46 protein-coding genes, 1 pseudogene and 1 riboswitch (1 of these 48 running past the window's edge) are annotated in these 57,671 nt (G+C 72.4%); of the genes and pseudogenes, 28 read left to right on the top strand and 19 right to left on the bottom strand.

All coding sequences use genetic code 11. The features are described from left to right. From E1193_RS03615 to E1193_RS03590, 6 genes are all read left to right on the top strand, one after another. Nucleotides 1–452: the 3' end of a nucleoside-diphosphate sugar epimerase/dehydratase gene (locus E1193_RS03615; protein WP_132180212.1), read on the top strand. It extends 1,420 nt beyond the left edge of the window; the window shows 452 of its 1,872 coding nt (coding positions 1,421–1,872); the start codon falls outside the window, past its left edge; the stop codon is at nucleotides 450–452. Nucleotides 453–751: 299 nt separating this feature from the next. Continuing rightward, nucleotides 752–1,951 (top strand): glycosyltransferase family 4 protein, encoded by a 1,200-nt coding sequence (locus E1193_RS03610; protein ID WP_165945621.1) that lies wholly within the window; start codon nucleotides 752–754, stop codon nucleotides 1,949–1,951. A gap of 230 nt (nucleotides 1,952–2,181) precedes the next feature. Further along, the gene (locus E1193_RS03605; RefSeq protein ID WP_132180208.1) at nucleotides 2,182–3,639 is read left to right on the top strand and encodes a hypothetical protein; all 1,458 of its coding nucleotides are present in this window, start codon (nucleotides 2,182–2,184) and stop codon (nucleotides 3,637–3,639) included. 328 nt (nucleotides 3,640–3,967) lie between these two features. Then, on the top strand, nucleotides 3,968–5,179 hold the full coding sequence (locus tag E1193_RS03600) for a glycosyltransferase (RefSeq protein ID WP_165945620.1): 1,212 nt from the start codon (nucleotides 3,968–3,970) through the stop codon (nucleotides 5,177–5,179). Nucleotides 5,180–5,223: 44 nt separating this feature from the next. After that, a complete protein-coding gene (locus tag E1193_RS03595; RefSeq protein WP_132180204.1) occupies nucleotides 5,224–5,997 on the top strand; it encodes a sugar transferase in 774 nt (257 codons plus the stop codon). Next, a complete protein-coding gene (locus tag E1193_RS03590; protein ID WP_132180202.1) occupies nucleotides 5,994–6,908 on the top strand; it encodes an NAD(P)-dependent oxidoreductase in 915 nt (304 codons plus the stop codon). The genes E1193_RS03595 and E1193_RS03590 overlap by 4 nt, the downstream gene beginning before the upstream one ends. 198 nt (nucleotides 6,909–7,106) lie before the next feature. Here the strand turns inward: E1193_RS03590 and E1193_RS03585 are convergent, their stop codons facing one another. From E1193_RS03585 to glgC, 4 genes are all read right to left on the bottom strand, one after another. Then, nucleotides 7,107–8,513: a lipopolysaccharide biosynthesis protein gene (locus tag E1193_RS03585; RefSeq protein WP_243707262.1), complete on the bottom strand. Its 1,407-nt coding sequence runs from the start codon at nucleotides 8,511–8,513 to the stop codon at nucleotides 7,107–7,109. A gap of 285 nt (nucleotides 8,514–8,798) precedes the next feature. Beyond that, on the bottom strand, nucleotides 8,799–9,755 hold the full coding sequence (locus tag E1193_RS03580; protein ID WP_132180198.1) for an NAD-dependent epimerase/dehydratase family protein: 957 nt from the start codon (nucleotides 9,753–9,755) through the stop codon (nucleotides 8,799–8,801). Between the two features lie 246 nt (nucleotides 9,756–10,001). Continuing rightward, complete coding sequence (gene pgm, locus E1193_RS03575; protein WP_132180196.1) at nucleotides 10,002–11,645, bottom strand: phosphoglucomutase (alpha-D-glucose-1,6-bisphosphate-dependent); 1,644 nt, start codon at nucleotides 11,643–11,645, stop codon at nucleotides 10,002–10,004. 73 nt (nucleotides 11,646–11,718) lie between these two features. Beyond that, complete coding sequence (glgC, locus tag E1193_RS03570; RefSeq protein ID WP_132180194.1) at nucleotides 11,719–12,951, bottom strand: glucose-1-phosphate adenylyltransferase; 1,233 nt, start codon at nucleotides 12,949–12,951, stop codon at nucleotides 11,719–11,721. A 93-nt stretch (nucleotides 12,952–13,044) separates the two neighbouring features. On the opposite strand from glgC, the gene glgA reads away from it, so the two are divergent. The 3 genes from glgA (at nucleotide 13,045) to glgB (ending at nucleotide 18,612) form a co-directional block, all read left to right on the top strand. After that, nucleotides 13,045–14,253 carry a glycogen synthase gene (gene glgA, locus E1193_RS03565; RefSeq protein ID WP_132180192.1) on the top strand — a complete coding sequence of 403 codons (1,209 nt, stop codon included), beginning with the start codon at nucleotides 13,045–13,047 and terminating at the stop codon, nucleotides 14,251–14,253. 166 nt (nucleotides 14,254–14,419) lie between these two features. After that, nucleotides 14,420–16,522, top strand: coding sequence for an alpha-1,4-glucan--maltose-1-phosphate maltosyltransferase (locus E1193_RS03560; protein WP_132180190.1), 2,103 nt, complete (start codon nucleotides 14,420–14,422; stop codon nucleotides 16,520–16,522). Further along, nucleotides 16,510–18,612, top strand: coding sequence for a 1,4-alpha-glucan branching protein GlgB (gene glgB / locus E1193_RS03555; RefSeq protein WP_132180188.1), 2,103 nt, complete (start codon nucleotides 16,510–16,512; stop codon nucleotides 18,610–18,612). Before E1193_RS03560 ends, glgB begins: the two co-directional genes overlap by 13 nt. Before the next feature lie 18 nt (nucleotides 18,613–18,630). Here the strand turns inward: glgB and E1193_RS03550 are convergent, their stop codons facing one another. Further along, on the bottom strand, nucleotides 18,631–19,671 hold the full coding sequence (locus E1193_RS03550; protein ID WP_132180186.1) for a phosphatase domain-containing protein: 1,041 nt from the start codon (nucleotides 19,669–19,671) through the stop codon (nucleotides 18,631–18,633). A 110-nt stretch (nucleotides 19,672–19,781) separates the two neighbouring features. Here E1193_RS03550 and E1193_RS03545 point away from each other — a divergent pair, with 110 nt between their 5' ends. The 4 genes from E1193_RS03545 to E1193_RS03530 all read left to right on the top strand — a co-directional run bounded on the left by E1193_RS03545 (nucleotide 19,782) and on the right by E1193_RS03530 (nucleotide 24,017). After that, the gene (locus E1193_RS03545; protein WP_207922541.1) at nucleotides 19,782–21,395 is read left to right on the top strand and encodes a hypothetical protein; all 1,614 of its coding nucleotides are present in this window, start codon (nucleotides 19,782–19,784) and stop codon (nucleotides 21,393–21,395) included. A 22-nt stretch (nucleotides 21,396–21,417) separates the two neighbouring features. Beyond that, nucleotides 21,418–22,212 (top strand): peroxide stress protein YaaA, encoded by a 795-nt coding sequence (yaaA, locus tag E1193_RS03540; protein WP_132180182.1) that lies wholly within the window; start codon nucleotides 21,418–21,420, stop codon nucleotides 22,210–22,212. Between the two features lie 99 nt (nucleotides 22,213–22,311). Continuing rightward, a complete protein-coding gene (locus E1193_RS03535) occupies nucleotides 22,312–22,974 on the top strand; it encodes a hypothetical protein (RefSeq protein ID WP_132180180.1) in 663 nt (220 codons plus the stop codon). A 140-nt stretch (nucleotides 22,975–23,114) separates the two neighbouring features. Further along, on the top strand, nucleotides 23,115–24,017 hold the full coding sequence (locus E1193_RS03530) for a TAXI family TRAP transporter solute-binding subunit (protein ID WP_132180257.1): 903 nt from the start codon (nucleotides 23,115–23,117) through the stop codon (nucleotides 24,015–24,017). A 187-nt stretch (nucleotides 24,018–24,204) separates the two neighbouring features. Here the strand turns inward: E1193_RS03530 and E1193_RS03525 are convergent. The 5 genes and pseudogenes from E1193_RS03525 to E1193_RS03505 all read right to left on the bottom strand — a co-directional run. Beyond that, nucleotides 24,205–25,563 (bottom strand): annotated as a pseudogene (locus E1193_RS03525) (HAMP domain-containing sensor histidine kinase); the annotation flags it as partial. A 10-nt stretch (nucleotides 25,564–25,573) separates the two neighbouring features. Beyond that, nucleotides 25,574–26,230, bottom strand: coding sequence for a response regulator transcription factor (locus E1193_RS03520; protein WP_132180177.1), 657 nt, complete (start codon nucleotides 26,228–26,230; stop codon nucleotides 25,574–25,576). Between the two features lie 137 nt (nucleotides 26,231–26,367). Beyond that, a complete protein-coding gene (locus tag E1193_RS03515) occupies nucleotides 26,368–28,131 on the bottom strand; it encodes a CDP-glycerol glycerophosphotransferase family protein (protein WP_207922540.1) in 1,764 nt (587 codons plus the stop codon). Between the two features lie 392 nt (nucleotides 28,132–28,523). After that, on the bottom strand, nucleotides 28,524–30,656 hold the full coding sequence (locus tag E1193_RS03510; RefSeq protein WP_132180175.1) for a DUF6077 domain-containing protein: 2,133 nt from the start codon (nucleotides 30,654–30,656) through the stop codon (nucleotides 28,524–28,526). A 144-nt stretch (nucleotides 30,657–30,800) separates the two neighbouring features. After that, entirely contained in the window at nucleotides 30,801–31,439 is a 639-nt protein-coding gene (locus E1193_RS03505; RefSeq protein ID WP_207922539.1) for a TetR/AcrR family transcriptional regulator, read from the bottom strand. A 177-nt stretch (nucleotides 31,440–31,616) separates the two neighbouring features. Between E1193_RS03505 and E1193_RS03500 the strand changes: the two genes are divergently transcribed. From E1193_RS03500 to E1193_RS03485, 4 genes are all read left to right on the top strand, one after another. Further along, nucleotides 31,617–32,510, top strand: coding sequence for an ABC transporter permease (locus tag E1193_RS03500; RefSeq protein ID WP_132180173.1), 894 nt, complete (start codon nucleotides 31,617–31,619; stop codon nucleotides 32,508–32,510). Then, entirely contained in the window at nucleotides 32,503–33,321 is an 819-nt protein-coding gene (locus E1193_RS03495; protein WP_132180171.1) for an ABC transporter ATP-binding protein, read from the top strand. Before E1193_RS03500 ends, E1193_RS03495 begins: the two co-directional genes overlap by 8 nt. Nucleotides 33,322–33,453: 132 nt before the next feature. Then, the gene (locus E1193_RS03490; RefSeq protein ID WP_132180169.1) at nucleotides 33,454–34,959 is read left to right on the top strand and encodes a bifunctional cytidylyltransferase/SDR family oxidoreductase; all 1,506 of its coding nucleotides are present in this window, start codon (nucleotides 33,454–33,456) and stop codon (nucleotides 34,957–34,959) included. 30 nt (nucleotides 34,960–34,989) lie between these two features. Then, nucleotides 34,990–36,705 (top strand): CDP-glycerol glycerophosphotransferase family protein, encoded by a 1,716-nt coding sequence (locus E1193_RS03485; protein WP_132180167.1) that lies wholly within the window; start codon nucleotides 34,990–34,992, stop codon nucleotides 36,703–36,705. Between the two features lie 90 nt (nucleotides 36,706–36,795). Here E1193_RS03485 and E1193_RS03480 read toward each other — a convergent pair whose 3' ends face one another. From E1193_RS03480 to E1193_RS03465, 4 genes are all read right to left on the bottom strand, one after another. Next, nucleotides 36,796–37,659, bottom strand: a complete 864-nt coding sequence (locus E1193_RS03480) for a C39 family peptidase (protein WP_207922538.1) — start codon at nucleotides 37,657–37,659, stop codon at nucleotides 36,796–36,798. A 212-nt stretch (nucleotides 37,660–37,871) separates the two neighbouring features. Further along, a riboswitch (cyclic di-AMP (ydaO/yuaA leader) is annotated at nucleotides 37,872–38,013 on the bottom strand. A gap of 319 nt (nucleotides 38,014–38,332) precedes the next feature. Further along, nucleotides 38,333–39,088 (bottom strand): hypothetical protein, encoded by a 756-nt coding sequence (locus E1193_RS03475; RefSeq protein ID WP_347877009.1) that lies wholly within the window; start codon nucleotides 39,086–39,088, stop codon nucleotides 38,333–38,335. A 140-nt stretch (nucleotides 39,089–39,228) separates the two neighbouring features. After that, nucleotides 39,229–39,675, bottom strand: a complete 447-nt coding sequence (locus E1193_RS03470; RefSeq protein WP_132180161.1) for a hypothetical protein — start codon at nucleotides 39,673–39,675, stop codon at nucleotides 39,229–39,231. Between the two features lie 213 nt (nucleotides 39,676–39,888). Next, entirely contained in the window at nucleotides 39,889–41,145 is a 1,257-nt protein-coding gene (locus E1193_RS03465; RefSeq protein WP_243707260.1) for an acyltransferase, read from the bottom strand. 62 nt (nucleotides 41,146–41,207) lie between these two features. On the opposite strand from E1193_RS03465, the gene E1193_RS33645 reads away from it, so the two are divergent. The 3 genes from E1193_RS33645 (at nucleotide 41,208) to pseI (ending at nucleotide 44,224) form a co-directional block, all read left to right on the top strand. Then, nucleotides 41,208–41,624, top strand: a complete 417-nt coding sequence (locus tag E1193_RS33645) for a winged helix-turn-helix domain-containing protein (protein ID WP_132180159.1) — start codon at nucleotides 41,208–41,210, stop codon at nucleotides 41,622–41,624. A gap of 145 nt (nucleotides 41,625–41,769) precedes the next feature. Next, on the top strand, nucleotides 41,770–43,023 hold the full coding sequence (locus tag E1193_RS03455) for a glycosyltransferase (protein WP_243707258.1): 1,254 nt from the start codon (nucleotides 41,770–41,772) through the stop codon (nucleotides 43,021–43,023). Nucleotides 43,024–43,171: 148 nt separating this feature from the next. Next, complete coding sequence (gene pseI / locus E1193_RS03450; protein WP_132180155.1) at nucleotides 43,172–44,224, top strand: pseudaminic acid synthase; 1,053 nt, start codon at nucleotides 43,172–43,174, stop codon at nucleotides 44,222–44,224. 164 nt (nucleotides 44,225–44,388) lie between these two features. Here pseI and E1193_RS03445 read toward each other — a convergent pair whose 3' ends face one another. The 4 genes from E1193_RS03445 to E1193_RS03430 are packed head-to-tail and all read right to left on the bottom strand — an operon-like array spanning nucleotide 44,389 to nucleotide 47,089. Further along, on the bottom strand, nucleotides 44,389–44,886 hold the full coding sequence (locus E1193_RS03445; RefSeq protein WP_207922537.1) for a hypothetical protein: 498 nt from the start codon (nucleotides 44,884–44,886) through the stop codon (nucleotides 44,389–44,391). Beyond that, the gene (locus tag E1193_RS03440; protein WP_132180153.1) at nucleotides 44,870–45,616 is read right to left on the bottom strand and encodes an SDR family NAD(P)-dependent oxidoreductase; all 747 of its coding nucleotides are present in this window, start codon (nucleotides 45,614–45,616) and stop codon (nucleotides 44,870–44,872) included. The genes E1193_RS03445 and E1193_RS03440 overlap by 17 nt, the downstream gene beginning before the upstream one ends. Further along, on the bottom strand, nucleotides 45,609–46,841 hold the full coding sequence (locus tag E1193_RS03435; RefSeq protein ID WP_132180151.1) for an AMP-binding protein: 1,233 nt from the start codon (nucleotides 46,839–46,841) through the stop codon (nucleotides 45,609–45,611). Before E1193_RS03435 ends, E1193_RS03440 begins: the two co-directional genes overlap by 8 nt. Continuing rightward, a complete protein-coding gene (locus E1193_RS03430; RefSeq protein WP_165945619.1) occupies nucleotides 46,838–47,089 on the bottom strand; it encodes an acyl carrier protein in 252 nt (83 codons plus the stop codon). The genes E1193_RS03435 and E1193_RS03430 overlap by 4 nt, the downstream gene beginning before the upstream one ends. A gap of 90 nt (nucleotides 47,090–47,179) precedes the next feature. On the opposite strand from E1193_RS03430, the gene E1193_RS03425 reads away from it, so the two are divergent. Next, nucleotides 47,180–47,689, top strand: coding sequence for a GNAT family N-acetyltransferase (locus tag E1193_RS03425; RefSeq protein ID WP_132180149.1), 510 nt, complete (start codon nucleotides 47,180–47,182; stop codon nucleotides 47,687–47,689). A 70-nt stretch (nucleotides 47,690–47,759) separates the two neighbouring features. Here E1193_RS03425 and E1193_RS03420 read toward each other — a convergent pair whose 3' ends face one another. After that, complete coding sequence (locus tag E1193_RS03420) at nucleotides 47,760–49,490, bottom strand: glycosyltransferase family 39 protein (protein ID WP_132180147.1); 1,731 nt, start codon at nucleotides 49,488–49,490, stop codon at nucleotides 47,760–47,762. 547 nt (nucleotides 49,491–50,037) lie between these two features. On the opposite strand from E1193_RS03420, the gene pseB reads away from it, so the two are divergent. The 7 genes from pseB (at nucleotide 50,038) to E1193_RS03385 (ending at nucleotide 57,491) form a co-directional block, all read left to right on the top strand. Next, entirely contained in the window at nucleotides 50,038–51,021 is a 984-nt protein-coding gene (pseB, locus tag E1193_RS03415; RefSeq protein ID WP_132180145.1) for a UDP-N-acetylglucosamine 4,6-dehydratase (inverting), read from the top strand. After that, the gene (locus tag E1193_RS03410; protein WP_132180143.1) at nucleotides 51,018–52,175 is read left to right on the top strand and encodes a DegT/DnrJ/EryC1/StrS family aminotransferase; all 1,158 of its coding nucleotides are present in this window, start codon (nucleotides 51,018–51,020) and stop codon (nucleotides 52,173–52,175) included. The genes pseB and E1193_RS03410 overlap by 4 nt, the downstream gene beginning before the upstream one ends. Nucleotides 52,176–52,185: 10 nt before the next feature. Beyond that, entirely contained in the window at nucleotides 52,186–53,028 is an 843-nt protein-coding gene (locus E1193_RS03405; RefSeq protein ID WP_132180141.1) for a hypothetical protein, read from the top strand. A gap of 34 nt (nucleotides 53,029–53,062) precedes the next feature. Continuing rightward, on the top strand, nucleotides 53,063–54,934 hold the full coding sequence (locus E1193_RS03400) for a class I SAM-dependent methyltransferase (protein ID WP_132180247.1): 1,872 nt from the start codon (nucleotides 53,063–53,065) through the stop codon (nucleotides 54,932–54,934). 119 nt (nucleotides 54,935–55,053) lie between these two features. Continuing rightward, complete coding sequence (locus E1193_RS03395) at nucleotides 55,054–55,776, top strand: glycosyltransferase family protein (RefSeq protein ID WP_279433289.1); 723 nt, start codon at nucleotides 55,054–55,056, stop codon at nucleotides 55,774–55,776. Beyond that, entirely contained in the window at nucleotides 55,773–56,849 is a 1,077-nt protein-coding gene (locus E1193_RS03390; protein ID WP_132180139.1) for a glycosyltransferase, read from the top strand. The genes E1193_RS03395 and E1193_RS03390 overlap by 4 nt, the downstream gene beginning before the upstream one ends. Nucleotides 56,850–56,861: 12 nt before the next feature. Beyond that, nucleotides 56,862–57,491, top strand: a complete 630-nt coding sequence (locus E1193_RS03385) for an alpha-ketoglutarate-dependent dioxygenase AlkB (RefSeq protein ID WP_132180137.1) — start codon at nucleotides 56,862–56,864, stop codon at nucleotides 57,489–57,491. Nucleotides 57,492–57,671: the final 180 nt, after the last annotated feature.

The following is a 57,671-nucleotide window of genomic DNA, read 5'->3' as shown; positions in this document are numbered from 1 at the left end:
AGATCGAAACCGGCCAGCCACTGACCGTCACCCATCCCGAGGTGACCCGCTATCTGATGACTGTGCAGGAGGCGGTGCACCTGGTGCTGCAGGCCGCCGAGATCGGCCGCGGCGGCGAGGCGCTGGTGCTCGACATGGGCGAACCGGTACGCATCGCCGATCTGGCTCGCCAACTGGCCGAGCAGGCCGCGAGCACCGTGCCCATCATCTACACGGGACTACGGCCGGGCGAAAAACTGCACGAGGACCTGTTCGGCCACGGCGAGATCGACATTCGACCGCTGCACCCGCTGATCTCGCACGTGTCGGTGCCACCACTGGACCCAACAGAGGTCAGCGGCCTCGACCCGTACGACGACCCAGAGAAGACCATCGAGCAGCTCACGATGCTCTGCGCCCAGCCACCCAGCATGCTCGTCAGCCCTGCCCGGGAAGCGTCGCTGCCGCACTGACGCCAAGACCGATGGCCCCGCGTCGAGGCGAACGCCGCGCCGTGCCGGCCGCCTGCGTCGTTATCGAGTCGGGGAAAGCCCTGATCAGGAAAGTGCCCGCACGTGAGACCGCTCGACGACAAAGGTGGCCCGAGCCGACCGAGGCCGGCCGCGTGCGGGCCGGCTGCGGAACACCGTCCCGATCAGGAGGACAGCCGTGAAACAGAAAGAGTGTCTCCAGTGAATCGAGAAGGAGTCCCGCAGATGTATCACGTGGGTATTGAGCGGCTATGCCAGGCAGCGCCCCGAAGGAGTGCTCCGTGAGGGTCGTGGTCACCGGCGAGGCCCGGTTCTGCCGGACGCCGGATGGCGCGGTGTGGTCGGTGGAGGGTCCGACCTACTCGTTCTGGACCCGCTACCTGTCGGCCTTCGACCAGGTCAGGGTGGTGGCCCGCGTACAGAACGTACCTGACGTCGGCGACGACGCGCGCCGCGTGGACGGTCCTGACGTGGAGGTGTGGGCCGTTCCCTACTACCTGGGCCCCCGGGAGTACCTGACCGTCAGGCGCGCCGTTCACCGTAGCGTGGCCGCAGCGGCGGAACCACGCGACACGGTAATACTTCGCGTGCCATCCCTGATCGGCACCATATTGGCCAACGTGCGAGAGAAGCACTCGCTGCCATACGCCCTCGAGGTGGTCGGCGATCCCGCCGACGTCCTGTCGTCGAAGGCTGTCAGTCATCCGTTGAACCCGCTCTTCCGCCGCTGGTTCACCACCCGCATGAAGCAACAGTGCCTGCGAGCCGACGCCGTCTCCTACGTCACCGAGCGCTCGTTGCAGGCCCGCTACCCAGCACGGCCTGGCAGTCCGGTCTCCGTCTACTCGAGCATCAACCTGCCGCCGAACGCGTTCCTGTCCACCGCACGCACGGTTCGGCCCGGCGCGGGGCAGGTGAGACTAATCTCCGTCGGCACACTCGCAAGGCCGCACAAGGGCATCGACACGCTACTGGAAGCGCTCTCGCTCTTGGCGCGTTCGGGACTGGACGTCGGTCTTGTGCACATCGGCGACGGGCTTTTTCGCCCTCGACTGGAGCAACTGGCCGCACAACTGCGGGTCGACGATCGGGTCCGCTTCCTCGGGACACTGCCCAGCGGCGAGCCGGTCCGTCGACAGCTCGACGCCGCCGATTTGTTCGTACATCCGTCCCGGGCCGAGGGACTCCCTCGGGCGCTCATCGAGGCAATGGCCCGCGGTCTGCCCGCGGTGGCCACCCGGGTCGGCGGAATCCCCGAACTCCTGCCCGACGAGGATCTCGTGCCGCCGGACGATCCACCCGCTCTCGCAGATGGGATCACCCGCATGCTCCGTGATCCGGAGCTGATGGCAGCCGCCTCGGCGCGCAACCTGACCCAGGCCCGGCAGTACGCGGCAGAGGTGCTTGCCCCCCGACGGGACAGCTTCTACTGGGCCCTGCGATCCATCGTCGCCGACGGCACGCAACCTACTGCCGTCTGAACGAAGCCACAGCATGAATTTGCTACAGAGCCCTGCCGCAGCGCCACATTGCTCAGCTGGCAGTGCATCCACCGGACGCCCTTCCGGCTCAACCCTGAGCTAGCGAAGCCATAATCACCACTGGAACTCGACACTCAATGAAAACGCTCTCTGCAGCTCAGCCGGATCGCCGCACGGATGACACACCGGTGTCAGGGCACTACCGCCCCGAGGCCAGATACACCACCTGGATGATCACGATTTTCGTCGTGACCCTGACAACGATCACGCTGGTCAGCATCGACGATCGGCTACGTCACTGGGCCATGCTTCCGGTGACAGTCTCCGGAGTGCTGATCGGCGTGGACGCGGTCAGCTGTTTGCGCCGCCACCTGGACATCTTCGATCCCCAAGCCCTACTCGGCCTCTTCGGCTTCCATTTCTTCTACCTCGCTCCGATCCTGCACATCGTGTGGGATTATTGGGCACGCTACCTCGAAGCTCCTCCGGACTGGCCAGCAGCGCTCGGCGCGATGTCCATCCTGAACGTGGTTGGTCTTACCATCTATCGGATCGTTCTGCACTTTCCGTCAAAGATTACCCCCTGGCGCTCGAAGCGGCATGCCATAGACCTGCCAGCACTCGGCGTCATCGGTTCGTCCGCAATTCTGATCAGCCTCGCCACCTTCGCCTTCATCATCATGAAGTTCGGCGGGGTGCAGGGCTACCTGTCCACGATGGCGGACCGAACCACCGTTGCCGACAGCACCAGAGGACTCGGCTGGCTGTTCGTCATGGGCGAGGCCTTTCCCATGATGATTTTCGGCCTTGTGGTGATCCGATGGCGACAATCATTGGCCGCCCACCCAAAGCTGGCGTACGCACTCCTGGCGGCCATGGTCGTGCTGCAGACGCTGGCCACCGCAGCGCGGGGATCGCGGAGCAACATCATTTGGCCAGCACTGTTGGGCCTCATTGTCCTGCACCTGGTCGCCTTTCGGATTCCCCGCAGAACACTGCTCGTCTGCCTGCTCATCTTCGGCGTGTTCATGTACGTCGGCGGGCTCTACAAGGGTGCGGGCTCTCAGATTCTCGATGTGACCAAGGGCCAGCGCGGCGCGCAGGAACTCGGAGCTGAGACTGGTCGCGACATCCCGACCCTGATGCTCACCGACCTCGGTCGCGCCGACATCCAGGCGCTGGTCCTTCATCGGAAACAGGAACAAGGCGTTTCGCCCGACAGTCATGGAGTGACATACTTTGGGAATCTGTCGTTCCTGGTTCCGCCACAAATTCTGCCGAGGGAGGCCCGACCAGCAGACAAGGTCGTCGTCGGAACCGATCTACTTTACGGGCCAGGCTCCTTCAAGGCTGGCCTACGAACGACCCGAATTTTCGGACTGGCAGGTGAGGCGGTAATCAACTTCGGCTACGTGGGGGGCATCGCATCGTTCCTCGTCCTTGGCCTGGCGATTAGGGGGGCAAGACGCTTCTACCTACGAGCCAAGCTCAACCAGGATCTGCTGCCGAAACTGGCGGCTGCAGCGATCTGCGTGGGAGTGATACTGTTTCATGGCAGCGACCTGGACAATGTAGCCTGGTACGCACTCAAGCAAGTCCTGCCGATGGCTCTGGTCATTGTGCTGGCTCTGCGGCACACGTCGTCATATCCGTCGATTGCGCCGCTTACCCGGATCTCCCCGAACTAGTACTCCAGCCGGGGATGGTCCGGCGCCATAGGACGGGAAGCAGCATGTCGCGCACCATCGATCAGCCCTGTCCGCACTCCCAATGAGCCGGGGCAGCTAAGGATCTTGAACCCCCATTCACTTGAGTGGAGGCGGTGAATGAGGCGCGAAGAACCGAGCGGCAGTCGCGCATGACGGTGTGGGTGAAACGCCCGTGTCCTCGGCGTGGGGCGTGTCGTTCACCAGGTGATCGCCACTGTGTCCGGCGGCGATGGCTGCGCCGAGATGCGCGGCACCTACGGCCGGTACAGGCAGGTTCCAGCCGAAGAGCAGAAAGGAGAAACCGCGCATGCCGCTGTTCCGGGCGAAGGGTCTCCCCGCTGCCGGTAGTCTCTCGTCGCGAGTGGCGGCAGCCGGTGGAACGCTGGTCGCCACCTCGGCCGGTCCGTTGGCGAACGACGCCACGATCGCCTTCGTGGCGGGGATCGGTATGACCCTTCAGAACATCGTCGCCCCGGTGGCCCGGGCGCTTTCCGCCTATCCGGTCCGCCGGGTCGCCGTGGTGGGTCGAGGCAGTGTAGTGCCCGACCTTTACCAGGACTTCGACGAGGTTTACGAGGTGGCCCCGTTCCGGCGAGCCGGCCCAGCGTCCACGGCGGCGGCGCTCGTCGGACTTCGGCGGATCGTCCGTCGCGAGCGTGTCGACCTGTTGCACCTGCACTCGCCGTTCGGTATCGCGCTCGGCCGTGCCGTCGGCGTCATGACAGGAACACCTCATGTGGCTGTGGTCAGCGGGACGCTGTTCGACAGCCCGACGCGGGCCGGTCGACTGTTCAGCGCGATCGAGGCGACCACGGCCCGGCTGACCCCGACATACATCACGGTAAACCCCGAGGATCGGGAGAGCTACCGTCGCCTCGCGCCGCGTAGCCGGGTAAGCGTGGCACCGTGCGGGGCCGCCGGAATCGATCCGGAGCGCTTCACGGTCACTCGCACCCCGTCTGGCGCCCCGAATCGGCCCCGGCGGCTGCTGTTGATGGGACGCCTCACCAAGGACAAGAACCTCGACCTGGCGGTGGCGGCATGGCGGCTGGCACGACGAGCGCTGCCGGAGATCGAGCTGCGGATCGTCGGATCCACGGCTCCCGGCGAGCCGGCGTGGACGCCCCCCGTGGAATGCGGGCTGACGGTGGAGGCTTGGACGCGGCACCCGGCGGCAGAGCTCGCGGCCGCAGACGTCGTGCTCTCTGCCAGCCCGCGGGAGGGCTTCCCGATGGTCCTGGTCGAGGCCCTGACCGTCGGGACGCCTGTCGTGGCGGTGTCCAACCGCGGTACCCGGGCCTTGGCGCAGCAGGTGGAGGAGGGCCTGACGCTCGTGCCCCCCGACGCCGCGTTGATGGCAGAGGCGCTGCTCCGCCGCCTGGACGGGCCGCCCGTCCGAGTCGCACGCGCGGTGTTGGACTCATGGAGCCTGGCTTCGGTCTCCGCCTTCCATGCCGAACAGATCCTTCGGCACCTTCGGGAAGCCCAGGAACGAACATTAGTGATGCAACATACTTAGAAGCGGCATTACCCGCAATTCTCCGAGGAGGTCGAGTTTCGATCATGGTCTTTCGCGATGCTCCTGAGCGGGCCGCAGCGGCGGTGCCGGATGCCCCAAGCTCCGGCGCTCGCCGACGTCATGACTTCATCAAGCGGCTGTTCGACGTGGTCGTCGCCAGTCTTGCGCTTGTCCTGCTGTCACCGCTCCTGGCTGCGGTGGCGCTTCTGGTGCTGGTGGCGTTCGGCCGCCCGGTGCTGTTCCGTCACACCCGGCCGGGTCTGCACGGAGAACTCTTCGAACTGGTCAAGTTCCGGACGATGCACCACGTGGACCCGTCCCGAGGGCGGGTCACCGACGCCGACCGGCTCACCCCGGTCGGACGTTGGCTACGCGCGACCAGCCTTGACGAGCTGCCGGAGTTGTGGAACGTCCTACGGGGTGAGATGAGTCTGGTGGGCCCACGACCGCACCTCGTGCGGTACCTGGACCTCTACACGAACGAGCAGGCGCGTCGCCACGGCGTCCGTCCGGGCATCACCGGTCTCGCTCAGGTGCGTGGTCGTAATACCCTCTCCTGGGAAGACAAGTTCGCCTATGACGTCGAGTACGTCGATTCGCGATCGTTCGCCCTCGACCTGAGGATCCTGGCCGAGACGGTTCGGGTGGTGCTACGCCGGGAGGGCATCACGGCTCCCGGTTCGGCCACCTGGCACGAGTGGCAGGGCCCGACGCACCCGATCCAGGCGACCGCCGAGGGCGCCCATTCGAGCCCAGCAGCAGCCGCAGCAGATCCCGCACCCACCAACGGTCGTGGGCACTCATGTCACGACAGATGAACGTCCTTCTGTTCGGCGCGTCCGGCTTCCTCGGTCGGCACATCCGCCAGCGCCTCGCCGAGGAGATGACCGTCCACTCACCCACACGCCAGGAGTGTGATCTGGTAACCGTCGACGTCCGCGCCCTCGCGGCACTGCTGACGAGGAAGCGGCCGGACGCGGTGGTCGTCGCGGCCGGGCGCATAGTGGGTTGCGGGCACGAGTTCGTGCTGGCGCACACCGCCGCCGTCGCCAAGCTCGTCGACGCGATGAACCTGGCCGCGTCCGGGGCACGACTGGTGCGGATCGGCTCGGCCGCCGAGTACGGTGCGGTCCCACACGGGCACGCCGTTCGCGAGGACGATCCGGCCGATCCGGTCGGCGAGTACGGCCTCAGCCACCTCGCCGCCACCCGACTGGTCGAACGTGCCGTCACGGCGGGCCGGCTCGACGCCGTGGTGCTGCGGGTGTTCAACCCGATCGGGCCGGGACTGCCCGCCGGCAACCTGCTCGGCCGTACCGCGGCGAGGCTGTGCGAGGCGATTGCCCAGGGTGACGTACGCCTGCCCCTGGGCCTGCACGACACGTGGCGCGACTTCGTCGATGTCCGGGACATCGCCGCGGCGGTACACGCCGCGCTGCGGCCCGAGTTCCCCGGAGCCGTCGTGTTCAACATCGGCAGCGGTCGGGCGGTGGGCACCCCGGAGGTGGTACGGCTGCTCGCCGACGTCGCGGGCTTCACCGGCGAAATCACCTCGGGTGATTTCGCGCCGGACGCCGCCCGCTCGGCTGCGGTGTCGTGGATGTGCGCCGACCTCACCCGCTCCGCCGAATTGCTTGGCTGGTCACCCCGGCACGGCCTGGCGGATTCCCTCACGACGGTCTGGGCCGACGTCGCGGGTTGTCTGGCGTCCAAGCCCGTGACCGTCTGAACACGCCCGGGTGATCCGCCGACCCACGGCGGTCTCCTGGAACGGGTTGCGAGTACACGATCTTGAAGCGCCATGCCGCCGGCCAGCCCTCCTGCTCGCCGACCGCCGACCTGCTCTGGCGGCTGTGTCCCGACCGGGTTCCGGCACTGCCCGCACCCCCGCGACAGCCCGGCATGACCTGCCGGCCGCCCCGGGCTGTCAACCAGATGCCTGCACTGGTCGAGTCGATAGTCTCTTCGCAAGTGCTCGCTTCAGCATCAGGGCTTTCAGCAGACTGTCGCCGCTGGCAGTGATGATCACGGACCAGGCAGCCCCGACCAGTCCGAAACGTGGAATCAGGAGATATCCACCACTCCCGGCGACGGCCACCATGATCATGCTGGCGACCAGTTGGTTGCCGAATTTTCGGAGCGCGTAGAGCGCCGTGTTGAGGAAGAAGACGGCGCCGCGAAGCACTGCGGCAATGGTCAGCAGGATCAGCACCACGGCGTGGCCGTCGTACGGCGCTCCGTAGACGAGGCGGACGGTGGCGGGCCCGGCGCCGATCACCACGGCGACGACCACCGCACCGCAGCACAGAGTTCCCAGGATCAGTTTCAGGGTGAGCGCGGTGAAGGCCGTCACGTCGCCTGCCGCGAACAGCCGGGTGAGCCGGGGCAACAACAACTGACTGATCGCAGCGAAGAGGACGTTGGCGGCGAGCACGATGTAGGCCAGGGCAGCGAAGATACCGAGAGCCGCAGTACCCAACAAATGTCCGGCCAGGTACCGAGGCAGATTCTCCGATAGCGACACCAGGCCGGAGGCTAGGCCGAGCGGCGCTGCGACCACAGCAAGTCGAGCCATCCGGCGCAGCGCCGCTGGGCGGTCCGGCGGCGGGCCGTGGCGAGTCCCACCGGCCGCCACGTCCGTTGTCGGTTCGATGGTGGTCAGCGGCTTCGCGGCCCGGGCGCAGTAGCCGACCGAGCCCGCCAGGGAACCGATGACGGAGCCGATCATCGCCCACCCGATACTCCCGGTCAGTACCAGCAGTGAGACCACTGCCAGGACACTGATCAACCCGTTGGAAATCATGGAGATGGCGATCGGGCGCATCCGCTCATGCCGCTGGAACAGTCCCCAGTAGATGTCGCCGACGGCATCGAGGGCCTTGGCGACGCCGACCAGCAGCACGACGACCCCAGCAGCCGGGCCGACGAACGCCGCAATGACACCGATCAGCAGCAGCGCGACGACCATGCCGGACGTCCGAAGCCGAAGGTAGTCGTTGAAGCTGAAGAGCGGGCCAGTGTCCGTCACCTGTACCGTTCGCAGCCCGAAGCCGGCCAGCAGGATGACCGGCGCGCCAACCGCAAGCCCCAGGGCGTACTGGCCAACCATCTCCGGTGTGCCGAGACGCGACAGCAGCACCATGACCGCCCACTGCGCCACCTGGGCCACGATGAGGCCGAGTAGGCTCCAGGTCATCCCGCTGGCGGCCTTGCCCAGCCCCGCCCGCGCTTCACCGCCCGGAACCGACTCCGTCTGACGGGGGTCGCGGGACCGATCGACGGGAAAGGTGACCGACCGGCCCCGGGAGGCGCCTCCCACCACCCGCTCCTCCATCTTCTCCAACTGCCTCCGTCCGAACAAGATGCCATCGGCGTCGGCCCGGTAGGGCACGTGGGACGGCACCGGAAGCGCTACCAGCACCAGTACGCCGGATCGTCGGCCGTGCGACCGTGGCCTGGCCCACTAGGGAGAACTGGCGCAGCGCCGTGTCAACGGGGCCACGACCCACACCCCGCGCGTACGCTGAGACCGCCTGTGCCCCAGCTCGGCAACCTCTACCCGTCGCGGGCCGGACGGGCGCGCCGGGAGGCGAGCTGTTTCACCCGGCTCGCTGCCGAATCACCGTGGCGCGCTGGGTTCGACGCCCAGCCGCCTGGCCATCCACTCGACGGTCGCCCGGAGACCGTCGACCCGGGCGACCGGCGCGACGTCCGGAAACAGCTCCCGCAATGTGCTGTTGTCGGCCAGCGAGTGCGGGACGTCGCCGATGCGGGGCGGGGCGTACTCCCGGACGACCGGCCGTCCCAGCAGCTCGCTGAGTTCGTCGAGGACCTCCAGCAGGCTGGCCCGCGCCCCGAACGCGAGGTTGACCGGATGCGGGTGGTGCACCCGACGACGGAGCGCGTCGAGGATGACCTGGCACACCGAGCCGACAAAGGTGAAGTCGCGGGACTGTGTGCCGTCGCCGTGCAGCACGACGGGCGCTCCACACAGGGCCGCGTGGACGAACCGAGGGATGACGGCGGCGTAGGCGTGGTCATGCCGCTGGCCCGGACCGAACACGTTGAAGAACCGGAAGGCCAGTGTCGGCAGGCCGAACGATGCCTGGTGGGCGAGGGCGTACGCCTCGGTGGCGAGCTTGCTGGCGGCGTACGGACTCATCGGCCGGGTCCAGGTCAGCTCCGCCTTCGGCAGCACCGGGTTCATGCCGTAGACCGACGAGGAGGAGGCGACCAGGACGTGGCCGACGTCGTGCCGTCGTGCCGCCTCGAGGACCATGAGGGTGCCCGTGGCGTTTGCGTGGTGGGAGGCCACCGGATCGCGCAGCGAGCGGGGCACACTGGGCAGCGCGGCTAGGTGGACGACCGCCTCCCGTCCGGCCATCGCCGTATCCAGGGCGGCGCGGTCCAGGATCGAGCCCTCGACAAGGTTGACGTCCAGCCCGTCAAGGTTGCCGCGCAGCCCGACAGACAGGTCGTCGAGAACGGTCACCTCTTTGACGGCGGGCTCGACCAGCGCGGCGCGGGCCAAGTTGGACCCGATGAAGCCGGCCCCGCCTGTGATCAGAATGCGCATCGACAATCCCCCGGTGTGTGAATCGATCACTTGTACATCGAGCGAGACCGGGTTCCGTAACGGGAGAATCGCGCAATCTCGGCTAGCCCGTCCGCGCCGAGGGCCGGCACCTCCCGCTCAGGTGCTCTCCCTGACGAGACCAACCAGCTGGATCTGCCTGTCGCACCACGACAGGTCGACCGGCATCTCGTTCATCCCGTGCGGGACGAACGGTCCAACCCCATGGCAGCGGCCACGACGGGCGGCTCAGGCTCGCCGCAGCACCTCACCAACCAGGTCCTCGGCCTCCTGCTGGATCCGGGCCAGGTGCTCCGGGCCCCGGAACGACTCGGCGTAGATCTTGTAGACGTCCTCCGTACCCGAGGGGCGGGCGGCGAACCAGCCGGACTCCGTGGCCACCTTGAGCCCGCCGATCGGCGCGCCGTTGCCGGGGGCGGTGGTGAGCGTCGCGGTGATCAGCTCCCCGGCCAGCTCGGTCGCGGTCACCTGCTCGGGCGAGAGCTTGGCGAGCACGGCCTTCTGCTCCCGGGTGGCCGGCGCGTCGATCCGCGCGTACGTGGGCGCGCCGTGGCGCCCGGCCAGCTCGGACCAGTGCTCGCTCGGGGTCCGCCCGGTGGTCGCCATGATCTCGGCGGCGAGCAGGCAGAGCAGGATGCCGTCCTTGTCGGTGGTCCAGGTACTCCCGTCGCGGCGCAGGAACGACGCGCCCGCGCTCTCCTCGCCGCCGAAGCCGACCGCGCCGTCGAGCAGACCGGCCACAAACCACTTGAAGCCGACCGGGACCTCCAAGAGGGGGCGTCCCAGGTCGGCGGCGACCCGGTCGATCATGGAGGAGGAGACCAGGGTCTTGCCGACCGCGGCGGCCGGCCCCCACTGCGTGCGGGTGCGGAACAGGTGGCCGATGGCGACCGCCAGGTAGTGGTTGGGGTTCATCAGGCCGCCGTCGGGGGTGACGATGCCGTGCCGGTCGGCGTCGGCGTCGTTGCCGGTGGAGACCTGGAAGTCGGCGCGGGCCGCGATCAGCGACGCCATCGCGTTCGGCGAGGAGCAGTCCATCCGGATCTTGCCGTCACCGTCGAGAGTCATGAACCGCCAGGTCGGATCGACCGTCGGATTGACCACGGTGAGGTCGAGGCGGTGCCGCTCGGCGATCTCCCCCCAGTACGCGACGCTAGCCCCGCCCATCGGGTCGGCGCCGATGCGGACCCCGGCGTGCCGGATGGCGTCGAGGTCGATCGCGGCGGGCAGGTCGTCGACGTAGTGGGCGAGGAAGTCGTACCCGCCGGTGGTGTCGGCGGCGCGGGCGCGCGCGTACGGGATCCGCCGCACCTCCTTGAGCCCGGCGGCGAGGATCGCGTTGGCCCGGTCCTGGATCCACGACGTGACGTCGGTGTCGGCCGGGCCACCGTGGGTGGGGTTGTACTTGAAGCCGCCGTCGTCGGGCGGGTTGTGCGACGGAGTGATCACGATGCCGTCGGCGAGCCCGCTGGTGCGCCCCCGGTTGTGGGCCAGCACGGCGTGCGACAGGGCTGGGGTGGGGGTGTAGCCGTCCCGGCTGTCCGCCAGCACGGTCACGTCGTTGGCGGCCAGCACCTCCAGCGCGCTCACCGCGGCGGGGGAGGACAGGGCGTGGGTGTCCCGAGCCAGGAAGAGCGGGCCGTCGACGCCGCGCTCGCGCCGGTAGTCGCAGAGCGCCTGGGTGACCGCGAGGATGTGATCCTCGTTGAACGCGGACCGCAGGCTCGACCCGCGGTGCCCCGAGGTACCGAAGGAGACCTGCTGCGCCGGGTTCTCCGGATCGGGATGCTCGGCGTAGTAAGCGGTCACCAGCTTCGGCACGTCGACCAGGTCGGCGGGGTCGGCGGGCTGGCCGGCGCGGGGGTGGGTCACTGCGGCAACCTCCTGGAGCGGGTCGGACGTCGACTCTTTCCCGGCGAAGGGGCGGGTCACACGTGGCGGATGCTCACGGCTCGACCCGCTGCCCCTTGCCGATCACCACGATGCCGTTGTCGGAGACGGTGTAGCGCTGCCGGTCCTTCTCCAGGTCGACGCCGATCTCCGCGCCCTCGGGGACGAAGACGTTCTTGTCGAGGATGGCCCGGCGCACCACCGCGTGCCGGCCGATCTCGACGCCCTCCATCAGCACGGCGCCGTCGACGTGCGCCCAGGAGTGCACCTTCACCTTCGGCGAGACGATCGAGTTCTCCACCAACGAACCGGAGATGACCGCGCCGGGCGAGATCATCGAGGCGACCGCCCGACCGACCCGCTCCCCCCACTGGTGGACGAACTTGGCGGGCGGGAACGGCGGCTGCTCAGTGTAGATGGGCCACTCGAAGTTGTAGAGGTTGAACACCGGGTGCACGTTGATCAGATCCATGTGGGCGTCGTAGAAGGAGTCCAGCGTCCCCACGTCGCGCCAGTAGCCGCGGTCGCGGTCGGTGCTGCCCGGCACCTCGTTGTCGCGGAAGTCGTAGACGTTGGCCTCGCCCCGCTCGACCAGCATCGGGATGATGCTGCCGCCCATGTCGTGCTTGCTGGTCTTGTCCTCCGCGTCGCGCTCGACGGCCTCGCAGAGCGCGCGGGTGCTGAAGACGTAGTTGCCCATCGAGGCGTAGATCTGGTCCGGCGCGTCGGGCAGGCCGACCGCGTCGGTGGGCTTCTCGCGGAACGCCCGGATCCGCCGGCCGTCCTCGCCGACCTCGATCACCCCGAACTGGTCGGCCATCGACAGCGGCTGCCGGATGCCGGCCACGGTCACCGCCGCGCCGGAGGCGATGTGGTCCTCCACCATCTGCCGCGGATCCATCCGGTAGATGTGGTCGGCACCGAAGACGATCACGTGGTCCGGCTGCTCGTCGTTGATCAGGTTGAAGCTCTGGTAGATCGCGTCGGCGGACCCGGCGAACCACCACGGGCCGCGGCGCTGCTGCGCCGGCACCGGGGTGACGTAGTTGCCGAGCAGGGTCGACATCCGCCACGTCTTGGTGATGTGCCGGTCCAGTGAGTGGGACTTGTACTGGGTCAGCACGACGATCTTGAGGAAGCCGGCGTTCGCCAGGTTGGACAGGACGAAGTCGACCATGCGGTACATCCCGCCGAACGGGACGGCGGGCTTGGCCCGGTCCGTGGTGAGCGGCATCAGGCGCTTGCCCTCTCCGCCAGCCAGGACGATCGCGAGCACCTTGGCAGCCATGCCCCGACGCTATCCATCCGGCCGCGAGTTCACCACTCCTACCGGCCGCTTCTCCTTCCGTACGGGGCATGTTTCTGCACTAAGGTGCCGGGCATGAGCGATCTCGTACCGCTGCGCGTCGACCTGCTCACCCGGGAGTATCCGCCGGAGGTGTACGGCGGGGCCGGCGTGCACGTCGAGTACCTGTCCCGGGAGCTGCGCCGGCTCGCGAACGTGCGGGTGCACTGCTTCGGCGCGCCGCGCACGGAGCCGGGCGTCGTCGCGTACGCCGAACCGGCCGGCCTGTCCGGCGCGAACGCCGCGCTGCGCACCATGGGCGTGGATCTGGAGATGGCGGCGGGCTGCGCTGGCACGGACGTGGTACACAGCCACACCTGGTACGCCAACCTGGCCGGGCACGCCGCGAAACTGCTGCACGGGGTGCCACACGTGGTCACCGCGCACAGCCTGGAGCCGCTGCGACCGTGGAAGGCCGAACAGCTCGGCGGCGGGTACGCGCTCTCCTCGTGGTGCGAGCGGACGGCCTACGAGGCCGCCGACGCGATCATCGCGGTCAGCGCCGGGATGCGCCGGGACGTGCTGGCCGCGTACCCACAGGTGGATCCGGACCGGGTCCGGGTGGTCCACAACGGCATCGACACCGCGCAGTACGCCCCGGACCCGGGCACCGACGTGGTGGACCGCCTCGGCATCGACCCGGCCCGGCCGAGCGTGGTGTACGTGGGCCGGATCACCCGGCAGAAGGGCCTGCCGTACCTGCTGCGTGCCGCCCGGGAGCTGCCCGCCGACACCCAGCTGGTGCTGCTGGCCGGGGCGCCCGACACGCCCGAGATCGCCGCCGAGGTGGAGAAGCTGGTCGCCGAGTTGCGGGCGAACCGCTCGGGCGTGGTGTGGGTGGCCGAGATGCTGCCCAAGCACGAGGTCATCCAGGTGCTCACCCACGCGACGATCTTCGTCTGCCCCTCGGTGTACGAGCCGATGGGCATCGTGAACCTGGAGGCGATGGCCTGCGAGACGGCGGTGGTGGCGACCGCGACCGGCGGCATCCCGGAGGTGGTGGCCGACGGCGAGACCGGCCTGCTGGTGCCGATCGAGCAGGCGGCCGACGGCTCCGGAACACCACTGACGCCGGAGAAGTTCGTCGCCGACCTGGCGGCGGCCATGAACGCGCTGCTCGCCGACCCGGCGCGCACCGCCGAGTTCGGCCGGGCCGGCCGGCGGCGGGCGGTGGAACACTTCTCCTGGGACGCCGTCGCCGCGCGCACCCTCGACATCTACCGATCCGTCGGCGCCGCCGGCTGACGGGTGCCCGATCCGGGACGCGGCAGGCGAGTCGTGGCATGTCGGGCGATCCTCGCGCCGGCACACCGCCACCTGCCGCGACTCGCCCGACAGCCGGGGCGGCCCGACAGGTGGGCAGGGGGACTCGACTCGAGCGCGAAGCGATCTCGCGCAGTAGGTTGAGCGGGTGAGCGGACGGTTCCCCATCGAAGACGTCTCCCCCGCCGTCGCCTGCGGCCACTACCCCGCCAGGGCGGTCGTCGGCGAGGTGGTGCCGGTGTCGGCCCGCGCCTACCGCGAGGGCCACGACGCGCTCGGCTGCAACGTGGTCTGGCGAGGGCCGGACGGCGCGGCCCGACCGTTCACCCGGATGCGTCCGGGTGAGGCCGGGCAGGACCGGTGGCACGCCACCATCCGCCCGGACGCCGTCGGCGAATGGACCTTCACCGTCGAGGCGTTCCAGGACCCGTACCTGACCTGGCAGAACGCGGTGACGAAGAAGCTGGCCGCCGGGCAGGGCGTCGAGGACCTCGCCAACGACCTGGCCGAGGGCGAACGCGTGCTGGAGGCCGCGCTCAAGCTGGTTCCGGCGGCCGACGGCACGCGGGTGCGGACCGCGATCGCCGCGCTGGGCGACACCGGGCGGGAGCTGCCCCGGCGGGTGGCCCCGGCGCTGGAGCTGGCCGACCTGCTCTGGGTGTACCCGGTGCGGGAGCTGGTCACCACCGGCGAGGAGCGTCGGCTCTGGGTGGACCGGCCCCGGGCGCTCTTCTCCGCCTGGTACGAGTTCTTCCCCCGCTCCGAGGGGGCGATCCCGGCGACCGTCGACGCCCCGGCGCGGTCCGGCACCTTCGTCACCGCGATGGACCGGCTGCCCGGGGTCGCGGCGATGGGCTTCGACGTGCTCTACCTGCCGCCGATCCACCCGATCGGGCGGGTCAACCGCAAGGGCCGGAACAACTCCCTCACCGCCGGCCCGGACGACGTGGGTTCGCCGTGGGCCATCGGCGCGGCCGAGGGCGGGCACGACGCCATCCACCCCGACCTCGGCGAGCCGGATGACTTCCGCGATTTCGTCGCCGCCGCCGCCGACGCCGGCCTGGAGGTGGCGATGGACCTGGCGTTGCAGTGCGCGCCGGACCACCCCTGGGTGGCCGCACACCCGGAGTGGTTCACCACCCGGGCCGACGGCAGCATCGCGTACGCGGAGAACCCGCCGAAGAAGTACCAGGACATCTACCCGCTGAACTTCGACAACGACCCCGAGGGCATCCGGGCGGAGATCCTGCGGGTGGTGCTGCACTGGGTGGGCGAGGGTATCCGGATCTTCCGGGTGGACAACCCGCACACCAAGCCGTTCGACTTCTGGCACTGGCTGATCTGGGAGGTCAAGAAGGTCGACCCGGACGTGCTGTTCCTGGCCGAGGCGTTCACCCGGCCGGCGATCATGCACGGGCTCGGCAAGATCGGCTTCACCCAGTCGTACACCTACTTCACCTGGCGCACGACGGCGGCCGAGATGCGGGCGTACTGCGAGGAACTGGTCGCCGCCGCCGACTACATGCGGCCCAACTTCTGGCCCAACACGCCGGACATCCTGCACGAGTCGCTGCAGCACGGCGGGCCGCCGATGTTCAAGATCCGGGCGGTGCTGGCCGCGCTTCTCTCCCCCTCCTGGGGCATGTACGCCGGCTACGAGCTGTTCGAACACGTGGCCCGCCCCGGCGCCGAGGAGTACCTCGACAACGAGAAGTACGAGCTGCGGCCCCGGGACTGGGCCGGTGCGCAGGCGAAGGGCCGTTCCCTGGCCCCGTTCGTCGCCACCCTCAACCGGGTACGCCGGGACAACCCGGCCCTGCACCGGCTGCGCAACCTGGTCTTCCACGACATCGACAACCCGGCGCTGCTGTGCTGGTCCAAGCACGACCCGGACACCGGCAACACCGTCCTGGTCATCTGCTCGTTCGACTCCCACACGGTGCAGTGGGGCAACACCACGCTGGACATGCCGGCGCTCGGCCTCGACTGGCACGACCGGTTCACCATCCACGACGAGCTGACCGGGGCCAGCTACGAGTGGGGCCAGCGCAACGCGGTCCGGCTCGACCCGTACCTGCAACCCGCGCACGTGTTCGTCGTACGCCGTCCGGCGACGGCGTACGAACCGGCGCCGGCCGGCCACGTGCCGGCCGACCTCACCGTCACCGACGTGCCGGCCGGCCTGTCCGGCGGCACCGCCCCGACCGCACCCGCACCCGCACCGGAGGACGACACCCGATGGACCAGCTGATCGCCGGTGCGGCGCACGACCCGCACGCCCTGCTCGGCGCGCACCCCGCCGGTGGGCGCACGACGATCCGCGCGATGCGCCGGGGCGCCGGCGACGTCGCCGTGATCGTCGACGGGGAACGGCACCCGATGAAACGGGTGCACGACGTCGGCGTCTTCGAGACGGTGCTGCCGGGCGAGGTGCTCGACTACCGGGTGGAGGCCGACGGGCGGGTCGGCGACGACCCCTACCGCTACCCGCCCACCCTCGGCGACCTGGACCTGCACCTGATCGGCGAGGGGCGGCACGAGCGGCTCTGGGAGGCGCTCGGCGCCCGGGTCCTCGACGGGGGTGTGGCCTTCACGGTGTGGGCGCCCAACGCGCGCGGGGTGCGGGTGGTCGGCGACTTCACCGGATGGGGCCCGGACGACGGCTGGCCGATGCGCTCGCTCGGCGCCAGCGGGGTCTGGGAGATCTTCGTGCCCGACGTGGCGCCCGGCGCGCGGTACAAGTATCGGATCCTCGGCGCGGACGGGCGCTGGCGGGACAAGGCCGACCCGCTCGCGGCGTACGCGGAGGTGCCGCCGGCGACCGCGTCGGTGGTGCACCACTCGACGTACGAGTGGGGCGACGCGGTGTGGCTGGCGCGGCGGGCGACCCGGCAGCCGCACCAGGAGCCGATGAGCGTCTACGAGGTGCACCTCGGCTCGTGGCGACCCGGCCTCGGCTACCGGGAGCTGGCCGAGCAGCTCACCGCGTACGTCACCGAGATGGGCTTCACCCATGTGGAGTTCCTGCCGGTCATGGAGCACCCGTTCGGCGGGTCGTGGGGCTACCAGGTCACCGGCTACTTCGCCCCCACCTCCCGGTTCGGCGACCCGGACGACTTCCGGCACCTCGTCGACACCCTGCACCGCGCCGGCGTCGGAGTGATCCTCGACTGGGTGCCGGCGCACTTCCCCAAGGACGACTGGGCGCTGGGCCGCTTCGACGGTACCGCGCTCTACGAGCACCCCGACCCGCGCCGTGGCGAGCACCCCGACTGGGGCACGTACGTGTTCGACTTCGGCCGCCGCGAGGTGCGCAACTTCCTGGTCGCCAACGCGCTCTACTGGTGCGAGCAGTTCCACGTCGACGGGCTGCGGGTGGACGCCGTCGCCTCGATGCTCTACCTGGACTACTCCCGCCCCGAGGGCCAGTGGCTGCCCAACGTGCACGGCGGCCGGGAGAACCTGGAGGCGATCGCCTTCATGCAGGAGGTCAACGCCACCGTCTACAAGCACCACGCCGGGGTGGTGATGATCGCCGAGGAGTCCACGGCCTGGCCCGGGGTGACCCGCTCCACCGCCGAGGGCGGGCTCGGCTTCGGGTTCAAGTGGAACATGGGCTGGATGCACGACACCCTGCTCTACACCTCGAAGGACCCGATCTACCGCCAGCACCACCACCACCAGCTGACCTTCTCCCTGGCCTACGCCTTCAGCGAGAACTACGTGCTGCCGATCAGCCACGACGAGGTGGTGCACGGCAAGGGATCGCTGAGCGCGAAGATGCCCGGGGACACCTGGCAGCGGTTGGCGAACGTACGGGCGCTGCTGGCGTACATGTGGGCGCACCCGGGCAAGCAGTTGCTCTTCATGGGCTGCGAGCTGGCCGACGACCGGGAGTGGAGCGAGGAACGTGGCCTCGACTGGCACCTGCTGCACGACCCGGCCCGGGCCGGCGTGCGGCGGCTTGTCAGCGACCTCAACGCCGCGTACCGGGCCACCCCCGCGCTCTGGGCGCAGGACATCGAGCCGGCCGGGTTCCGCTGGATCGCCGGCGACGACGTCGCCAACAACACCGTCTCGTTCGTCCGGATCGCCCCCGACGGCGCCACCCTGGTGTGCGTGACGAACTTCTCCGCCCGGCCTCTGGAGGACTACCGGGTCGGGCTGCCCGCGGCCGGCACCTGGACCGAGGTGATCAACACCGACGCGCAGCACTACGGCGGGTCGGGGGTGGGCAACCTCGGCGCGGTGCACGCACAGGGCGTCCCCTGGCACGGGATGCCCGCCTCGGCCCCGCTGCGCGTCCCCCCGCTCGGCGTCCTCTGGCTGCGCCGTGACTGACCCGGGCCCGGGGACCGCTCAGACCAGGCCCGCGTCGCGGAGGAGTTTCCACAGGCCGGCGCCGTCCGGAGCGGCGAGCCACTTCTGCCCCACCGGACCGGTCGAGGATTGACCCGCCGGGGCGGGCAGGCTGCCGGCGAGCACCGACTGGGTGGGTGAGAGCCGCCGGATCGCCACCCCGGCGACGTTGTCCGGGTGGGCGGCGGCGAACTCCCGGTAGATCTCCTGGTCGTGCTGCCCGTCGTCGCCGAGGAGCAGCCAGCGCACCTCCGGGAACTCCCGGGCCAGGCGGGCCAGGGTGGCCCGCTTGTGCTCCCGGCCACTGCGGAACCACCGGTCGGCGGTCGGGCCCCAGTCGGTGAGCAGCAGCGGGCCGGCCGGGTAGAGGTGCCGGGACAGGAACCGGGTCAGCGTCGGGGCGACGTTCCACGCCCCGGTGGACAGGTAGAGCACGGGCGCCCCGGGATGGGCGGTGACCAGCCGCTCGTACAGCACGGCCATGCCGGGCACCGCGGCCCGGGCGTGCTCGTCGAGGACGAAGGTGTTCCAGGCCGCCAGCAGGGGCCGGGGTAGCGCGGTCACCATGACCGTGTCGTCGATGTCGGAGAGGATGCCGAACCGCACGTCCGGGTGGAGGACCCGGATCAGAGCCTCCGCCGGCTCGGCGTCGGGCACGCTGAGGCGTACCGACGACCAGCCGGGAGTGAAGTCACCCTCGATGACGGTGTCGACGAAGCCGCTACGGTCGGCCTGCGCCTCGTGGACGGTCCCACCGGCCTCGATCCGCACCGTGACGTGCTTTGCGGGCAGGGTGGTGAAGCTGCGCCAGCCACGCACCTTCTCCAGCCGGCCGCGCTGGCGGGTGTCCGGGCGGCCGAGCAGCACCCGGCACAGCACCCGCGCCCAGCCGGGGGCGCCGTAGCCGGCGTACGCCACGATGTTGATCCGCCACCCGGTGCGGCGGAGCCGGCGCTCCACCAACTGGTGCACGGCGTCCTCGATCCGCGCTGCCCGGTGCAGGTTCGGTACGGCCAACTGGCCTGCGGGAGTGGGTGGCACAGAGCAACCCTGCCACACCCCGCCCCAACCGGCCACGCGAGGAGTCGGCGGATCCGCCCCGGCCAACCGGCACCGCGTGAAACACTCCGGTCGGGACGACGACGGGGGCGTTGGTCGTGTCGACACCAGGACTGTGGGACCGCGCCCGGCTGGACCGGCCGGCGCGGGTCGCGCTGCTGCTCGGTGTGGTCGCGGTGGGCTACCGCCTGGTGTTGACCCTGCTCACCGTCCCCGCCGCGAACAGCGACGAAGCCACGTTCGGATTGGCGGCGCTGCACATCGCGGCCGGCCGGGAACGGCCGGTCTTCCTGTACGGGCAGCACTACATGGGGACAGCCGAGGCGTACCTGGCCGCGCCGCTGGTGGCGCTGGTCGGGCCGAGTTGGCCGGCGCTGCGGCTGCCGCTGGTGGCGCTGTACGCCCTGTTCCTCTGGCTGGCCCACCGGCTGACCCGGCGCCTCTACTCACCCTGGTTCGCCGCGTTCGTGGTGGGGTTGCTCGCGCTCGGCACGGAACGGGTGGTGCGCGACCAGCTCACCGTGGTCGGTGGCCGGCCCGAGGTGAAACCGGCGGTGCTGGCGATGCTGCTGATCGCGCTCGGGTTGGCCGGACGCCGGTTCGCCCACCGCCGGGCGGCGGTCGGCCTGGCCGGCCTGCTCGCCGGTTTCGCGCTGTGGTCGGACTGGCTGGTCGTGCCGTACCTGGCGGTCGCCGGGCTGCTGCTGCTCCACGCGACCCGCCGGGAACTGCTCGGCTGGTCGGGCGCGCTGCTGGCCGCCGGTTTCGCGGTCGGAGCGGCGCCGATGGGGTGGGACAACCTGCGCGCCCCGCCGGGGCAGGACTCGCTGTCCGTGCTGCGGCAACTCGCCGCCGACGGCGGCCCGGCGCCGCCGTGGGCGCAGCGGGTGACCGGCGGACTGCTGGAAGGGCTGCCGCTGGCCAACGGCCTCTGTCCGGTGACCGGCTGCGCCCGGTGGCAGGAGTGGTTCGGCCTGCTCTACCCGCTGCTGCTGGTGGCCGCCGCGCTGCTCGCGCTGCTCGCGTACCGCCGGACCGCCGGGCGGCCCACCACCGACCGGGTCCGCCCCGTCGCGCAACTCGCGCTGGTCGCCGGCGCGGCGTTGACCCTGCTGGCGTACGTCCGCAGTCCGCTGGCCGCGACCGAACCGGTGACCAGCGCCCGCTACCTGTCGGTGCTGCAGATCTCGCTGCCGGCGGTGCTCTGGCCGCTCTGGGCGGCGGCCGTCGCGTGCTGGCGGGGCACGGTCGGGGTGGCCGGGCGGCTGGCCGGGGCGAGCGCCACCGCCGCGCTGGCCGCGCTGGCCGCCACCGCCGTGGTCGCCACCGGGCTCTTCCTCTCCACGCTCGACACGCCCCGAACCGAGCAACGCCGGGCCGCCGAGTTGGCGGCGGCGGTGCGGGCCACCGGCCTGCGCGAGGTCTACGGCGACTACTGGACCTGTAACCGGCTCACCTTCGACACCGCCGAGCGGGTGGTCTGCGCGGTGCTCGACGGCGACCTCACCCCCGGACAGAACCGGTACCGGCCGTACTGGCGGCGGGTGGGCCGGGCCGAGCGCCCCGGCTACGTGTTGCCGGTGGACTCCCCCGCCGAACGCCGGCTGCGCCGGCTGCTCGGCGACCGCGCGGACGCCGCCCGCCTGGTGGAGGTGGCCGGATATCGGGTGTACCACCCGCCGGCCGCCGTGCGGCCGTGGCGCTGAACCCGGCCCGTACGCTGGCGACGTGCTCATCCTGCTGCCGCCCTCCGAGGGCAAGGCCGACGCCGGCACGGGCCGTCGGCTCGACCTCGCCCGGCTGTCCCTGCCCGAGCTGAACCCGGCCCGGGGGGAGGTGCTGGCCGCGCTCGTCGGCCTCAGCGCCACCGACGAAACGGCGGCGCTGGCGGCGCTCGGGCTCAGCGCGGGCCAGCGGGGCGAACTGGCCCGCAACGCGCGGCTGGACCGGGCCGCCACCACACCGGCCGGGCAGGTCTACACCGGCGTGCTCTACGAGGCGCTCGGCCTGGCCACGCTGCCGGCCCCGGCGCTGCGGGCCGCCCGCCGGTCGGTGCTGGTCAGCTCCGGTCTGTGGGGCGCGGTGCGGCTCGCCGACCGGATCCCGCCGTATCGCTGCCCGATCGGGGCGAGGCTGCCCGGCGTGGGGGCGCTGTCGGCGTACTGGCGGCGTGTGCTGGCCCCGGCGATGGAGTCGGCGGCCGGGGACGGCCCGGTGCTTGATCTGCGCTCCGCCGCGTACGCGGCCACCTGGACGCCACGGGGTGCGTTGGCCGGGCGGACGGTGACCGTGCGGGTGCTGCACGAGCGGGAGCTCGACGGGCGGGTGACCCGCACGGTGGTCAGCCATTTCAACAAGGCGACGAAGGGCCGGCTGGTACGCGACCTGCTGCTCGCCGGTGCCCGGCCGCGCGGGGCGGCCGGGCTGGTCGCCGCGCTGCGTGACTTGAAGTACCCGGTCGAGGAGCGACCGGTGGCCGCCGGGCGGCCACGCCAGGTCGACGTGGTGGTCACCGAACTCTGACCCCGCCGCAAGATTTCCTCAAGGCTGGGCCGGATCGGTGGAACCGGGGCGGGCGGGCGGCGACCGTTAGGGGACCCCGACGCCGAGGAGGAGCGGCCCATGGCTCCGCAACCCACCCTGCTCGACCGGCCCCGTCCGCCGGCGCCGCCGCCGATGGACTGGATGACCCTGGGCGACGCGTTCGAGTTGGCCTGCCTGGTCCGCTGCACGCCCCCGCCGGCGACCGGCCGGGGTCCGGCCGAGCCCTACCGGCCGGCGGCCGAGTTCAACCGGCAGGACGCCGCGCTGCGGATGCGCCAGCTGCTCACGCGGCTCGGTGTTCCGGTGGAGCACGAGGTGCTCAGCGGTGGGCTGCGCCGCCGCTACGAGCTGCACCGCCTGCACGTGCCCGACGAGCACCGGGCCACGTACGCCGAGCTGTGCGGGTCGGGGTGGCGGCGGGGCCGCCGCGAGCTGCTGGGCGGACCGGTGGCCGGGGCGTCGAGTGCGCGGGCCGTCTGGCGGGGCCGGCTCGCCTCGGCGGCCTGGCGGTCCGCGCTGCTCGCCGGTGGCCGACACGTGCGTCGGCACATCCTCGGGATCCGGCTCACCGACCGGGAGCTGGCCGCGGTGCTGGTGCGCGGCGCCGCCCTGCTGGAGGTGCCTGCCCTGCTCCGCCCCGGGGCGGGGTGTCTCGTGGTGAGCGTGGCCGACGGCCCGGACCGTCTGAGGATCATCGAGCGGTCCTCCCTGTCCCCCGCCCGCCCAACCGGTCGAGCGTGATTGTCGGGGACGACGCGGCACCGGCGTCGCCGCCGTCCTGAGCTTGCGCCGGTGGTGCCCGGCGGCGCAGAGTGCAGGCCGTGAGCCGATGCTGGTCCGCCCCCACCCGGCGGCGGGTCGCCGCCCCGTCCGCGCTGCTGATGCTGCTGGTCCTGACGACGACAGGGCTGGCCGCCTGCCGGGACTCCCCCACCGAGTCGACACTGATCCGGATCGCCACCGGCAGTCCGACCGCGGTCTACCACGCCTTCGGGCAGTCGCTGGCGGCCGTGCTCAACCGGGAACTACCCGGCGTGCGGGCCACTGTGGTGGTCACCGCGGCCTCCGCGGAGAACGTGCGGCTCGTCGGCGCCGGTCAGGCCGAACTCGGTTTCACCCAGGCCGACGTGCTGCCCGCCGGGCCGGCCGCGCCACCGTCGGTCCGCGCGGTGGCCCGGGTCTACGACGACCTGCTGCACCTGGTCACCACCGCCGGCGGGCCCGTGCGGACGCTCGCCGACCTGGGCGGGCGGCGGGTGTCGGTGGGCGCTGCGGGCTCGGGCACCGAGGTCACCGCGACCCGGCTGCTGGAGGTGGCCCGGCTCGGCGGCGACCAGGTCCGTCAGCTGCACCTCGGCCTCGACGACTCGGTCGCCGCGCTGCGGGCCGGCCGGATCGACGCGTTCTTCTTCTCCGGTGGGCTGCCCGTGCGCGGGGTGGATCAGCTGGCCGGCGCGTCGGCGACGAGGATCATCGACCTCGGCGAGTGGACGGAGGAGCTGCGCCGCGGCTACCGCGAGGTGTACGTGTCGCGGGACATCCCTCGCTCGGTGTACGACCTGGATCCGGTCACCACGGTGGCCAACCCGAACTATCTCGTCGTCCGCGCCGATCTGCCCGATTCGCTGGTGCGGGAGGTGACCCGGCTGCTGATGGAACGCCGCACGGAGCTGGCGGCGGCGCACCCCGCCGCCGGGCGGATGAGTCCCCGCTCGGCGATCGCCACCGCGCCGTTGCCGCTGCATCCCGGCGCGGCGGACTGGTACCGCTCGGTCAAGCCCTGACACCGCCCGGACCGACCGGCCGTGGGGCCGCCACCGGCACCGGCACCGGCCCCGGCCGATCCACCGTCGCGGCCCCGGCCGGGTGGCCGCCGCCGGTCGGGGCGTCCGCCGGCGCGGGACGTCCCCGGTCCGGCGGGCCGGCGGGACCCTCTCCGGCCTGCCCGCTGGCCGCCGGGGCGTCCCCGGGAGCTGGGAACCACACCTCGGCTACCAGGCCGCACCGGTCCCCGGGGCGCATGGTGAGCCGGCCGTCGGAGGCGTCGACCAGCACGGCGACGATGGTCAGGCCCAGCCCGGCGCCGTCGACGTTCTGCGCGTCCGGTGCCCGCCAGAACCGCTCGGTGGCCTGTTCGAGCTGGTCCGGGTTCATCCCCGGGCCGGTGTCGGAGACCTGGAGGAGGATGCCGCCGTCGGCGTGCCGGACGGTCACGGTCACCACGCCCCGCTCACCGCTGAACTTCACCGCGTTGTCGATCAACGCGTCGAGGGCCTGGTCGACGGCGGTCGGCACGGTCCGGGCGTACGCCGGGCCGGCGGCGGCCAGCCGCAGGGTCACCGACCGGTGCCGGGCCAGCGGCTCCCACGCCGCCACGCGGGAGGCGGCCAGTTCCGCCGCGTCGACGGTGATCCGCTCATTCTCCTCCCGCTCCGCGCGAGCCAGGGTGAGCAGGGCGTCGAGCACCAGGGCCAACCGGTCGGTCTCCTCCAGCGCCAGCCGATGCTCGGTCAGGCCGTCCGGATCGCTGAGACTCGACCCCAGCTCCTCGACCCGCAGCCGCAGCGCCGTCAACGGGTTGCGCAACTGGTGGCTGGCGTGCGCCACGAAGGCGCGCTGCCGGTCCATCACGTCGGAGACCACGTCGGCCATGTTGTTGAAGCTGGCCGCGAGGCGGCGCAGCTCGGGAGGGCCGAGCCGGTGCTGCACCCGCGCGCCCCGGTCCCCCTCGGCGATCTCGTGGGTCACCGCGTCCAGCTCGGTCACCGGGCGCAGCACCCAGCCGGCCAGCCCGAACGCGGTGGAGACGCAGGCCAGCACGGCGAGCAGCCCGATCCCGGCCAGCAGTAGCCACCAGGCGGTGACGGTACGCCGGACCTCGGCCGCCGGGGTGGCGGTGACCACCGCGCCGAGCACCTCCCCACCGTCGTTGATCGGCACCGCCACCACCAGCGGACCGTCGACCCAGGGCCAGACCGCCTCCGGGGCACTGAACTGCTGGCCGGCCAGGGCGCTCTCCAGCGCCGCCGCTGTCTGCGGGCCGCCTCGCCAGTCGGGCGAGACCACGACCGTCCGGCCGTCCCGGTCGACCACCGCCGCGCCGATGCCGTACAGCTCGTCGTAGGCGGCGAGTTCGCCGTTGAGCGGTCCGGGCACGTTGCCACGCAACGCCGGCCCGGCCAGCGAGGCGAACCGGGTCGCGTCGGCGAGCCGGTCGGCGCGGACCCGGTCGGTCTCCCGGGAGGCGAGGGTGGCGGCGAGCGGCGTCTCCAACGCCACCAGCACCAGCACCATCAGCAGCAGATAGCTGATGACCAGTCGACGACGCACGCCGGGCCCCTCACTCGCCGCGGAGCCGGTAGCCGACCCCGCGCACCGTCTCGACCAGGCGGGGGTCGCCCAGCTTGCCGCGCAGCGAGCCGACATGCACCTCCACGGTGTGCCGGTCGGCCCAGGTCGTTCCCCACGCGTCGAGCAGAATCCGGTCCCGGGGCACCGCGACGCCGGGCTGGCGGGCCAGGGAGAGCAGGATGTCGAACTCCTTGCGGGTCAGCGCCACCGCCCGACCGCCGACGGAGACGGTGCGGGCGGCCACGTCGACCCGCAGCGCCCCGACCTCGATCAGGTCCCGCGTCGGCGGGGCGTGCGCGGCCCGCCGCAGCACCGCCTCGATCCGGGCCTGGAGCTCCACCATCGAGAACGGCTTCACCACGTAGTCGTCGGCGCCGAGCCGCAACCCGAGCACCCGGTCGCGCTCCTCACCCCGGGCGGTCACCGCGATGATGCCCAACTGGCTGCTGCGGCGGCGAAGCTCCCGGCAGACGTCGGCGCCGTCGCCGTCGGGCAGGGTCAGGTCCAGCAACACCAGGTCGCAGGGGGCGGCGCAGAGGGCGGCGGCGGCGGTGGCGGCGTGCTCGACCTCGTACCCGCGCCGGGTCAGCGCCGAGGAGAGGGCGGCGGCCACCCGTCGGTCGTCCTCGACCAGCAGGATGCGCACCGGTAAACCCCATTCGTCGTACGGATGATTTGCGAATGGTGGCAGAAGCACGCGTGTCGTGGGAGTCCCGGCCCCGACCAGGGGTGCCCGGCGGGCCCGGGACGAACGTGTCGTCCCGGGCCCGCAGGGCGGTGCGGTCAGCGGCAGAGCCGGGCGATCTCCTCCTGGAACCGCTCCATCGGGTTCGCCTCGGCCGGACCGAGCAGGTACGTCTTCAGCTCACGCCGCGCCTCGGTCATCGGGTCGTCGCCGGCCCGGGTCAGCGCGAGGATCTTCTCCAGCTCGCCGCAGTCCACCGAGAGCAGGTACGCCGCCCGCGAGGTCGGGAAGGTGCCGCGGAACTCGTCCTCCGGCAGGCCGCTCGGGTTGGCCACCACGTACGGCCGCTGGCTCTGCACGAAGTCGGAGACGACGCTGGAGATGTCGCTGATCAGCAGGTCGGTCTGGTTGAAACAGTCGAACAGCGCCGGCACCCGCCCGGTGACCACCCGGTGGCCGGGCCCGTCCAGCGTGGTCGCGTCGGTGTCCCCGCCGGCCGCCCGGATCAGCGCGACGACCCGCTCGTGCACGGCTCTGGCCTCCTTGGACCGGGAGCCGGTCAGCGGGTGCGGCTTGTAGATCAGCCGGACCGCGGGCGAGGTGGCCAGCAGACCCCTGACGATCCGTTCCCCCATCAGCACCAGCGAGGTGTGGTACGGGTCGTCGTCCAACCACCCCTCCCAGGTGGGGGCGTAGAGGACGGTGAACGGCCGCTGCGCGGACTCCGCGCCGAAGGTGGTCACGCCGGCGAGCTGCGGGCGACCGATCTCGACGATGTCCTCGTCGCGGACGCCGACCCCGGCGCGGGCGTAGCGTTCGCGCCCGGCCAGGCCGGCGACCCAGACCTCGTCGTACACCTTGCTGTACGGGTTGACGCTGGCCTGCTTGTCGCTGTCGCCGTGGCCGACGAAGACGTGCTTCATGCCCGGCTCACGCAGCAGGTGGATGTTCGCGCCGACGTTGGCGGCGTACAGGGAGGCGCGTACGGTGCCCAGCTCCAGGTTCATGAAGTCGACCCCGGCCGGCACGCAGACCACCGGCAGCCGGGTGTCGGCCAGCTCGAGGAACGCCTCCTTGCTCCGCATCAGCACGATTCCGCGCTGGTCCAGCGCCTCGGTCGGGGCGAGCCACATGTTGGCCTGGTAGACGTCCTTGGCCGGGCCGGCGAAGTAGAGCGCCACCTCGGGACGGTAGCTGTCGATCCAGCGCTGGAGGTGGGTGAGCAGCTGGTCCTTGCCGGTGCCCGTACCCCGACCACGCAGCCAGGTCAACACGATGATCGCGCCGACCACCGCCGCCGCGACGGCCGCCGCGACGGCCGCCACCAGCACGGGGGCGACGTCCTCCCGCACGGCCGCCACCACGGCGGCCGGGAAGAGCGCCACGTTCAGCACAGCCATCCGGACGCCAGCGTTGTCCGACGCCCACTGGGGCGGTCGCGGCGCGGAGCGGACCGCGCCCAGCTCGATGTTGCGCACCAGCGCGGTGACCGGGTTCCGCCGGTCGATCATCGTGTTCAACGCCCCGGCGAACACCGCGATCACCCAGACCGCGGCCGGCAGGAGCAGCAGCCAGGTCAGCTCGACCCCGGTGAGCGGCACCGTGGCGGCCACCAGCAGGACACTGGCGAGGTCCCGGCTGAGCTGCCGGTACCCGCGGTTGAGGCCGACCTTCTCCAGCAGGACGTCCGACGGCGGCGACCACCGGGTGAGGGCGAACTCACCGACGACGGCGGCCAGTCCGGCCACGACGAAGACGGGAACCCAGCCGAAGGTGCCCGCGACGAGCATGACCAGGTAGGACAGCACCAGCAACGCGCCGCGTGCGGCGGTGCCGATGCGTCCAGTCAACGAGCCGAACAACGAGTACGCTCCCTACGATATCGATGACGGGGCGGGCCTGTGGTCGTCACGTCATCACCCGACGCGGTTGACACGCTGCGGCCAACTCCCGACCATCACGTGGAGTGACCATCGTGGGTGCGGGCAGGGCCACCGTCGCCGTTGGCCGACCGAACGGATCGCCCCATGGTGGAACCCGTTCACAGTCTGTCACGGCAGCGGCCCGAGCCCCACCGGCCGCCCGCGCGCACCTGCGACCTTAACGTGAGTCGACATCGAGTCGACGGGTGGGTATCCACGTCGTTTACGGGTCAAACCGCGCACCCCGTGGCACCCGGTCACGATGCCCGCCTGTGTTGCCGTGGCCCGGGGCCATGCATCGCCCGGGCCGCGGTGTCGCCGGCTCGCGGACCTCAGTTGCCACCCGTCGCCTGGCCGGCGCCCGGGGCGCGGTAGCAGACCATGCCGCCGGGGGACTTCCGGGAGGCGAACTGCTCCAGACCCAGGGCGGGCGCGGCCGCCGCGGCGATCTTGTTGGCCTTCCACACGCAGACCGTACCCACGCCGACCCGGCGCATGGCGGCCTTCACCTCGACCACCGGGACCGGCTCGGCACCGTCGGCGAACGTGGCCAACAGCAGTCGGTCCTTCGAGAACTGAGTGTCCAGGCCATAGTCGGTCAGGTAGAGGTCGCGGGCCAACACCACGCGGACGCGGCTGGTGACCTGCGGCATGGCCCGCATGACCGACGAGGGGGCGAGGAGCAGTCCCTCCGGGCGGTTCTGCCGGACGATCCAGAAGGCGACGTTCTTGCGTACCGCCGGCATCCGCCAGCTCGGCTCGGTGCGGAGCACGTCGGCCGTCCACATCGGGGTGCCGGCGGTGGCGAAGACGACCACCATCGCGGTGGGAAGCGCGACGGCGAGGATCCGGTTCGGCCACTTCAGCCAGGATAGGGACAGCGTCGCCAGGACGCCGACGAGCGCCGGCAGCGGCACGATCCAGGGCACCCGCCACAGCACCGCCCCCAACCCGGTCAGTGCACTCCCGGTCGAGATCACGCCCGGCAGCAGGAGGAAGGTCACCGCGAGCGCCGCGCCTGCGGCCAACAGTCGTGGCGCGCCACGTCGCAACAGCAGTGGGGACCACCACATGGCCAGGCCACCGACGATCCCGAGGATGCCGAGCCACAGGGACAGCATCCAGACGACCTGCGGCTCCCGCCACTCGGCGTAGGAGGCGACCGCCTGATCGATCCCGCTGGTGGTGAGGCGGGTGACGATGCCGGACCCCAGTGGGTACGCCGACGCGGCGGCGAAGCAGGCTGCCGCATCCCGTACCCGCCGGGTGACGACGAGGATCGCGACAGCCGCGGCAGCCGCCAGCAGCGGCAGCAGGATGACCGCGGTGGTGGTCAATCCGACGGCGCCGACGGAGAGCAGCGCGAGCAGCCCCAGGGCCCGTCTGGAGCGGGTCTCCAGGTAGTCGGTGAGGTAGACCCAGGCGAGCGGCACCAGCGCGTGCAGGAAGACGCTCTTGCCCTGCGTCAACCGGGGCAGGTGGTAGGTGTTGTACGCGTCGGGGTGACCGGCCACGAGCACGATGTACGTCAACGCCACGCCGAAAACGAGCAGCGGACGTCGAGGGGCCCAGCGGTGGACGAGTCGCCAGAGCGCGAAGACCGCCCCCACAGCCAGCAGCGGAAGCATGACGTACCACGTCGCTGACGCGGCGTGCACGCCCAGGGCACGGGCCAGCGCCCCGATGAACACCTCGAACGAGGGGATCGGGGGGTTCGCCGACCCGGCCGGGAGCACGCCCTCGGTGAGCAGGAAGTCCCGATAGGGAATGGTGTCGCGTTCGGCCACCCAGACCGACTTGCCGACGTAGAAGACGTCGTCGAGGGAGACGCGGGCGATCAGCGTCGCGAAGCAGGCCGCCGCCAGCGCGGCGACAACAACCACCAGGGCCTGGCCCGGGCTGGTCGCCGGCCTCGGCGAGCCCGTCGGGACGACCGGGATGGTCGACCCGCCACGCGGACGGATCGACGGCCACGCCGAGACGATCGTGACCAGCCCGAGGACGATCGCCGCCGACCAGGCCAGCGTTCCGGTGCCGTAGGCGGCGAGGAACACCCCGCCGACCCCCGCACCGACCGGAACGGCGTAGCGGCGCAGCAGCGGACGCCAGCCGGCGGTGGTCGACTCCCCGGACGGCCGGGCCGGGTCGGTGTCGGCGTGCCCGGCGGGGTGGCGTGAGCGGAGCTTCCACGCCACGACCGCCGCGATCACCGATGTGACGACCCAGGCGGCGAAGACCACGGACGGCCGTAGATCGAGAATCAGGTTCAGGTGGTACAGCAGCGTCCAGAGCGCGAATGCGACCACCCCCGCGTCGGTCACCAGCACGGGGGTCGCGGCCAGCAGGGACCGCAGCCGCGCCGGGACCGACCTCGGTCCGGCGGTGCCGCTCCGCCCAGCCGCCGGCCGGGTGCCCTCGGACCGTAACCCGGCGGGCGCGACGGCGACGTGTTCGACGTGGGGCACGGAAGGTCCTTGTCGTCGTACGGATGAAGATGACGGGAAATGTAGGGTACGGCCAGGTGACGGAGCGGTGGCCCCGGCACGGCGGGGCCAGCCTAGCGGAATCCGACAGGAGGGCACGTCCCCCCAACCAGGCACGCGGCAAGCTCAGTCGCCCGGTGACGCCGCACGTTGGCGGGGCAGTCCGCTGCCGGCACGAAGGCCCGCCGTGACCGCGTCGGCCAGGGTGTCGAGATACGTGTCGGTCAGCGGGGTCCGGGCGATGGCGAGCCGCCAGTACAGCGGCCCGGCGATCAGGTCCACCGCGGCGTCGAGGTCGGTGTCGGCGGGCAGTTCCCCGCGGTCCACCGCCCGGGCGATCAGCCGCCCGCCGATCTCCTGCTGCTGGGTGCGAAGCACCTGTTGCAGGGTCTCGTCGATGGTCGGGTTGCGGGCCGCCTCGGCCAGCAGGTCCGGGATGATCTGCGAGGCGAGCGGGTGGCTCAGCGCGTGCGCGACCACCTGGAACAGCAGGGCCAGGTCACCACGGAGGGTGCCGGTGTCCAGCGCGGGAAGCTTGTTGCCGGCGGCGGCGACCACGGTTTCCAGAACGAGGTCGAGCTTGGAGTTCCACCGCCGGTAGATCGCGGTCTTGCCGACCCCGGCGCGGCGGGCGACCGCCTCGATGGAGAGCCGGCCGTAACCAACCGCGGCGAGCTCCTGCGTCAGCGCCCGCCGGATGGCTCTGGTGATGTCGCCCCGGAGCACCGCGGCGCCGGCCGGCGCGCGCCTCTTCTCGCTGGTCATCGGGGAGTCTCCGCAGCTGTCACGAACGCCAGGTTAGCGCAACGACGCTACGGTTGCGTCCCGACGTGTTTTGCACTACCGTCCACCCAGCGACGAGGCGGCCCTCCGCACCTAGGTCCCACTAAGATTCCATCGTCGCGCGCATCCCTTTGGCACGAAAGATCGGAGCGCCCTTTCATGGCCGACACCGCGCTGGTCGACCCCGCAACGGGTCTGACCCAGGCGCAGCTGGCCGCCCGGCACGGACTACGGGTCGCCGGTGAGCGCCCTTCCCTGACCGAGTACAGCCGCCGGCTGTGGGCCTACCGGCACTTCATCGCCGCGTACGCCAACGCCAAGCTCGTCGCCTCGTACAGCAACGCGAAGCTGGGTCAGATCTGGCAGGTGCTGACCCCGCTGACCAACGCCGCCGTCTACTACCTGATCTTCGGCGTGGTGCTGGCGCAGAAGGAGATCCCGAACTTCATCGCGTACCTGACCACCGGGTTGTTCATCTTCAACTTCACCCAGAGCGCGGTGCTGGCCGGCACCCAGTCGATCAGCAGCAACCTGGGCCTGATCCGGGCGCTGCACTTCCCCCGGGCCAGCCTGCCGGTGGCCGCCACGCTCACCCAGTTCCAGCAGTTGCTGGCCTCGATGGTCGTGCTGGTCGGCATCGTGCTGGTGACCGGTGAGCCGATCACCCTGGAGTGGCTGCTGATGGTTCCGGCGCTGCTGCTGCAGGCGGTGTTCAACGCCGGGGTCGTGATGGTGGTGGCCCGGATGGGGTCCAAGTCCAGCGACCTGAAGCAGCTGATGCCGTTCATCATGCGCACCTGGATGTACGGCTCCGGCGTGCTGTACAGCGTCTCGCTGTTCAACCGGCTGCCGGAGTGGGCGGCCACGCTCATCCAGTACAACCCGATGCTGGTCTACATCGAGCTGGCCCGGCACGCACTGCTGGAGCAGACGCCGTTGCTCAACGAGTCGCTGACCCAGCTCTGGCTGGTCGCGGCGGCCTGGGCGATGGCGGCCGGGATCGGTGGCTTCGTCTACTTCTGGCGCGGCGAACAGGAGTACGGCCGTGGTTGAGCACCTCGAGACGTCCAACGACGCCACCATCACCCTGCCTCGGATCACCGACCGCATCCCCACCGTGGTGGTGGACGACGCGCACGTGATCTACCGGGTGCACAAGGGCGCCGGCGGCGGCACCACCCCGGTGGCCGCGCTACGCCGGCTGGTCAAGCGCACCTCCGCGCCGAATGTCCAGGAGGTACACGCGGTGAAGGGGGTCACCTTCACCGCGTACCGGGGCGAGGCGATCGGGCTGATCGGCAGCAACGGCTCCGGCAAGTCGACCATCCTGCGGGCCATCGCCGGCCTGCTGCCGGTCAACCGGGGCGCCGTCTACACCCAGGGCCAGCCCTCGCTGCTCGGCGTGAACGCCGCCCTGCTCAACGACCTGTCCGGGGAGCGAAACGTCGCGCTCGGCTGCCTGGCCATGGGCATGCATCCGGACGACGTGGCGCGGATGACCCCGGAAATCATCGAGTTCTCCGGGATCAACGAGCGGGGGGACTTCGCCAGCCTGCCGATGCGGACGTACTCCTCGGGCATGGCGGCCCGGCTACGCTTCTCCATCGCGGCGGCGAAGAAGCACGACGTGCTACTGATCGACGAGGCGCTCGCCACCGGCGACAAGGGCTTCCGCAAGCGCAGCGAGCAGCGGGTCCGCGAGCTGCGGGAAGGCGCCGGCACGGTGTTCCTGGTCAGCCACCAGCTCTCCTCGGTCCGGGACACCTGCGAACGGACGATCTGGCTGGAGTCAGGCCTGATCCGGATGGACGGGCCCACCGACGACGTCATCCGGGCATACGAGGCGTTTGCCAACAAAAAGTAGAATCTACCGCACGGCACCGCGCCGGAGACCGCGTCGCCCCGTTGGGGCGGCGCGGTCCGCGCGTTAAGGTTCATCCCGTCGCCGCTCGGGCGCCATCTTTCGTTCAGCTCCCCCTGAGAGTGAGGATCGGCAATGACGCAGGACCACACCACTGACCGCCCGGACGCCACACCGGAGACCCCGGCGCCGTGGCGGCCCTCGCGGACGGTGGCGGTGGTGCTGGCCGGCGGCACCGGGATCCGGCTCGGCCTGGGCATCCCCAAGCAGCTGCTGAAGATCGCCGGTAAGCCGATCATCGAGCACACCCTGGCCGTCTTCGACGCCGCGCCGGAGATCGACGAGATCATCGTGCTGATGGCCACCGGCCACGTGGAGCAGGCCCAGCAAATCGTCGACAGGGCCGGCTTCCGCAAGGTCAGCAAGGTGACCGAGGGCGGCGACACCCGCAACGCCACCACCCGGATCGCGTTGGACGCGGTGGGCGAGGGCGACGTCAACATCCTCTTCCACGACGCCGTCCGGCCGCTGGTCAGCGCCCGGATCGTCCGCGAGTGCGTCAACGCGCTCTGGACGTACTCCGCCGTCGACGTGGCGATCCCGTCGGCCGACACGATCATCCAGGTCGACGAGAACGACTGCATCACCGACATTCCGGTCCGCGCCACCCTGCGTCGCGGCCAGACCCCGCAGGCGTTCCGCTCCGGGACGATCCGCGAGGCGTACCGGCGGGCCGAGGGCGACCCGCACTTCGCGGCCACCGACGACTGCGGCGTGGTGCTGCGCTACCTGCCCGGCACGCCGATCAAGGTGATCGACGGCTCGGACGAGAACATCAAGGTCACCCACCCGGTCGACGTGCACCTGGCCGACAAGCTCTTCCAGCTCGCCGCCGCCCAGGCCCCCCGCCTGACCGACCACCGCAGCTACACCGAGGAGCTGACCGGCCGGACGGTCGTCGTCTTCGGCGGCAGCTACGGCATCGGCCACGACCTGGCCGAGCTGGCCCGCCAGTACGGCGCCCAGGTCTTCCCGTTCAGCCGCTCCAGCACCGGCACCCACGTCGAGCGGGCCGAGGACGTGACGGCCGCGCTGAAGACCGCCTTCGAGGCCACCGGCCGGATCGACCACGTGGTGGTCACCGCCGGCATCCTGGAGAAGGGCGCCCTGGCCGACCTGGACGAGGAGACGATGGACCGGGTGCTCCAGGTCAACTTCGTCGGGCCGGTCATCGTGGCCCGACAGTCCCTGCCGTACCTCCAGCAGACCAAGGGCCAACTGCTGCTCTACACCTCCAGCTCCTACACCCGCGGCCGGGCCCAGTACGCCCTCTACTCCGCCACCAAGGCCGCCCTGGTCAACCTCACCCAGGCGCTGTCCGACGAGTGGGCCGAGTTCGGCGTACGGGTCAACTGCATCAACCCGGAGCGCACCGCCACCCCGATGCGCACCAAGGCGTTCGGCGAGGAGCCCGAGCACACCCTGCTCGCCGCGGAGACGGTGGCCCGGTCGTCGCTGGACGTGCTGATCTCCGACCTCACCGGCCAGGTGATCGACGTCCGCCGGGCGCCGGGTGAGCCGGCCGCGGTGCCGGCCCAGCCGACCGCCGCCGACACCGACCGGCTCGCCAACGCCGGCTGACCCACGATCCTTCCGAGGCGGGCGAGCGACATGCGTGGTGACCTGGTCAGAAAACTGATGGCACGGTGCCTGACCACCGGCCTGGCCGTGGTGGCTTTCCTGGCGGTGGCGCTCACCGGCGCCACCGGGTGGGGCTTGGCGCTGGCAGTGGCCGCGCTGGCCGCCGCCGCGGCGGAACGCCGGGTCCGGCAGAACGCGGACATCACCGCCGAGACGGTGCTGCTCGCCGCCGGGATCCTGGTCGGGTACGCCCGCCGGCTCGACAGCGGCTTCGACCCGGTGCTGGCGCTCACCGGGATGGTGCTGCTCGGGCTGGTGCTGCTGGTCGGTCCCCTGCGCGACGCCGGCAACCTGGAGATCCGGGCGGCGAACCTGCCGATACGCACCTGGACCCCACTGGTAGCCGCCCGCCTCGACGGTGCGCTGCTGGCCCTGCTCGCGGTGATCGCGGTCGCCGCCGCCCGCCCCCTGCCCGCCGTGGTCGCGCTGGCCGCCGCCCTGCTGGTGGCCGGCGCGTGCGGGGCGGTCGGCCTCGACCTGGCCCGACGGCGGTTCCGGCCGAGCGCCGGGGGCGGGCCGGTGACCCGGGCGCTGCGCGCCCACCAGCCGGAGTTCCTGCTCTACTTCTCCGCCCCACCCGGTTCCGAGTACCAGGTCACCATGTGGTTGCCGTATCTGGAGCGGGTGGGCCGGCCGTTCCTGGTGCTACTGCGGGAGCCGGAGTTCCTGCCCACCATCACCGCGGCCACCTCCGCGCCGGTGGTCTACTGCCCCACCTTGCGGGCGATGGACGAGGCGCTGGTGCCGAGCCTGCGGGTGGCGTTCTACGTCAACCACGGCGCGAAGAACAGCCACTGCGTCCGGTTCACCCAACTAACCCACGTGCAGCTGCACCACGGTGACAGCGACAAGGCGCCCAGCGCCAACCCGGTCTCGGCGATCTTCGACCGGATCTTCGTGGCCGGTCCGGCCGCGATCGAGCGGTACGCCCGGGCCGGTGTCGAGATTCCCGCGGAGAAGTTCGTGGTGGTCGGCCGCCCCCAGGTCGAGTCGATCGAGGTACGCCCCGAGCCTGCCCGTGGGCTGGCGAACCCGACCGTGCTCTACACGCCGACCTGGACGGGGCACCACGCCGACGCCAACTACTGCTCCCTGCCGGTGGCCGAGACGCTGCTGCGCCGGCTGCTCGACCGGGGCGCCACGGTGATCCTGCGGGCCCACCCGTACACCGCGCAGAACCCGGCGTCGGCGCGGCACCTCGCCCGGCTGACCGAACTGCTCGCCGCCGACCGGGCGCGCACCGGGCGGGCGCACCTGTGGGGTGCCGCGGCCGGTCGCGAGCTGACCCTGACCGACTGTGTCAACCGGGCCGACGCGCTGGTCTCCGACGTGTCCGGGGTGATCTCCGACTTCCTCTACTCGGGCAAGCCGTACGCGGTGACCGACATGGGGGTGGACGGCGACGACTTCGTCGCCCGGTTCCCCCTGGCGGCCTCGGGTTACGTGCTGCGGCGCGACATGTCCAACGTCGACGACGTGCTGACCCGGATATTGGACACCGATCCGCTGGCCCCGGCCCGGTGGGAGACCCGCCGCCGCTACCTCGGCGACTTCCCGGCCGCCTCGTACGCCGACGGCTTCCTGGAGGCGGCCCGACGCGAACTGCAGCCAGGCTGGCACGCACCGGCGCCGCGTGCCTCGGCACCGGCGGGGCGGGGCACCTCGCCCCTGTCCCCCACCGCCTGAACAGACCGGATCACGAGCCCGCACGGACCCGACAACGGCACGGGTGCCGGTCCTCGGACCGAGGACCGGCACCCGTCGGCGCGGAGTGGATCAGGCGGAGTAACCGCGGGTGGCGATCCAGTTCGCCAGGTCGACGGTGGTCATCCAGTACTCCGGCAGGTTCGGGTCGGCCGAGTCGGCGATCCGGACGAGCCGGCCGCTGTCCCGGTAGCCGACCACCGCGATGTAGTGCCCGCCCGGGAAGGAGTGCCAGCCGCCCGCGGTGTCGGTGGCGTCACCGGCCACGTTGGCGACGACCCCCCGCCTGGCGGTGATCGCCGCGACCACATCGGCCCGGAGGCGGTCGATCTGCGCCGCGCTCGGGGTGCCCGGGAACATCCGGGTCCGGTACGGATCGCCCTTGACGAACTGGTTGAGCACCCGGGTGGTGTCCAGGGCCGAGTTGGTGCCCATCTCGGTGGTGCTCAGCGGCCCGGCCAGCCCGTCCTGGGTCCGGTCGACGCCGGCGGCGCTGAGCGCGTGGCGCACCGCCGCGGGGCCACAGTAGTAGTAGGTGATCTGGGCCTGGTAGTCGTAGTCGAGAACCTTCGACGCCGGTGGCTTGGGAGCCGCCGTCCGGGTCAGGTCGGGGTCGGCCGTCCTGCGCGGTGTCGCCGAGGGCGCGGCGGGGGCCGGCGGAGTGGGGCTCGCCGAGGGCGACGGGCTGGCGGCCGGGGTGGTGACGGCGACCCGGGCCTGGTTCCGGCTGGCCACGTCGGCCAGGCGCGGGGCCGCCTCGACGACGGCGGCCGTGGTCTGCTGCCGGGCGGGCGACTCGTCGGCGCCGGCGAGCAGGACCCCGGCGCCGGTCGCCAGCAGGAGCGCGGCGGCGGAGCCGGCGACAACCTGGTACGGGCGCTCGGTGACCAGACGGCGCAGCTGCCGCCTGAGGTGGTGCTTCACGTGTTCCTCCACGGTACGAGGGCGGAAGCGGCACGCCGGATCGGCGCGTGACGGGAGGCGTCACACGCGGAACGGAAGGACGGGCCGCTTGGCGGGGGGAGCGCCCGGGCGGTCGCCGGGCGTCGGGGCTCATGCCGGAATCAGGGCGCGACGTGCGGCCTACCGGCGGGCGCACCCCGGTACCGAGGTGAAGCGCAGGTGAGGGGTGTGGGGCACGGGGATGGGACTCCTTCCGACACCGCCTACCGGGTTAGCTGACGGATTCGGGCGGGAAGATCGCCCTACCACGGGCCTGGGCCCGCGGATTCACCCCGGACGTGCTTGGGTCCCCGGTTCGTGGGAGCCACGATTCGGCGGGTCGACGCGGCGTCGCCTTCTTGCGATCGGTAACCGCGCCGGACGGGGTGACACTACTGGTAGGCGCGCCGCACGCCAAGCCTCCTGAGCTGCTTAAACATCACCTGTCGGCACAATTTCCGGTGCAGCTCGACACTGACGTGACTCAATGAGACATGCGGCTTTCCGGGCATGAGCGGACGACAACCGGACACCGACGGCGACAATCCCACGGAATGCTGCCGTCGATGTCACCGCCTGTCACTGGCTGCCCGTTTCCGCGGCGGCGTGAGCGGGCTCACCCTTTCCGGTAACGATTTCGGCGCGCCGGCCACAGAATGGACCGGGTTCACCCGACCCGGGCCGGTCGCCAGCGGGCCGCGGCGGCGGTACGGGTTGCGGTCGCGGCCCGCCGCCTGGCGGGCACCCGGTTCGGCCGCAGCCGCTCCGCCGCCGCGTACGCCTCGACGGCGAGGGCGCGGGCCGCCTCGGCCGCCCGTTCGGCGTCCCGCCAGGCCGCGCGCTCCCGGTCGGCCGCCGTCTGGTACGCCTCCCGCCGGCTGTCACGCACGGCGCGAACCAGCAGCACCTCCTGTTCGACCGGGTGCCGCCGTGGGTCCCAGCCGTCGCGGTGGGCGAAGACGTCCCGTATCCGCTCCACCGGCAGCTCGCCGCGCCAGTGCGCCGCCACCGCGGCCCGGTGCAGCCAGCGCTCCCGTGCGGCGTACTCGGCCGGGGTGCGAGGGGTACGCGGGGTCGGCAGCGCCCCGGCGTCCACGAACCGACGGGCGGCTGTCTCCGCCTCGTCGTACGCGGTCCAGGCGCGGTTCATCTCCTCCTGGGCGGTCAGCCACGCGTCCCGCCACCGCCGGGCGGTCCAGCCGGCGTGGGCGGCGGCCGCGGCGACCTCCTCGGCGTACCGGCGCAGGTCCGCCGCTTCGACGGCGGGATCGTCGGTCGGGCCCGGGTGGTCGCCGAGCGGGCTCTCCCGCTCGGGTCGGGCCACCAGCACGGTGAGCAGGGCGAGGGCGAGGACCAGCAGCGCCGACCAGATGGCGGCAGCGGTCGGGACCTCGATCAGGAACTGGTAGAGGACGGCATTCACGGTCGGCACCTCCCGTTAGCGGGACGCGGATCAGGGGACGGCACCCTCGCCCGGGGCGCGACGTGCCGGCCGTCGGGCCGACCGCGGCGGTCGGGTGGGTGCGGGGGTGGGATCGAAAGGGCGTGGGCCGCGCGCGTGGGTCAGACGGCGGGCGGCGCGCGGGGGCAGGCGACCGTCGGCATCGCCCCGGCCGGGACGGGGGACGCCGAAGTGCCGGTGGCGGCCGAGGCGTTGGTCAGCACGGCCGGACCGGCCGGGACGGGCGCGGCCGGCGGCATCTCCTCGGCGGAGTCGCCACGGGCGGCGACCTCCCCGCCGGGCACCGCGACGGCCGGCCCGCAGGCGGGCACGGCGGACGGCGACCACGCGAGGTCGGGCGGGGCCGCCGCCAGGGCAGACCCGCCTGGGGCCGGTGGGCTGGTGAGGAGCGGAGGAGCGGCGGGACCCGGCCCGGGCGGGAGAGCCACGCCGTCGGGCACGGCGGTGCCGCCGAGGGAGAGCGCGACCGCCACGGCGAGGCTGGTCAGCAGCCGGCAGACCCAGCGCGTCACCCAGCACAGAGGACTGGTGAACGCGACCGGGAGCACGATTCCACGCTACCGCCGAAACCACTGGGGACGCAGCGCCAACGGGCGTGTCGCGCGGTTGCGGCGGACGCGCCGATGACCGACTTCGGTCGGTCCGCGGCGGCCGGCGCCTGCGGCGCCGCGCGGAGTCCGGGCCGCCCCCGGACTCCGCCGTACCACCGTCCGGTGCCCGCCGTCGCCCAGGCAGCGGGCCGCGCCCGGCACCGTGGACGGTCAGCCAGGGTGGCCGGCGTTGGATCGCGACGGGGTGGCGGCGGCCCGGCGGGCGACCGGCACGGCGGCATCGCCCGGCGCCAGTCGATCACCAGCCACGGAGGGAGCAGGCGTGCCAGCCGACACCGGCGCGCCGCCCGGGGCCGCCGCGCCCACGGGCGGACGGCGGCGAGGGGCCAGGCGGCGCATCGCCGGGATCTCCACCCAGCGGTGCAGCGCGGCGGCGAGCAACAGGTTCACCGCCAGGAAGCCGAGCACCACCAGCGGCCCCCACCAGCCCGGCAACCCGATCCCGAGGTAACCGGTGGCCCGCAGAACGGTGACCATCACCAGCACGTGCACCAGGTAGAAGGCGAAGGAGACCTCACCGAGCCACACCAGTCGGTGATGCCGCCACGGCGAGCGCCGTCCGCGTACGTCCGCGTCCGCCGCCGCGGTGATCACCAACAGGTACGCCACAGAGAGGATCGCCGCCCACAGCTCGGCGCGGATCCACAGGCCCGCCACCACCCAGGTGGCCACGAAGATCAGGCTGGCCAGGGGAAGCCGTGGACCGCGCCACCGGCCACGGCGCATCAACTCGGCCGCAACCACTCCCAGCCAGAACTCGGTCGAGCGGACCAGCGGGAAGATCTGCGTGAACCACCAGGTGCTCTCCTCGGGCACCAGGAGCTGACCAGGCCAGAGCGACACGATCATCAGCGGCACCGCCACCACCACCGCCCAGAGCAGGCCGGCGCGGGCGCGGCGTAACGCCGGTAGCACCAGCGGCAGGCAGAGGTAGAAGAAGAGCTCGCAGGAGAGCGACCAGCTCACCGTGTTGATGCTGTAGAAGTAGCCCGGGGTGGGGTCCCATGCCTGGACCAGGAGCAGGTTCTCCAGGGCCGCGCGGGGCACCACCGGGTCGGCGAACCACCACATCACCGCCAGCGCCGCCGCCCAGGTCAGCAGGTGGTTCGGGTAGATCTTGGCCAGTCGCCGCCGCCAGAAGTCGCGGCGCCGCTCGCCGTCGCGGGCCGACCACACCAACACGAAGCCACTGAGGATGAAGAAGAACTGCACCCCGGACAGGCCGAGGGTGAAGATCACGTCGACGACGGTCTTGGCATCGGGGTCGCCGACGATCCGCATGGTGCCGGCGTGGTAGCCGAAGACCAACATCGCGGCCACCCAGCGCAGCCCGGTCAGCGAGGGCAGCCGGCTCGCCGACGACGTGCTCGTGGCGGACCTCCCCGCATCGACACGGATCGACACCACGTACGTCCCCTCCTCGGCCGCGTCGTCGCCACGGCCCGGGGCGACGTCCCACCACGGCCCCGGTGAGGACCGCCGCCGGCACCCTACCCGCTCGTCCGGCAGACGTCGGCCAGCGGTCGATTCTCTCGCCGTCCGGCAGGAAATGCTGTCCGTGGTGGAGGCCTACCACCGTGTCGCCATCGGCCCCCACTGGAAGCGCATGCGCGCGCACCTCGACGCCGAGCGCGCCCGGCACATCGACGCAGGCGCTCGCCAACCTCCTCGGGCGCACCCGCGCGTCGGTGCTCACCGCCATCGCCGACGGTGTGAGCACCACCGGCTCCCTGGCCCGCCGCCTGGACATCTCATCGGCAGCGGCCAGGCGACACACCACCGTCCTGCGCGAGGCAGGCCTGATCACGACCCGCAGGCATCACAACAACGTGCCACACAATCCCACCCAGACCGGCCTGACCCTCCTGGACCGGCACGGCACATGAGGCGGGCCAGGGTCGCGCCGCCCCACACCGGAACACAGGAGGTGGCCACCCGTTAACCCTGTGCTCACAAGCTGTTCAGCAACCCCATCTTTGCCGGATACGTCAGGTTCCGTGCTCGGCCACCCGGATGCACGAGGGTGGCCGGGTGGTCAATCAGCCCGCGCGCACCCCGCTGCTGAGCGTCGTCGTCCCCGTCCACGGGGTGGAGGCGTACCTGCACCAGTGCCTCGATTCGATCCGCGAGGACATCCCCGCCGACGACGCGGGCGCGGTGGAGATCGTCGCCGTCGACGACGCCTCGCCGGACCGGTGCGGTGAGCTGCTGCGGGAGTACGCGGCGGCCCACCCGGGCACCCGCACCGTTCACCTGGACGTCAACGTCGGTCTGGGTCCGGCCCGCAACGCCGGGCTGGAGGTCGCCGCGGGCGACTATGTCTGGTTCGTCGACAGCGACGACTGGCTGCCGCCGGGCACGATCCCGGCGGTGCTGGCACGTCTGCGGGCGCACCGCCCGGACGTGATGGTCGTCGACCATCTGCGGGTGCACGAGGACGGCCGGCACGAGACCGACGCCAGCAGTCCGCTGCTGCGCGGGGTGCCGGACGTGGTGCGGCTGGCCGACCGGCCGCAGTTGCTACGGGTGCAGCACACCGCCTGGAACAAGGTGGTCCGCCGAACCTTCCTGGACGAGTTGGAGCTGCGCTTCCACCCCGGCTGGTACGAGGACATCCCGTTCAGCCACCCACTACTGATCGGCGCGGAGCGGATCTGCGTACTGGAGCGGGTCTGCTACCACTACCGCCAGGGCCGACAGGGCGCGATCACCTCCACCCGCAGCGGCCGGCACTTCGACGCCTTCGACCAGTACGACCGGCTGTTGGACTGGGTACGGCGGCGCTACCCGGACGACCGGCTGCACGCCGAGTTGTTCGGGCTGATGGTGAACCACATGCTCGTGGTGGTCGGCAACGACGACCGGCTGCACCCGCACCTGCGACGCGCCTTCTTCCGTCGAGTGGCCGAGCAGTACCGTCGCCACCTGCCGGCGAGCGGCTACCCCCAGCCGGGCGGCGTGGCCGGGCTCAAGCACCGGCTGGTCGGCCGGGACAGCTACCTCGCGTACGCTGCGCTGCGGCGCGCCCACCGGCTCGCCGGCCGGGTGCGACAGCCGGCAGCCCCGCCCACCACCGCCACGCCGGTGGGGCTCTCGACCGCGACGGCCGACACCCCGCCCGCCCCACCGGCCGACCCGGTCCGTGCCGGCGCGGCGGACGACCCGGCGCAGACCGGACCGGCGCGGGCGGACGACCCGACGCAGACCGACCCGACGCAGACCGGACCGGCGCGGGCGGACGGGCCGGCGCAGCCGGACGTGCTGTTGGGGCACGGCACTCCGTGAGTGTCCCGGGCAGTGGTTCCGCTGGCCAGAGCCGAGCCGGCCGGACGGTACGCGCGGCGACGTCGGCGCGCGAGGTGTTCCGGTCGTTCACGGACGACGAGGCAAGGACCGCGCATCGGCGCGGACGCACAGTGAACAGGGGTCGGGCATGACGGCGACAGTGAAGATCGGACCGCACGTGGTGGGGGCCGGGGAACGACCGTTCGTGGTCGCCGAGATGTCCGGCAACCACAACGGAGACCTGGACCGGGCCCTGGCCATCGTGGACGCCGTAGCGGCCAGCGGCGCGCACGCGCTGAAGCTGCAGACGTACCGGCCGGACACGATCACCATCGACGTCGACTCCCCCGCCTTCCGAATCTCGGGCGGGCACGAGCTGTGGGGCGGCGAGAACCTGTACCGGCTCTACGAGAAGGCCCACACACCGTACGAGTGGCACGCGCCGATCTTCGCCCGGGCCCGAGAGCGCGGGTTGACCGTCTTCTCCTCGCCGTTCGACCCGACCGCGGTGGAGCTGCTGGAGGAACTGGACGCGCCGGCGTACAAGATCGCTTCGTCCGAGCTGGTCGACCTGCCGCTGATCCGGCTGGTGGCCGGCACCGGCAAGCCGCTGGTGATCTCCACCGGGATGGCGACGGTCGCCGAGATCGACGCCGCGGTGCGCACCGCGCGGGAGGCGGGCGCGGGCGGCATCGTCCTGCTGGCCTGCACCGCCTCCTACCCGGCGCCGCCGGGCGACAGCAACCTGCGTCGCATCCCGGTGCTCGCCGATCTGTTCGGGGTGCCGGTGGGCCTGTCCGACCACACCCCCGGCATCGGAGTGCCGGTCGCCTCGGTGGCGCTGGGCGCCTGCTTCATCGAGAAGCACGTGACGCTGGACCGGTCCGACGGCGGGGTGGACTCGGACTTCTCGCTGAACCCGGCCGAGCTGGCCGCCCTGGTCGTCGAGTCGGCGCGGGCGTACGCGGCGCTCGGCGGGACGCTGGTCGGCCCGACCCCGGCCGAGCAGGAGGGGCTGCGCTTCCGCCGGTCCCTCTGGGTCGTCGAGGACGTCCGCGCCGGCGACCCGGTGACCGCGCGGAACGTCCGCTCGATCCGCCCGGCCGGCGGGCTGCCCCCGGCAGCGATCGACGCCGTGCTCGGCCGTGCCTTCGCCGTCGACGTTCCCCGGGGCACCCCGCTGAGCTGGGACCTGATCTGACGCTCGCGCCGCCGGTCCGCGACACCGCGTCGCCGGCGGCCCGCCGTCGCCATCGCGGCAGGTTGGGGTGTCGGGCGCGCTGGGGCTGCCACGGTTTGCCGCAACCCGCCCACGGCGGCCGTCGTTAGACGCGGGCCGATGCGCCGGACCGGCGGGAGGGCCGGTCAGGGCGCGAAGGCCACCGTGACGATCAGGTCTCGCGCGCCGACATCGCCGCGCACGCCGGGCTGATCGGCCACGCGCAGGGTCCGCCACACCGCCGGCGTCTGCGGAGGTACCACCAGCCCGTGCCGCCGCCACCAGGCGGCCACCGGCACCTCCGCCAGCTTGCACAGGCTCTCCGCCCGGGTCCAGCGAGCCCAGAAGTCGATCTGCCCGAACCGTCGGGCCAACGCGGGCGGCACCTCGGCATCGGCCCGTTCGGCGTCGATCGCCACCCGCCAACCCGGTGCCGGTGGGCCGTACCAGCCGACGCAGCGTCCGTCGTCGAGGTGGCTGCGGGTCACCGCGTACGCCAACTCGGCCGGCGTGCCGACCCGCAGGTGCCGTTCGGCGGCGGCCAGCAGGGCCGGCACCGGACGCGTGCCGGCCCTGCCCACGGTGAGCGGCCGGCCGCTCTCCCGCCCGGCCGGTCCCACGCCCAGCTCAGACGGAGGCCGCACCGTCCACCACGAGCACCTGGCCGTTGATGTTGGTGTGCTCGCGCAGCAACATCCGCACCACCGGCACGACCTCGTCCGGCTCGGTGAGGTGCCCCGTCGGGGTACGGCGGACGATCTGGTCGAGCTGGGTGCTGCCCAGCACGGCGGACATCTCCGAGGCGAAGAACCCCGGCGCGACCGCGTTGACCAGCATCCGGCCGCCCAGCTCCCGAGCCAGCGAGCGGGTCGCGGCGTCCATGCCGCCCTTGGTGGCCGAGTACGCCACCAGGCCCGGGAAGCCGCGCTGCGCGCAGATCGAGGTGATGTTGACGATCCGCCCGCGCCGGCCGCCACCGAGCATCCGGCGGACGACCAGGCGGGTGAGTTGCAGCGGGGCGGTCAGGTTCGTCTCGACGATCCGGGCGATGTCGGCGTTGGAGGTGTGCGTGTGCATCGAGTCCTGGCCGACCGCGGCGTTGTTGACCAGCCCGTCCACGGGGCCGAGCCGCTCCTCCGCCGCCCGAAGGAAAGCCTGCACGGCGGGCGGGTCGGTGACGTCGACCGCGCCGACGTGCGCCCGGTCCGGGTACGCGTCGGCCAGCTTCGCCAGCTCGGGAGTGACGGTACGGGCGAACGCGGCCACCTTCATCCCGGCATCGAGCAGGTCGGTGACGATGGCCAGCCCCAGCCCGCGGGAACCGCCGGAAACCAGGACCACGGAACTGGGTGGGACGAGCGGGGTGTCAGACATCGCTCTTCAACGTCTCCTTGACGGGGATCTCGGGCAGCAGGCGGATACGGCGGGGCACCGCGTGGTCGGGGAGCCGGCCGGCGCACCAGCGGACCAGCTCGGCCTCGTCCGGTGGGTCGTCCGGCGCGGTCGGGACCACCTCGGCGACAACCATCCGACCGAGCAGCGGCGCACGGCGGCCGGTGACCCGCGCCCAGGCGACCCGCGGGTGTGCGGCGAGCACGCCCCGGACCAGTCCGGCGGAGACCTTGCTCCCGCCCACGTTGATCTCGTCGGAGTCCAGCCGGCCGGTGATCAGCACCCGGCCGTCGACGACCTGCACCCGATCGCCGGTGCGCACCGGGCCGTCGAGCCCGGCGCCGTGGTGCGGGGAGGTGATCACCAGCTCCTCGCCGTCGACCGAGAGGGTCGGCCGACCGGGCAGCCGGCGGTCCAGCCACTCGACCGGGAAGCCGGCGCGGCCGTCGTGGACCACGATCGACGCCCCGACCTCGGAGGAGGCGTAGATCCATGAGATGCGGGCGGCCGGGAAGACCTCCCGAAGCTGGTCCAGCACGGCCTGGTCGACCGGTTCGCCGCCGAGGGTGAGCTGGCGCAGCGGCACCCGGGCCAACGCCGCTCCGTCACGGTGCAGGGTGCGCCGCCAGAACGTCGGGGTGCCGGAGGCCGCGTCCACCCCGTGCGCGGCGGCGAGCGCCGGCCACTCGTCCAGCTCGTCGCCGTCCACCACCACCAGGTGCTGCCCCGGCTGGGTCAGCGACAGGGTCACCACCTGCCACCAGGCGTACGTGCCAGGAGCGTACGGGCAGAGCCAGGTGCGTGCCGGCTGGACGCCGCGGACGGTGGTCAACGAGTCCAGGGTGTGCCCGACCCGCTTGGGTCGCCCGGTCGAGCCGGAGGTGAGCAGCCAGAGCCTGCCCGGTTCGGCGGGACGCGGCCGGACCGGCGGCTCGGTGTGCCCGCCGCCGGACCCCGGCCCGGTCACGGTGAAGCCGGCCTCCCGAAGCTCGTCGCGCATCGCCTGGTCCACCCGGGCGGCGGAGGTGAGCAGCAGCTCGGTGCCGTACGCCGCGTGGTGCCGGGCGGCGGCCAGCGCGTCGGCCGGGCGGGCGGTGAGCACGGCGGCCGGTGACGGCAGCGCCGGCTCGGGCAGCTCGCGCCAGGTCGACACGCTGCCACCGACGACGATCCGGTTGTCCAGGCCGGCGCGGGTGCCGACGATCACTGGCGTTGGAGGGTCTCGAGGAAGTCGAGGACGTCCCCGACCGTGGCGATGCGGCGCAGTCCGGGGGCGTCGAAGTTGAGCTCCTCCCCCGTGGCGTCCTCGACCCGCAGGGCCAGCTCGGAGAAGTCCAGCGACCGGAAGCCGATTTCCCGCAGGTCGGCGGCGTCGTCGTCCGGCAACACCCGGCCCTGGTTCGCCAGCACCTGCGACATGAGGTCGCGGATGTGTGCGCGGCTCAGTTCGTTCATGCGGCGGAGTGTAGCGCCCGGAAAATGTCGGCGACATTTCCCGGGTAGGGTTTCCGGACCTGACACGGAATCGAACGGAAAGAGGTCACAGTGCTGCGCGACGCGACCGGGGACGACGTTCACCTGATGTTGTCCTGGCGTAATCAGGACGCCAACCGGCAGGTCAGCAAGACCAGCCATGTGATCTCCGCCGTGGAGCACGCGGCGTGGTGGTCCCGGGTATGCGGCGACCCCAGCAGGCGGGTGCTGGTGTACGAGCGCGACGGCCTGCCCTGCGGCGTGGTGACCTTCTTCGACCTGCGCCTGGACGGCCCGCGTACCGGGGCTTGGGGCTTCTACCTGGACGCCGACGGGCTGGCCGACCGGGGGGAGACGCTGCCTGCCTGGCTGGAGGTGATGCGCGAGGCGGTGGACCACGCGTTCGACGCGTTGGCGCTGGATCGGCTCGACGGGGAGGTGCTGGCGCACAACACCGTCGTACGCCAGATGAACCGCCGGTTCCGGTTCGTCGAGGGAAGCCCGGTACGGCAGATGCACGACGGGCGGGAAATCGAGGTGATCCCGATTTCCCTGACCCGGGAAAATCGCCGCCGCCGCTGATTTCGGTAATTGTCCGCCCGACATTCACTCAGGCGACATCGAGCGTTCACTACGGTGTCGACACGTCGGCTCAGCCGCGCCGCCAGGCGGCCCAGTGCTGCCGCGGGTTGCCGCCGAGCCTGACGAAGCCGTATCGGGCCCCGTCCCAGTCGTCCGCTGCGCCGGGTGCCCAGCGGGTGAGGACCACGTCGGCGGCGGCCGGCGGCCGGTCCCGGAACCACCGCACGTCCGTCCAGGTCACCTGGTGACTGAGGTTGAACCGCAGGATGTAGTGCACGCCGACGGAGGCGTACACCCGGTCGCCGGGACGCAACCCCAGCTCGACCAAACGCGGGGTGGGGGCGGAGGCGGCCACCATCGGCCGCACCAGCCGGTCGGTGATCACCGCCATGGTGCCGACGTTCACCACCACCACCGCGGCGAGCACGGCGGAACGCAGCCGGGGCCGACGGAGCGCGACGACCAGCAGCAGGCAGCCGGCGACGCCCACCGCCGCGCCGGTGAACGGGCGGAACTCCCGCCAGCCGCCGGTCAGCGCCATCAGGTCGGGCGCGCCGAAACCGCCGTAGCGCAGCTCGTGGCCCCGGCTGGCCACGTACGCGAGCCGGGCCGCGATCAGCGCCGCGCCGCCGAGCAGCAACGCCACCGCGACGGCGGCGTGGCGCAGCACCACCCGCCCGGCCACGGTGAGCAGCACCCCCACTCCGACCAGCAGCCAGAACGGGGCGAGCATCTGCACGTACCGGCCGTAGATGGCGTCCAGCGGCTTCGACGTGATACCGGCGAGGATCACCGACGCCCCGCCGGCCACGCCGACGCTGGTCACCAGGGCGACGCCGAGCGTCCAGCGGACGGCGGCGCCCCACGTCGGCCGGAACAGCTCCCGCACGGCGGCGGCCCAGGCGATCCCGGCCAGCCCGAAGGTGATCACCACCAGGTACCAGAGCTGGGTGGCGACGGCCGCCCCGAGCCGGAGCAACCCCGGCCCGGAGGCCACGGCCCGGAGGGTGCCGCCGCCGGGCGGGTTCCCGAGCAGGTACACCTTGTCCCCGAGCAGTCGGATGCCGGCCTCGTTGACCAGGGCCAGGGCCAGCACCGGCAACACCGCGGCGAGGACCTGGGCGGGTGTCGCCCGGCGGCGGGCGAACAGCAGCAGGACCAGCCCGGCGTGCACCGCGACGATCACCAGACCCCGGGAGTGCAGCAGGTGGAACGCGCCGACCAGCGTCCCGACGGTCGCGGCGGCCACCGGCGCGGGCCGGGACACCCAGCGGTGCACGGCGAGCAGCCAGGCCAGCACCAGCGGCGCAAGCACCGCGTCGATCATCGCCACCTGGGCGTAGAAGGCCGTCGCCGGCAGGGTCGCCGCGACGGCGGCGGCGGCCAGCGCGGACGACCGGCGCAGCGCGAACAGCCGGCGACCGAGCAGGTACGCCAGCGGCAGAGCGAGGCTGTTCACCATCGCGTTGATCAGGTGGACCAGGCGGTAGCTGTCGGTGAACTCCCGGTCGCCGAGGAACGCCGGGGAGATCAGCATGGGGTAGCCGACGCGGCGCAGCGGACCGTTCTCGCTGCTGAACCCGCCCGGTCCGCCGGCGAGCGCCCGCGCGGTGTTGAGGTAGCTGTCCTCGTCGGTGTGCGCGATCGGCAGCGGCACGTGCCGGGCCAGCCACATCCGCCAGCCGACCCCGGCCAGCCAGCCCGCGACCAGCAGCGCCGGCACCAGCCAGCGCCGCCCCGGAGTGGCTGGCGTCCGCGCCGGATCGACGATCCGTGCTCTCACGTCGGTGCCGGACGCCATCGTCGCCTCCTGCTCGGTCGGTGCCCCGACGACCGGCGGTCGGCAGGGACGGAATGTGCTGCCCTCACCCCGCCCCTCACTGATTCCTGGACACCTACCGTCCCGTCCGAACGGGAACTGTCCAAGATCTTCAGCTCACGCCGCGAGGGTGGCGGCGTGGACGTGCCGGAGGGTGGGCCAGCCGGGCGCACCGGGTGGACGGGCCGTCGAGCGACAGGTGTCCGTCGCCCGGTCGCACGCGGAACCCGGCCACCTACCCGTCGCCGGGCAACCGGGGGCGCCGGACGGACACGCGCCGCGCGGCGTACGGCCGGACGGACGCGCCAGGCGCCACGCGGGGGCCACTGTAGTCGGACGCGCCCCAGCCGGTTGACCGCGACGCACAAACGGTGGAAGTGTTCGCCTGCCCGGTGCCCGGCATTCACGGGAGCAGCGCGGGCGGTTCACCGGAGCGCGTCGATGTGTTAACCCACCGGGGCTAGCGTCCGTCCGGTCGCGTGGCCCCCGGCCGCCCGGCAGGCGAACCTGCGATCATGGGAGCACCACATTGAGTGAGCTGACGGGATCCTCCATCCTGGTCACCGGCGGCACCGGTTCCTTCGGGAAGACCTTCCTCCGGCATCTCCTCGCCGAGGCCGACCCGGCCCGGGTGGTGGTGTTCTCCCGCGACGAACTGAAGCAGTACGAACTGCGCCAGCAGTTGGGCGACGACCCGCGGTTGCGCTGGTTCATCGGCGACATCCGCGACCGGCACCGGCTGACGCGCGCCATGCACGGCGTGGACCACGTGGTGCACGCCGCCGCGCTGAAGCAGGTCGACACGGCCGAGTACAACCCGTCGGAGTTCATCGCCACCAACATCGCCGGCTCCCAGCACGTGGTGGACGCGGCGATCGAGGCCGGGGTGAAGAAGGTCATCGCCCTCTCCACCGACAAGGCGTCCAGCCCGATCAACCTGTACGGCGCCACCAAGCTGGTCGGCGACAAGCTGTTCGTCTCCGCCAACCACTACGCCGCACAGCACCCCACCCGCTTCGCCGTGGTGCGCTACGGCAACGTGGTGGGCAGCCGCGGCTCCGTGGTCCCGCTGTTCCGCCGGCTCGCCGCCGAGGGCAAAAGCCTGCCTATCACCGACAAGCGGATGACCCGGTTCTGGATCACCCTGGACCAGGCCGTCCAGTTCGTCATCGACTCCTTCGACCAGATGCAGGGCGGCGAGCTTTTCGTGCCGCGCATCCCCAGCATGCGGATCCTCGATCTGGTCGAGGCGGTGGCCCCGGACGCGACCACCCACGAGATCGGCATCCGCCCCGGCGAGAAGCTGCACGAGGAAATGATCGCCCCGGACGACAGCCGCCGGACGCTGCGGGCGGCAGACCGGTTCATCGTCCAGCCCACCATCGCCACCTGGGGCTACCAGCCGCCGGTGGGTTGCGAGCCGGTGCCGGACGGGTTCGCGTACCAGTCGGACACCAACGACGAGTGGCTGAGCGTGGAGCAGCTGCGCGACATGCTCGGCATCACCGCGTGATGGCGATGCTCCCGTACGGCCGGCAGTCGGTCACCGACGACGACGTCGCCGCCGTGGTCGCCGTGCTGCGCAGCGACTGGCTCACCACCGGCCCGCAGGTCGCGGCGTTCGAGACCGACCTGGCCCGGTGGACGGGCGGGACCGGCTGCGCGGCGGTGTCCAACGGCACCGCCGCGCTGCACGTCGCGTACGCGGCGGCCGGCGTCGGCCCCGGCGACGAGGTGGTCGTCCCCCCGATGACGTTCGTGGCGACCGCGAGCAGCGCGGTCGCCCTCGGCGCGACGGTGGTCTTCGCCGACGTGGAGGAGGAGACCTTCACCCTCGACCCGGCGGCGGCCGCGGCGGCCACCACCTCCCGCACGAAGGTGGTGTCCGCGGTCGACTACGCCGGCCACCCGGCCGACTACGACGCCCTGCGCGCCGCGCTGGCCGGCAGCGGCGCGCTGCTGCTCGCCGACGCCGCGCACTCCATCGGCGGCGCCTACCGGGGCCGGCCGGTCGGCTCGCTGGCCGACCTCACCACCTTCTCGTTCTTCCCCACCAAGAACCTCACCACCGCCGAGGGCGGCGCGGTCGCCGCGGGCGACCCGGAGTTGCTGAAGCGGGCCCGCCGGTTCCGCAACATCGGGCTGGTCCGGGACCGCGACGAGCTGCGCTGGCCGGACGAGGGCGGCTGGCACCAGGAGGTACACGCCTTCGGGTTGAACTACCGGCTGCCCGACGTGCTGTGCGCGCTGGGCCGCAGCCAGCTCCGCCGGCTCGGCGACTTCCTCGCCGCCCGGGCCCGGCTGGTCGCCCGGTACGACGAGGCCCTCGCGGACCTCGACAGCGTGCGGATCCCCGGCCGGCGCTCCTGGGCAGCCCCGGCCTGGCACCTCTACCCTGTCCGAGTGCTCGACGGCCGCCGCCGCGAGGTGTACGACCGGATGCGCGCCGCCGGCATCGGGGTGCAGGTGAACTACGTTCCGGCGCACTGGCACCCGGCCTTCGCCGATCTGGGCTACCGGCGCGGATCCTGCCCGGTGGCCGAGTCGTTCTACCAACAGCAGCTGTCCCTGCCGCTCTTCCCGACCCTCACCGACGCCGACCAGGACCGCGTGATCGACGCGTTCCGCGCCGCCCTGCGCGGCGTACCCGTGCGTCCCGCCGCCTGACGGGGTACCGATGCACCACGCGAACCACTTCTACGGGCACGCCCATGTGCTGGCGCGCTACTGCGGGCTGGGCGACGGGCACCCACCCCGGATCAACGGGTACGTCCAGCACGGCTGGAACATCGGCGACGGGCTCGCCCCCGGCCACCCGTACGCCGAACGCACCCCGAGCCTGCTCTGGTCCGACCAGACCCGCCGGCGGGCCTGGTCGGTGGGGCGACGCAACGTCGTCACCATCGGCGCGCCCTTCGCGTACCTGCTGGACCTGCGCCGCGACGACCCCCCGGAGCCGCACCGGGAGGGCACCATCTGGTACCCGTTCCACGGCTGGGAGGGCCAGCACGTCAAGGGCGACCACAAGGAGTTGATCGCCCGGATCCAGGCCACCGAGCCGGGGCCGGTGACAATCTGCCTCTACTGGCACGAGTACGGCATGCGCCGGGTGCGCCGGCTCTACGAGAACGCCGGCTTCCGGGTGATCTGCCACGGCTACCGGGGTCACTGGTGGAAGGACACCGACCCGTTCTTCCTCGACAAGCAGCTCTCCGAGCTGCGCCGGCACCGGCGGGTCGCCTCCAACCGGCTCACCAGCGCGATCTTCTACGGCATCGCCGCCGGCTGCGAGCCCGCCGTCTACGGCGACCCGATGATCCTGTCCGACGAGGACCCCACCTTCGGCGGCACCGCACGCATCCGCCGCCAGTGGCCGGAGCTGCACGGCGAGTCGGTCGACCAGACCACCGCCGTGGAGATCGCCCGCGCCGAACTGGGCACCGACCACCGCTGTACGCCGGCCGAGCTGCGCGAGCTGCTCGGGTGGGCGAACCTCCAGGAGGACGACGTTGACGACTGAGACCGCGCCCCGGGTCGCCCTGCCGGGCGGGGAGATGCTGGCCTGGTCGGACCTGCCGGAACGCCGGCTGGCCGAGGGCGGCCCGTTGGCGGCGCTGCTGGCCCGGCTCGTGCCCGCCGGCGCCCGGGTGCTGCTCGCCGGGCCGCACGACCCCGCCCTGTTGGCCCGGCTGGCCCACGCGGCGGTGACCTGCCTGCTGCGGAGCCACCCCGACGGGGTGGTGCTGGCCGACCGGGGCGCCCGGGTGGTGGTCGGCGGACCGGCCGGCCTGCCCGACGACGAACAGTGGGACGTGGTGGTCGCCGCCGCCGGACTGGACGCCGTGGAGTCGGTGGAGGGTCACCGGCTGGGCTGGGACGGCGTGCTGGCCCGGCTGGTCACGGCGGTGGCCCCCGGCGGGACGCTGCTGCTGCGGGTGGACAACCCGCTCGGCGTGCACCGACTGGTCGCCGTCTCCCCCTGGTACGTCGACCGCTCCGACCGGGCCTGGTCCGTCGGCGGGGTGCTGGACGCCGGCCGGCCCGCCAACCCGGCACAGGCCCGGGCCCGGCTGGCGAGCGCCGGACTGCGACCGGAGGCCGGCTTCGCCGCGTACCCCGACCCGGACGCCCCGACGGTGCTGGTCGCCGCCGACGAGCTGGACCGGCGGGCCACCTCCGGACTGTTCGACGCGATGCTGCACGGGGCCTGCGCGGGCGACCCGGGAGCGACGGTGCTCCAGGACCCGGCCCGGTTGGCCGTGGACGCGCTGCACGCCGGGCTCGGCTCGGCGCTCGCCCCGGGCTGGCTGCTGCTCGCCCATCGCCCCGCCGGCGTGGCCACGGACGACCGGGCGCCGGCCCAGCCGGGCGCGGTCACCGCCGACGCCGGCCCCGACAGCGCGGCAGTGTCCGGCGCGGTCGCCGGCGGACCGGTGGATTCGGGCACGGTCGCCGGCGGGCGGGCCGACCTGCCGGTGGCGCTGGTGCAGACCGGGCCGCCGGGCGTCGGGGTGGTCGAGGTGCACGCCGGGGCGGACGGCTGGCGGTGGTGGGCCGGCGGTGCGACGCCCCGGTCCGAAGCCGCACCCTTCGCCTCCCGGGAGGTGGCCCACCGGGACGTGGCCGCCCTGCACGGGCCGGTGCCCGAGGGACGGCTGCTGCGTACCCTGCTGCTCGACGCCTGCCTGCGCCGCGACCTGCACACCCTGCGCCACCTGCTGCGCGGGTACGCCACCTGGCTCGCCGCGCAGGCCGACGCCGACGGCCGGCTGGCCGGCGCCACCGCCCTCGCCGGGACGGACAACGTGGTGGTGGTCGGCGACGAGTTCGCCGTCCTCGACCCGAGCTGGCAGGCCACCGCGCCGCTGGAGCTGGACGTGGCGCTGGCCCGCTCTCTGTGGCGCTTCGCCGCCGCGCTGCTGACCGGCGGGTACGCCCACCCGTGGGCGTCCACCCTGGACGTTGCCGGGCTGACCGTGGTGCTCGGTGGCGTCGCCGGGCGTGACCTGTCCCGGGCGACCGTGGCCGCCGCCGTCGAGGCGGAGGCCGCGATAACCGCCGCGCTGCGGGGTCTCGACGCCGAGGGGCGGGTACGCCTCGCCGACGAGCTGCGCGCGGTCTCCCCGACCGACCCGCCGGCCGGGCCGCGCAGCTACCAGCAGCTACGGGAGGCGTGGCTGCGCCAGCGCGAGGAGATGACCCGACTCTCGGCGCTGCTGAAGTGGACCGAGGAGCTGCTGACCTCCCGGGAACGGGCGCTGCGCCGCGCCGACGCGACCATCAACCTGCTCAGCGGTTCGCTGAGCTACCGGGTGGGCCGGTTGGCGATCACTCCCGCCCGGCTGGCCAAGCGGGGCGCGCGGGCTGCCAAGCGCCGGGCCACCGCCGCGCTCAACCAGCGCCGGCCGGATCAGGAGCAGCAGTGAACGAGTTCGTCCCGAACGTCGCCGCCGGACCGGCGGGCACGGCCCCGGGGACCGTCGGCCCGGCGGGTGACAGGGGACCGGTCGACCGGGACACCCGCGGCCCGGGGAACACCACCCGGATCGTGGGGATCGTGCAGGCCAGGATGGGCTCGTCCCGGCTGCCCGGCAAGGTGCTGCGTCCGTTGGCCGGGCGCAGCGTCCTCGGCCGGGTGGTGCGGGCCGCCCGGGACAGCGGCGTGTTGACCGACCTGGTCGTGGCGACCAGCACCGACCCGGTCGACGACGCGGTGGTGGCTGAGTGCCGCCGACTGGACGTGCCCTGGCACCGGGGGCCGGTCGACGACGTGCTGGCCCGGTTCGTCGGGGCCCTGGCCGCCCACCCCGGTGACGCCGTCATGCGGTTCACCGCGGACTGCCCGCTGCTCGACCCGGAGATCGTGGCGCTGGTCGCGTCGGTCTACCGGGCGGTGCCCGGGTTGGACTACGCCAGCACGTCGATCGCCCGTACGCTCCCCCGCGGGCTGGACGTGGAGATCATCCGGGCGGACGCGCTGCGTACCCTGGACCGGCTCGCCACCGATCACCACCGGGTGCACGTGACCTCGTACGCCTACACCCATCCGGAGCTGTTCCGGGTGCTCGGGGTGACCCTCGCGCCGGACCGCTCGGACCTGCGGCTGACCCTGGACACCGAACGGGACTGGGCGCTGGTGCGTGCGGTGACCGACCACTTCGGCGACGTCAGTGTCCCGTTGGCCAAGCTCGCCGACTGGCTGCACGGGCAGCCCGCCCTGCGCGCCCTCAACGCCGACGTGCGGCAGAAACGGCTGGAGGAGTCCTGAGCCTGCCCCGGATCGGACTACGCTGCGACGCCGGGCCGCGACGCGGCGTCGGGCACCTGGTGCGCTGCCTGGCCCTCGGTGAGGAGTTCCTGGCCCGGGGCGCCGCCGTCTCGCTGTTCGGCACGGTCGAGGGGGTCGGCTGGGCGGCGGACCAGCTCACCGCACGGCGCATCCCCCTGCACCCCGGCCCGGACACCCCGGCGGGACTGGTCGCGGCGGCCCGGGAGCACCGGCTCGACGCGATGGTGCTCGACTCGTACGAACTGGACCCGGCCGGCGCGGGAGCGTTGCGGGCGGCCGGCGTGGTGACCCTGGCGATCGTCGACGGGGACACCCGAGGTCAGGACGCCGACCTCTACCTGGACCAGAACTTCGGCGCGGACGCGCCGGGCGGCGGGGGTGGGGGTGCGGTCAGCGGCGAGGGCCGGCTGCTGGCCGGCACCCGGTACGCGCTGCTGCGCGACTCCGTGATCGCCGCCCGGCCGGCGGCGCCCCGCCCGGCCACCCCGGTGGGACGGCCCCGGGTGCTGGCCTTCTTCGGCGGCACCGACGCGGTGGGCGCGGCCCCGGTGCTGACCCGGGTGCTGCTCGACACCGGGCACCCGGTGGAGCTGACCGTGGTGGCGGCCCGGCCGACGATCGAGGCCGAGCTGGCCGAACTCACTCCCGGCCGAGGGCAGACCCTCCGGCTCGTCCCGCCGACCGACAAGCTGCCCGCGCTGATCCGGGCAGCCGACCTGGTGGTCAGCGCCGCCGGCACCTCGACCTGGGAGCTGTGCTGCCTCGGGGCGCCGTCCGCGCTGGTGTGCGTGGTGGACAACCAGCGCGAGTCGTACCGTCGGGTGGTGGCGCACGGGCTCGCCGCCGGGCTTGGCGAGTTGCCGGAGCTGACCGCGCCGGGGATGGCCGGGCGGTCGGCCCGGGCGCTGGCCGCCCGGGTCCTGCGCGGCCTGCTCGCCTCGCCCCGGCGGCGGGCCGCGCTCTCCGCGCAGGGCTGGTCCGCTGTCGACGGGCGGGGCCGGGCCCGGGTCACCGACGCCCTACTCTCTCGTACGTCTGTGCTAAACCGCTGATAGAGTGGCGGCGTGGCCGCCTTCCAGCCGTCGATACTCGACCTCAGCGACGCCGGGCCGACCCTCGGCCCGTTGCGGGGGGCGGTGCGCCGGCACACCCTCATCCGGGGCGCCTGGGTGGACCACCTCCCCGGCTGGGTGCGCGGCTCCGACGCGGTGCTCGACACGCTGCTGGCGAAGATCCCCTGGCGGGCCGAGCGCCGCACCATGTACGACAGCCAGGTCGACGTCCCCCGCCTGCTCTGCTGGTATGGGCCGGGCCGCCCGCTGCCGCACCCGATGCTGACCGAGGCACGGGCGGCGCTGACCGCCCACTACGCACCCGAGCTGGGCGAGCCGTTCGTGACCGCCGGCATGTGCCTCTACCGCGACGGGCGGGACAGCGTCGCCTGGCACGGCGACACGCTGGGCCGGGGCGCGTACAACGACACGATGGTCGCCATCGTGTCGTTCGGCTCGCCCCGCCCGCTGCTGCTGCGCCCGCGCGACGGCGGCGACACCCTGCGGTTCCCGCTCGGCCACGGCGACCTTGTGGTGATGGGCGGCTCCTGCCAACGCACCTGGGAGCACGCCGTCCCCAAGACCACCCGCCCGGTCGGTCCCCGCGTCAGCGTCCAGTTCCGCCCCACCGGCGTGGCCTGACTCCAGTCCCGCCGCCCGACCGCCTCACCACCTCGGCGAACGTGCGTCGGCAGTCCGGCCCGTGAGGGCATGGCTTCCTTGCTCACGGTGCGTGGCGGCGAAACGCTCGCGGAGTGAACAGCCACCGGCTCCTCCCGGTCGGTGCGAGGGCGGGGTGGGCCCGCGAGACGGAGGGTGACC

It is taken from the genome of Micromonospora sp. KC606, from assembly GCF_004348675.1.
Taxonomy (GTDB): Bacteria; Actinomycetota; Actinomycetes; order Mycobacteriales; family Micromonosporaceae; genus Micromonospora.
Note: the sequence above shows the minus strand (reverse complement) of the source record. Positions and strands in the feature narration are given on the sequence as shown.

Coding starts and splice junctions, on each gene's coding strand:
- E1193_RS03605 (WP_132180208.1), top strand. CDS start 2,182: ATGATCACGATTTTCGTCGTGACCCTGACAACGATCACGCTGGTCAGC.
- E1193_RS03600 (WP_165945620.1), top strand. CDS start 3,968: ATGCCGCTGTTCCGGGCGAAGGGTCTCCCCGCTGCCGGTAGTCTCTCG.
- E1193_RS03595 (WP_132180204.1), top strand. CDS start 5,224: ATGGTCTTTCGCGATGCTCCTGAGCGGGCCGCAGCGGCGGTGCCGGAT.
- E1193_RS03590 (WP_132180202.1), top strand. CDS start 5,994: ATGAACGTCCTTCTGTTCGGCGCGTCCGGCTTCCTCGGTCGGCACATC.
- E1193_RS03585 (WP_243707262.1), bottom strand. CDS start 8,513: ATGGAGGAGCGGGTGGTGGGAGGCGCCTCCCGGGGCCGGTCGGTCACC.
- E1193_RS03580 (WP_132180198.1), bottom strand. CDS start 9,755: ATGCGCATTCTGATCACAGGCGGGGCCGGCTTCATCGGGTCCAACTTG.
- glgC (WP_132180194.1), bottom strand. CDS start 12,951: ATGGCTGCCAAGGTGCTCGCGATCGTCCTGGCTGGCGGAGAGGGCAAG.
- glgA (WP_132180192.1), top strand. CDS start 13,045: ATGAGCGATCTCGTACCGCTGCGCGTCGACCTGCTCACCCGGGAGTAT.
- glgB (WP_132180188.1), top strand. CDS start 16,510: ATGGACCAGCTGATCGCCGGTGCGGCGCACGACCCGCACGCCCTGCTC.
- E1193_RS03535 (WP_132180180.1), top strand. CDS start 22,312: ATGGCTCCGCAACCCACCCTGCTCGACCGGCCCCGTCCGCCGGCGCCG.
- E1193_RS03530 (WP_132180257.1), top strand. CDS start 23,115: ATGCTGCTGGTCCTGACGACGACAGGGCTGGCCGCCTGCCGGGACTCC.
- E1193_RS03505 (WP_207922539.1), bottom strand. CDS start 31,439: ATGACCAGCGAGAAGAGGCGCGCGCCGGCCGGCGCCGCGGTGCTCCGG.
- E1193_RS03500 (WP_132180173.1), top strand. CDS start 31,617: ATGGCCGACACCGCGCTGGTCGACCCCGCAACGGGTCTGACCCAGGCG.
- E1193_RS03490 (WP_132180169.1), top strand. CDS start 33,454: ATGACGCAGGACCACACCACTGACCGCCCGGACGCCACACCGGAGACC.
- E1193_RS03485 (WP_132180167.1), top strand. CDS start 34,990: ATGCGTGGTGACCTGGTCAGAAAACTGATGGCACGGTGCCTGACCACC.
- pseI (WP_132180155.1), top strand. CDS start 43,172: ATGACGGCGACAGTGAAGATCGGACCGCACGTGGTGGGGGCCGGGGAA.
- E1193_RS03440 (WP_132180153.1), bottom strand. CDS start 45,616: ATGTCTGACACCCCGCTCGTCCCACCCAGTTCCGTGGTCCTGGTTTCC.
- E1193_RS03430 (WP_165945619.1), bottom strand. CDS start 47,089: ATGAACGAACTGAGCCGCGCACACATCCGCGACCTCATGTCGCAGGTG.
- E1193_RS03420 (WP_132180147.1), bottom strand. CDS start 49,490: ATGGCGTCCGGCACCGACGTGAGAGCACGGATCGTCGATCCGGCGCGG.
- E1193_RS03405 (WP_132180141.1), top strand. CDS start 52,186: ATGCACCACGCGAACCACTTCTACGGGCACGCCCATGTGCTGGCGCGC.
- E1193_RS03400 (WP_132180247.1), top strand. CDS start 53,063: ATGCTGGCCTGGTCGGACCTGCCGGAACGCCGGCTGGCCGAGGGCGGC.